Origin of the sequence: Nocardioides sp. (assembly GCF_036274455.1) — a bacterium.
Taxonomy (GTDB): domain Bacteria; phylum Actinomycetota; class Actinomycetes; order Propionibacteriales; family Nocardioidaceae; genus Nocardioides.
The window spans coordinates 1-42,213 of the sequence record NZ_DASUFR010000153.1 but is presented as its reverse complement, the minus strand read 5'-3'; the positions used below and the strand labels follow the sequence as shown (position 1 = coordinate 42,213).

Sequence of the window (42,213 nt, the reverse complement as noted above, 5' to 3'; positions counted from 1 at the left end):
GCCCCGCTGACCAGCTCGAGGCCGCGGAAGATCAGGTCGAAGGAGCGTGACCAGCGCGGGTCGTCCGGATCGGGGTGGCTGTAGAACGCCCGGTGTGCGGTCGGGTAGCCGTGCACGACGACGAAGTCGCTGCCGTGCTCGGCCTTCGCCCACTCGCCCAGCGCGCGTTCGTGCGCCGGGGCCAGGTCGGGCTCGTCGGCGGGTGCGCCGGCGATCTCGAGGGCCTCGCGGAAGTGCAGGATCGGCAGCTCGCCGGGGACGGCCGGTACGTCGATCCCGAGCAGCTCGACCGCGGAGCCGGCCCGCGCGTGGATCGCCGCAACCATGCCCGCCACGACGTCACGCAGGCAGGCGATCACCTCGAGGTGGTCCTCGATGAAGCCGAGCTCGACATCGAGCGAGACGTACTCCGCCAGGTGCCGGACCGTGTCGTGCGGCTCGGCGCGGAAGACCGGGCCCACCTCGTAGACCCGCTCGAAGACCCCGACCAGCACCTGCTTGTAGAACTGCGGGCTCTGGGCGAGGTATGCCGGCCGGCCGAAGTAGTCGACCTCGAACACGTTCGCACCGGACTCGGTGGCCGACTCGACCAGCTTGGGTGAGTGCACCTCGGTGAAGCCTCGGTCGTCGAGGGTGGACCGGAACCCGTGCAGGCTGGCCGCGGCCAGCTCCCACGCCGCCCGCTGGCGCGGGTGCCGCCAGGTCGTCGCTGCGTGGTCGAGCAGCGTCGGCAGCGCGGCGTCGAGCCGCGGCCGCCAGAGCTCGACCGGCGGTGTGTCGGCGGGGTCGCCCAGTGCGGTCACGGTGGGCGAGGTGACCTCGACACCGCCGGGGGCCTGCGGGTTGGCCGTGGCCGTGCCGACCACCTCGACCGCGGTCTCCTCGGGCGGCAGGTCCGGTCGGCCCGCCGGGCCGTCCTTGACCACGACCTGGGCCAGGCCGGTGCGGTCGCGGACCACGAGGAAGGTGACGGCGGCGAGCTCGCGGCGGCGGTGCACCCAGCCCTGGAGCCGGACGACCGAGCCGGGCTCGGCGTGCGGAAGCTCGCGCGCGGTGGTGCGTGGTGGACGTGTACTCATCTGACCTCCAGGTGTCGGGCAGCCCTGGAGGTGTGGGCGGGGGCAAGGTCGCGGTGCCACCACACCTTCGCCGACCCTGGAACTGCCGGTCGGCCTCTTGGTCCGGGCCAACGCTGTCACGAGGGTTGTCAGGCCTCACGCGTCCCGGGCGCCCAAGGTTAGACGGCCGCCGCGAGGTAGCGGTAACGGTGGTGCTCGACGAACCCGAGCCGCTCGTAGAGTGCGAGCGCCGCAGCGTTGTCGCCGAGCACCTGGAGGTACGCCGTCGTGGCGCCGCACTCTGCCGCCCAGCCGATCAGCTCGCCCATGACCGCGAGCGCGAGGCCGCGTCGCCGGTGCGCCGGGTCGACCTCGATGGAGCGGAAGCCGGCCCAGTCTCCGTCGACGGCGGCGACGCCGGAGGCGGCCGGGCCGACGCGGGCCGTCGCGAGGTGCCCGTCGACGTGGAGCTGGGCCCCGGGGAGGCCGGGCGGGAGCCTGCGGCGTACCGCCGCGACGCCGGCCAGCTGGAAGACCGTGTCGTGGTCGTGGCTCTCGGGAACCCAGCCGTGGTCGCGGAACAGCGCGTCCTCGTCCGAGTCCGGGAGCACCGCGGCGATGGGCCGCTGGCCGAGCGACTCGTAGTGCGCCACCACCCGCTCGTAGGCGCCGGCCACGCCTGACGGGCACATCGCGAGCACCGAGTTGGCCCGGCGCGCGGTCGCGGTCCGCGAGCGACGCAGCAGCCAGTCGCCCAGCGGCTCGGTCTCGAGGTCGGGCCACAGCGCGAGCGCCCGCCGCTGGGCCTCCTGGGGGCTGACCCGGAGCCGGGCCGACGGGCGCGGTGGCACCGGCTTTCCCGCGACGATGGTGCGGATCGGGATGGTGACGGGCACCTGGCTCCCGTCGCCGTCGGGCCGGACGACGCAGACGCCGTCGCCCCACGCCGTGCAGGTGCCGAGGACGTCGCTGAGCGCGGGGCCGCCGCTCGGGCCGGTCTCGCCCGGCAGCAGACGGCGGACGACGACCCGCTGGCCCACGACATGTGGACCCAGCGTGTGGGCACCCGCGTCGGACGACACGCCGGGATACTAGGCTGGTGGTAGCTGTTCTCCCGCACCTGTCCAGCACCAGGAGGAACCCGAGTGACCTACGTGATCGCGCAGCCGTGCGTCGACCTCAAGGACCGGGCCTGTGTCGACGAGTGTCCGGTGGACTGCATCTATGAGGGCAAGCGGATGCTCTACATCCATCCCGACGAGTGCGTCGACTGCGGGGCCTGCGAGCCGGTCTGCCCGGTGGAGGCGATCTTCTACGAGGACGACACCCCGGAGCAGTGGAAGGACTACTACGACGCCAACGTCCACTTCTTCGACGACCTCGGCTCGCCCGGTGGCGCGGCGAAGATGGGCGTGATCGACCACGACCACCCGCTGGTCGCCGCGCTGCCGCCGCAAGAGCACGACGAGTAGCCCCGGGTAGCACCGCTGACCGTCTCCTCCCGCCTCCCGGACTTCCCCTGGGACAAGCTCACCGGGCACGCGGAGCGCGCCCGCGCCCATCCGGACGGCATCGTCGACCTCTCGGTCGGCACCCCCGTCGACCCCACGCCCGAGGTCGTCCAGGAGGCGCTGCGGGCGGCGGCCGACTCGCCCGGCTACCCGACCACGATCGGGCTGCCGGCCACCCGGCAGGCGGCGCTCGACTGGCTGTCCTCCTCCCACGGCGTGACCGGCCTCGGCCTCGACCAGGTGCTCCCGGTGATCGGCTCCAAGGAGCTCATCGCCTCCCTCGCCGTCCACCTCGGGGTAGGCCCCGGCGACCTCGTCGTCCTCCCCGCGCTGGCCTACCCGACCTACGAGGTCGGCGCCGCCCTCGCGGGCGCCCGCGTCGTGGCCACCGACTCCCTCACCGCGCTCGGCCCGGAGCGGCCCGCGCTGCTGTGGCTCAACTCCCCGTCCAACCCGACCGGCAAGGTGCTTCCGCCACCGCACCTGCGCAAGGTCGTCGACTGGTGCCGCGAGCGGGGCACCGTGCTGGTGTCCGACGAGTGCTACCTCGAGTTCGGCTGGGAGGCCGACCCGGCGTCACAGCCGGTGTCGGTGCTGCACCCGTCGATCTGCGGCGACTCGACCGACGGCCTGCTCGCGGTGCACTCCTTGTCGAAGCGCTCCAACCTGGCCGGCTACCGCTGCGCGTTCGTGGCCGGCGACCCGCGGCTGGTCGGTGAGCTGCTCGCGGTGCGCAAGAACCTCGGGCTCCAGATGCCCGGCCCGCAGCAGGTCGCGATGGCGGCGGCGCTCTCCGACACCGCCCACGCGAAGGAGCAGCACGCCCGCTACGCGCTGCGCCGCGCTGCCCTGCGCTCGGCCCTCGAGTCGGCGGGGTTCCGGATCGACCACTCGCAGGGGTCGCTCTACCTGTGGGCCAGCCGTGACGAGGGGTGCTGGGAGACGGTCGGCGGGCTCGCCGAGCGCGGGATCCTGGTGGCCCCCGGGGACTTCTACGGCGCCGCGGGGGCGCGGCACGTGCGGGTGGCGTTCACGGCCACCGACGAGCGCGTCGAGGCGGCCGTGGCGCGCCTGGCCGGCCAGGAGACGTCCTAGTGCCCCGCGTCGAAAGTTCGGCACCTAATTCCGCACCCCGAGCGCGCACCTCGCGGCGTTGCCGTCGCTCGCTGGACGAACAGGTAGAGCGTCGCTCCGGCGCCTTGCGATGCACGCACTCGGAGCACGGACTTAGGCACCGTACTTCCAACGCGGGACACTAGGCCGAGATGAGCTCGTCGTGGCCGTCGGGCGTCAGGTAGTGCCCGTCGTCGAAGAGGATGATGCCGTTGCAGAGCCGGCACCAGCCCTGGCCGCTGCGGTCCGCGACCACGTGGGCGCTGCAGCAGTCGGTGTCGTGGCTGTCCGGGCATGCCGGTGTGTGAGTGCACATGTCGGTTTCCTCCCCCGTGTGCCAGTCCCCCCGGGACGCGAGCTTGTGTCATCCATTGGAGTGCCCGCGACTGCGTGACGCACACCTTGTTACCCAACTGTGTGGAAAGGTCGTCCGAAAGGACTAACGGGTGCCCTGAACGGGCCTGGCCGGCCGGGCTGATCCGGGCTCAGAAGACGTCCACGTGCACGTGGTCGCGGTGCTCGAGGATCGCCGGGTCGCCGGAGCGCTCGGGCGGCTCGTAGTCGCGCCACCCGTCACCTGACCTCCTCCCGGCGGTCCAGATCCGGTCGTCGAAGATCACCGTCCGGATCGCCAGCCGGTCGGCCTGGCTGACGAGGTACGCGGCGATCGCCCAGCCCCGCGACCGGTTCGCCGGCGAGACCGGCCGGACGAAGGCGTCGATCGCCCGGCCGTCGTAGTGCGCCGACCCCGAGACGTGCCCGGTGGAGACGCCGCCCGGGGCGAAGCCGCCGAGCGGCAGGTCCGGGAAGCGCGCCAGCAGATCGCGGCGTACGGCGTCCGCGCGGGCGGTCAGCCCCGAGGCCCGCAGCCCGGTCGATCCGTCGTCGCTGTCGCCGAGCCGGCAGCTGAAGCCTTCGGGGGAGTTGCCGGTCAGCGCCGAGGCCAGCGCCCGCGCGTCGGCTTCGTGGTCGGCGTAGGCGTCCGGGAACCCGGAGCGCTGCACCTCCTGCGCGGCCACGGTGATCTCGAGCTGTTCGTAGCCGTCGACCTCGACCAGCGCGTCGTAGAACGCGTTGGTCGCGTGGACCGGGTCCCGCACCTGCGCCCGGGTGCCCCAGCCCTGCGAGGGCCGCTGCTGGAACAGCCCCGCCGAGTCCCGGTCCCCGCCGCGGAGGTTGTGCAGGTCCGACTCCTGGTAGGCCGCCGCCAGGGCGATCGACGCCGCCCGTGCGGGCAGGCCGCGCTCGACGGCGATTGCGGCGACCAGCCCGGCGTACCGCGCCTGCGACGGGTCGAGCACCACCGCGTGCCCGCCGACCTCCGCGGTGCACTGGTCCGGCGCGAGGAACGGCAAGGTGCCCTTGCGGATCGCGTACCACCCGCCCACCAGCACCAGGGCGAGCACGACCACACCGGCCACAACCGCCCCCCGACGTCTCACAGGTGACAGTCTGTGTGAGCCACACAACCGCCGGCGGACCGTTTGGCGGCGCGCCGCACGGCGTACCGGCCATATGTGGTGGTCTTCCTCGAACGGCCTCTCGAACGGCCAGCGGAGACGGCGCCGTCAGCCACGGCGCCGTCGCGTCTGCTGCTGGCGGTCGAGGTCTTCGTGCTGCTCGGCCTCTCCCTCGGCAAGGCGGCGGCCGACGCCATCGCCGGGTTCTACACCGACCAGACCGGGGGGGCTCCCGGGACAGCACGCGGTGCGGTCCTCTACGCGAGCGAGGCGCCGGGCCGGCCGCTGCTCGACCTGGTCCGCCAGCTCATGGACCTAGGCTTCGCTGCGCTCCCGGTGGCGCTGGCGGCGTACCTGCTCGTCCGGAGTGGTGACGGGGTGCGCGGGCCCTGGTTCGGTGGCCGGCTGCGCCTCTCCGACGTGGCGCTGGGCGCGCTCACCGCGGTCGCGGTGGCAGCGGTGGGGCTCCCGTTCTACCTCGCCAACCACGCGACGACCGGCGCCACCGTCGTCCCGGAGACGCTGCCCGACGTGTGGTGGCGGATCCCGGTGCTCGTCCTCGCGGCGTTCCAGAACGGCCTGCTGGAGGAGTGCGTCCTGCTGGGGTTCGTCTTCGTGCGGCTGCGCCAGCTGGGGTTCGCGGCTCCGGCGACGATCGGGGTCCTCGCCGTGGTGCGCGGCAGCTACCACCTCTACCAGGGGATCGGCGGGGCGCTCGGGAACCTGGTGATGGGAGTGCTCTTCGGCTGGCTCTACCACCGCTGGGGACGGGTGACGCCGCTGGTCATCGCGCACACGCTGATCGACATCGGCGCCTACCTCGGCTTCCTGCTCCTGGCCGGCCGGGTCTCCTGGGTGCCGGCCTGAGCCGGGGCTGAGCGGGGCTCAGTTGGCGTGCAGCGCGGCGTTCAGCGCAACGCCGTCTCTGCGCCACGGCACAGCCTCGACAGCGCCGGTCACCGAGTTGCGGCGGAACAGGATGTTGTCGGCGCCGGACAGCTGCAGCGCCTTGACCACCTTGGGCTTGCCGTCGATGTCCATGACGGTGACCTTGGTGCCGGCCGTGACGTAGCAGCCGGCCTCGACCACGCAGTCGTCGCCGAGGGAGATGCCGATCCCGGCGTTGGCCCCGATCAGGCACCGCTTGCCCACCGAGACCACCTCGGTGCCGCCACCGGAGAGCGTCCCCATGATCGAGGCGCCACCGCCCACGTCGGAGTCGGCGTCCACCACGACGTGGGCGGAGATCCGACCCTCGACCATCGAGGTGCCGAGCGTGCCGGCGTTGTAGTTGACGAACCCCTCGTGCATGACCGTCGTGCCCTCGGCGAGGTGGGCGCCGAGCCGGACCCGGTCGGCGTCGGCGATCCGGACCCCGGTGGGCAACACGTAGTCGACCATCCGCGGGATCTTGTCCACGCCGTAGACCGTGACCCGTTGCCCGCTCGCCATCAGGCGGGCCCTGGTCGCCTCGAAACCGGCCACCGCGCAGGGCCCGGCGGAGGTCCACACGACGTTGGTGAGCACCCCGAAGATGCCGTCCATCGAGATCGTCCGCGGCTTCACCAGGCGATGGCTGAGCAGGTGCAGCCGCAGCCAGGCGTCCTCGGCGCCGGCGGGCGCCTCCTGCAGGTCCTCGACCTCCACCGGGCGCACCTCGCGGCTGACCCGGCGTACGTCGTCCGCGGTCGCCAGTGCGGCCAGCTCGGCAGGCGCCTCGCTGCCGTCGGGGTGGCCGAGGGCCGGCGCCGGGAACCACGCGTCGAGAACGGTGCCGCCCTCGTCGAGCGTGACCAGGGCGTGGCCCCAGGCTCCGCCGGTCACTGGCGTCGGTGCGTCGCTCACGGGTCTCGACCCTATCGACCGGGGGTGTCGGTCCGGCGACCTAGGGTCACGTCGTGGTCCACGAGCTCACCAAGGCCGACGCCCGGCGGATCTGCCTGCAGGCGCAGCTGCTCGACCTGCCCCGGCCCGACGACGTGCTCGACGTGGTGCGGCACCTCACGGTCCTGCAGACCGAGCCCACCGCCCCGCTCGGTGCTCCCACCGCAGACCTGGTGCTGTGGAGCCGGATCGGGTCGTCCTACGACTGTGCGGAGCTGGTCGACCTGGTCGACCGGCAGCTGCTGCTCGAGCACCAGGGCTTCGCGCGGCCGAGTGAGGACCTCGCGCTGTTCCGGGCCGAGATGACACTGTGGCCGGGCCGCGAGCCGCTGCGTGAGTGGCAGCGTGACAATGCCCGGTGGGTCGAGGCCAACAACGGCTGCCGGCTCGAGATCCTCGACCAGCTCCGTCGCGAGGGGCCACTTCCAACGAGCGCGTTCGACGACACCTGCGAGGTGCCGTGGCCGTCGTCCGGCTGGAACAACAACCGCAACGTCCAGCAGCTGCTCAAGCTGATGGTCGCGCGCGGCGAGGTGGCCGCCGCCGGCCGTGAGGGCCGGCAGAAGCTCTGGGACCTCGCCGAGCGGGTCTACCCCGACGACCCGGTGCCCGATCCCGACGAGGCTCTCCGGCTCCGTCAGGAGCGCCGGCTCCGGTCGCTCGGGCTGGCCCGCGGGAGACCCGCGGACCCGGTCTGGGAGGGGTTCAACGTGGGCGAGGTCGGCGAGCCCGCCGTGGTCGAGGGCGTCCGCGGCGCGTGGCGGGTCGAGCCCTCGCTGCTGGACCGGCCGTTCACCGGCCGGGCCGCGCTGCTCTCGCCGTTCGACCGGCTGGTCCAGGACCGCAAGCGGCTCGACCAGCTCTTCGACTTCGACTACCAGCTGGAGATGTACAAGCCGGTCGAGCAGCGCATCTGGGGCTACTACGCGCTGCCGATCCTCCACGGCGACCGGCTGGTCGGGAAGCTCGACGCCACCGCCGAGCCCGAGGAGGGCGTGCTGCGCGTCGACCGGGTCCACGAGGACTTCGAGTGGCCGGCCGAGACCCGCGAGGCGGTGGCCGCCGAGATCGAGGACCTTGCGCGGTGGCTGGGCCTCGAGGTGATGTACGTCGACTGACTACTCGCCGGTCCGGCCGTCGATCGCCTCGCGGAGCAGGTCGAGGTGGCCACAGTGCCGGGAGTACTCGTAGACGACCTGCAGCAGCACGTCGCGGACCGAGCCGATCCGGTCCTCCGGGTCCCAGACGAAGTTCAGGTCGGAGGCGTCGAGGTGGTCCAGCACCTCGTCGGCCCGGGCCTGCACGCTGCGCCAGGTGGCGAAGGCGTCGTCGACGACGGCCTGGTCGGCGACCGCACCACGGAACTGCGCGTCCCAGTCGCCGTCCTCGACGTAGAGCTGCGGCTCGTCGCTGCGCGAGAGGGTCTTGACGAACCAGAAGTGCTCCATCTGCGCCAGGTGTCGCACCAGGCCGAGGACCGACAGCGACGAGGGCGGGACGGAGCGGGCGGCCAGCTGCTCGGGCGAGAGCCCGTCAGACTTCCGCTCGACGCTCGCGCGCAGGTCGGCCAGCCAGCGGCGGATGCTGTCCAGCTCGTTGGTCGGGGGTGCGGACGGTTCGGGTGCGCTCATGGTGCTACCCAACCAGCGGTTCCGGACGAGCTGCGTCCGGTTGTCCGGGCTGCGCTCACTGGCCGGTCCGCCCGTCGATGCACTCGCGCAGCAGGTCGGCGTGGCCGCAGTGCCGCGCGTACTCCTCGATCATGTGCACCACCAGGTCACGGAGGCTCACCACGTCGTCCGGGTGGCCGGCGATCGGCAGCTCGCGCCCGAGGTCGGACTCCGCCACGCCGGCGAGCCACTCCTCGGCCTTGCGGATCTCGCGCTGCCAGCTCGCGAACGCGTCGTCCACGCACGCCTGGGTCGGCTCGACGCCGTTGAAGTCGAGGTCGTCGTCCTCGGCACTCCAGTAGAGCCGGTCCTCACCCGTGGCCTGCGCGGTCCGCTGGAACCAGTTGTGCTCCACCCGCGCCATGTGCCGGACCAGCCCGAGCAGGCTCAGCGTGCTCGGCGGCACGCTCCGGGTGGCCAGCTGCTCCGGCGACAGGCCGTCACACTTCATCCGCAGGGTGAGCCGGTAGTTGGCGAGGTACTCCACGTAGGTCGCCTTCTCGCCCTGCGGGTTCCCCTGCGTGCGCGGGTCCTGGTCCTCGGGCAGCCACATGTCGCTCATGACGACCGAGCCAACCCTCCCCCTGTGGAGGAGCGCAACGCGGTATCGCTCGGCGCTGCCACGCTGGCCCGGTCCCGCTCTCGGGTCCATCATGGAAGGAGCGTCGATGTGTCGCTGCGACCGGTGGGAGGTGCCGTGCCCGCGCTGGAGCGCCTACGGATGTCGTGGGAGGACTACCTCAACCTGCCCGAGCAGCCCAAGGCCGAGTGGGTCGACGGCGAGGTCGTCATCGTGAACGTCCCGCCTGTGCCCGACCACGGCACGGCCGTGATCAAGCTGGGCGCGGTGCTGCTCGCCTTCTTCCCCGACGACCAGGTGATGACCGAGGTGCCGCTGATGCTGCCTCGCAATCGGCTGCGCCGTCCGGACCTGATGGTCGTCGCCGAGCGCCAGCACAGCCGTTGGGTCAGCGACCCACCTCTGCTGTGCGCTGAGGTGCTCTCACCGAGCACGCGCTCGGAGGATCTGGTCCGCAAGTCGCGTGAGTACGCCGAGGCTGGCGTGGGCCAGTACTGGGTGGTGGACCCGGACGACCGCACGATCGAGGTGATGCGCAACACCGACGGTGACTGGGGCGTGTCGGCGCTGCTCGACGATGATCACCCCGAGGCGGAGATCGAGCTGGCGGGTCTCGTCGTTCCACTGGATCTGCGCCGGATCCTGCGCGGGTGAGCCGGACAGCGGGCGAGCTGGCGATGATCTTCGGCCCGCCGGCGGTCGGCAAGACGACGGTCGGACGGGCGATCTGCGACCGGAGCGACTTCCGGCTCTTCATGAACCACCACACGATCGAGCCGCTGGCCGAAGTCTTCGGCGACGGCACGACGCCGTTCGTGCGGCTGAGCGGCGAGTTCCGTCGCCGCGTCGTCGAGGAGGGGGCCGCCGCGGGTGTGTCGCTGATGCTCACCCAGGTCTGGAACCTCATCGGCGAGAGGGACGCTCGGTGGGTGGAGTCGCTGATCGCGCCGTACGCCGATGCGGGGCTGCCCGTCTCCTTCGTCGAGCTGGCCGCGGGCCTCGACACCCGGGTGGTGCGCAACCGCGGTGGGGACCGGCTGGCGCTGAAACCTTCCAAGCGGGACCTCGCCTGGTCCGAGGCGCACCTGCTCGAGCGCGAGGACGCCTTCGTCATGAACACCGAGCCGGGCGTGACCCTGCCCGCGCACGCGCTCCTCGACCGGCACCGTCACCTGCGGATCGACACCGAGCAGACCGACGCGGAGGCCGCCGCCGAGCAGGTCGTCGCCTGGCTCGCCGCCAACTGATTCGCGCGTGGCCCGCCGGTCGCCGTAGGCTGGAGCCACAGGCGTTCGAGCCGTCATCAGCGGCGAGCCTCCGGAAGAACCCCCAGCTTCATCGGGTCAGTAGAACCGGACGGGTGGGCCCGTCACAGCCGTGAACGAGTGGTCCGTCCCCGGACGGGCAAACGAGGTGGTACCGCGGCGCACGTCGTCCTCGTGGCACACGAGAACGACGAGCAGAGAGACCGCGATGAGCTACCCGAAGTCTGGCTCCGAGAGCGTCCCGTCGAGCCCTCGCTTCCCCGAGATCGAGGAGCGGGTGCTGGCCTACTGGGAGCAGGACCGCACCTTCCAGGCCAGCGTGGACGCACGCGAGGCGGGGGAGGACGGCAGCAACGAGTTCGTCTTCTACGACGGCCCGCCGTTCGCCAACGGGCTGCCGCACTACGGCCACCTGCTCACCGGCTACGTCAAGGACGTCGTCCCGCGCTACCAGACCATGCGCGGCCGCAGGGTCGAGCGCCGCTTCGGCTGGGACACCCACGGCCTGCCGGCCGAGCTCGAGGCGATGCGCCTGGCCGGCATCAAGACCACCGACGAGATCCTCGAGCTCGGCATCGAGAAGTTCAACGAGGCCTGCCGCGCCTCGGTGATGAAGTACACCTCCGAGTGGCGCGAGTACGTCACCCGGCAGGCGCGCTGGGTCGACTTCGACAACGACTACCGCACCTACGAGCCCGACTACATGGAGTCGGTGATCTGGGCGTTCAAGCAGCTCTACGACAAGGGCTGGGTCTATGAGGGCTTCCGGGTCCTGCCCTACTGCTGGAACGACGAGACGCCGCTGTCCAACCACGAGCTCCGGATGGACGACGACGTCTACCAGAACGTCCAGGACCCCGCGGTCAGCGTCGGGTTCCCGGTCACCTCCGACGGGCCATTGCGCGACGTCCTGCTGCTCACCTGGACCACGACCCCGTGGACGCTGCCGAGCAACCTCGCGGTGATGGTCGGCACCGGGATCGACTACGTCGTCGTCGAGCACCGGACCGACGACCGGGGCCTGCGGCTGCTCCTCGCCGAGGCGCGGCTGCCGGCGTACGCGCGCGAGCTGGGCGACTCCCCAGAGGTCGTCTGGCGCGGGACCGGTGCGGACCTGGTCGGGCTGACCTACGCGCCGCCGTTCACCTACTTCGCGGGTCACGCCAACGCGTTCCGGGTGGTGGCGGGCGACGAGTTCGTGACGACCACCGACGGCACCGGGCTGGTGCACAGCGCGGGCGCGTTCGGTGAGGCCGACAAGGAGGTCACCGACCGCGAGGGCATCGCGTCGGTGATGCCGGTCGGCAAGGACGGACGGTTCACCGAGCCGGTCCACGAGTACGCCGGGATGCTCGTCTTCGACGCCAACCTGCACATCATCGACGACCTCAAGGCCGGCACCGGCAGCGTCACCCCCGGGACGCTGCTGCTGCGCCGGGAGACCTACGAGCACAGCTACCCGCACTGCTGGCGCTGCCGCGAGAAGCTGATCTACAAGGGCGTGTCGTCGTGGTTCGTCGAGGTGACGGCGTTCAAGCAGCGGATGCTCGAGCTCAACCAGCAGATCAACTGGGTGCCCGAGCACACCAAGGACGGCCAGTTCGGCAAGTGGCTGGAGAACGCCCGGGACTGGTCGATCACCCGCAACCGGTTCTGGGGCTCCCCGGTGCCGGTGTGGGTGTCGGACGACCCGACGTACCCGCGGATCGACGTCTACGGCTCCTTCGCCGAGCTCGAGCGCGACTTCGGCCGGCTGCCGCGCAACCGGGAGGGTGAGCCCGACCTGCACCGGCCCTACGTCGACGAGCTGACCCGGCCGAACCCGGACGACCCGCGTCCCGAGGGCGAGGGGTCGACGATGCGGCGGGTGCCGGACGTGCTGGACGTGTGGTTCGACTCCGGCTCGATGTCGTTCGCCCAGGTGCACGTGCCCTTCGAGAACTCCGACTGGTTCCAGCATCACTTCCCGGCCGACTTCATCGTCGAGTACGTCGGCCAGACCCGCGGCTGGTTCTACACGCTGCACATCCTGGCCAGCGGCGTCTTCGACCGGCCGGCGTTCGAGAACTGCATCAGCCACGGCATCGTGCTCGGCTCCGACGGCAACAAGATGTCGAAGTCGCTGCGCAACTATCCCGACGTGCGCGAGGTCTTCGACCGCGACGGTGCCGACGCGATGCGCTGGTTCCTCATGTCGAGCCCGATCCTGCGCGGCGGCAACCTGATCGTCACCGAGCAGGGCATCCGCGACGCGGTGCGGATCGTGATGATCCCGCTGTGGAACAGCTGGTACTTCTTCCAGCTCTACGCCAACGCCGCCCGTCAGGGGCAGGGCTACGACGCGCGCCGTCGTACCGACTCGACCGACCCCCTCGACCGCTACCTCCTCGCCAAGTGCCGGCAGTACGTCGAGAAGGTCTCCGCCGAGATGGACGGCTATGCGATCGCCGATGCCTGCGAGACGACGCGGCAGTTCATCGACGTGCTGACCAACTGGTACATCCGGCGCTCGCGCGACCGGTTCTGGGGCGACAACACCGACGCCTTCGACACGCTCTTCACCGTGCTCGAGACGGTGTGCCGGGTCACCGCCCCCCTGCTGCCGCTGACCACCGAGGAGATCTGGCGCGGGCTCACCGGCGGGCGGTCGGTGCACCTGGCCGACTGGCCCGCGGCCGACGAGCTCCCCTCCGACGACGCGCTGGTGGCGTCGATGGACAAGGTCCGCGAGGTCTGCTCGACCACCTCGTCGCTGCGCAAGGCGGGCAGCCTGCGCAACCGGCTGCCGCTGGCGTCGCTCACCGTGGTGGTCGACGACCCGGCCGCTCTCGAGGGCTTCGAGTCGATCGTGGCCGACGAGGTGAACGTGAAGTCGGTCCGGCTCCTGGCCGCGGGCGCGGCCGAGGCGGCGTCGTACGGCGTCTCGCAGAAGCTCACCGTCAACGCCCGCGCGGCCGGTCCGCGGCTCGGTCGTGACGTGCAGCAGGCGATCCAGGGCTCGAAGTCCGGCGACTGGTCGGTGGCCGAGGACGGCACCGTGACCGCGGGCGGGCTGGAGCTGCTCGAGGGGGAGTACGCCCTCGAGACGGTCGCGGGTGCCGCTGACGAGTCGGCCGCGGTCGGCGTCCTGCCGACCGGCGGCTTCGTCGTCCTCGACACCGCGGTCACCCCCGAGCTGGCCGCCGAGGGGCTGGCCCGCGACCTGGTCCGGGCCGTCCAGCAGGCGCGCCGCAATGCCGGCCTCGACGTCTCCGACCGGATCTCGCTCACCGTCGGGGGCACGGACGCCGTCCAGGCCGCCGCCCGCACCCACGAGCGGCTGGTCACCGAGGAGACCCTCGCGACGTCGTACTCGGTCGACGGCGGCCGCCCCGACGGCGCCACCGAGGTCACCGTCGGCGACGGCGAGAAGGCCTGGGTGTCGGTGGCGAGAGGCTGACTCCACCCCGCTCATCGAGCCTGTCGAGATGCCTGCAGCCGGCGCATCTGGTGGTCTCGACAAGCTCGAGCCGTCGAGGCCTGCTGCGCTCGCACCTCGCTCCGAGCAGCGGTGGTCAGGTCCCGGCCAGAGCCAAACGTTCGGCAAGCCTGTCGAGGTGGGCGAGCACCTCGTCCTCGGCCTTGTCGGGGACGCCCCAGATGAGCTCGGAGACGCCGGCTTCGGCCCAGGCGAGCAGGTCGGCGGGATCGGGGCGGGAGGCGATGAGGACGCGGATGTCCGGGACGCCGGCGCGGCCCTCGGCGGTCCAGGTGGACCTCAGTGCCTCGATGTGCCCGGTGATGTCGGTCTGGGTCGGGGTGGTCATCCAGCCGTCGGCGTGCCGGGCGATCCAGCGGAACGTCCTCGGGCCGCCGCCGGCGCCGATGACCAGGGGGATGTGCGGCTGGACCGGCTTGGGGTTGGCCCACGACGGGCCGAAGGAGACGAACTCGCCGTCGTAGGCCGCCTCGTCCTGCGTCCAGAGCGCGCGCATCGCCTCGACGTACTCGCGGAGCACGGTCCGGCGGCGGTCCGCGGGGACGTGGTGGTCCTCGAGCTCGTCGGTGTTCCAGCCGAAGCCGGCGCCGATGTCGACCCGGCCGCCGGACAGGTGGTCGAGCGTGGCGATGGTCTTCGCGAGCGTGATCGGGTCGGACTCGACCGGCAGGGCGACCGCCGTCGAGAGCCGGATCCGCGAGGTGACCTGGGCGGCGGTGGCCAGCGAGATCCACGGGTCGAGGGTGCGGCTGTAGCGGTCGTCGGGGAGTGTCGCGTCACCGGTGCCCGGGTGTGCTGCGTCTCGCCGCACCGGGATGTGGGTGTGCTCGGGCACGTAGAAGGTGTCGAAGCCGCGCTCCTCGGCAGCCCGGGCGAGGTCGGCCGGCCTGATCCCGCGGTCGGAGGAGAACAGCACGACGCCGTTGCGCATTCGGGAAGCGTAGGGCAGAACTAGAACGAGTTCTAGTTCTGCCCTACCTAGAGTGGACGCGTGTACAGTCAACGCGCAACGCAGCTGGTCCGGGCGCCTCGGGACAGGGTGTACGCCGCGCTGCTCGACCCCGTGGCGATCCAGACCTGGCGGGTGCCCGACGACATGACCGCGTCGATCCATGAGTGGGAGCCGCGGGAGGGGGGCCGGTTCCGGGTCTCGCTGACCTACCGCGCCGAGGACCGGACCGGCAAGACCGAGGGGGCGACCGACACCTACTCCGGTCACTTCGAGACGCTGGTGCCGGACGAGCTCGTGGTCGAGCGGCTCGCGTTCGACACCGACGACCCCGAGCTGCAGGGGTCGATGACGATGACCTGGACCCTGCGCGACGCGGATGGCGCTACGCAGCTCGACGTCCTGCACGAGGGGCTCCCGGACGTCGTGCCGCCGCAGGACAACCGGACCGGCACGCGGATGTCGCTCACCAAGCTGGCGGCCTACGTCGAGGCGGCTGGTTGAGCTCGGCCTGATTGGATTGCCCGGTGCCCACGCTCGACCTGACCACGGACGCCGTCGACCTGACGGTCCAGCTCGTCGACATCGAGTCGGTGAGCCGCAACGAGCAGGCGATCGCGGACGCCGTCGAAGCCGCGCTGTCGGAATGCGCCCACCTCACGGTGACCCGGCACGGCAACACCGTCGTCGCCCGCACCGAGCTCGGCCGCGGCGAGCGGGTCGTGATCGCCGGCCACCTCGACACGGTGCCGGTCAACGACAACCTCCCGGCGCGGCGCGAGCTGACCCCGGAGGGCGAGGTGCTCCACGGCCTCGGCACCTGTGACATGAAGGGCGGCGATGCGGTCATCCTCAGGCTGGCCGCGACCGTGCCCGAGCCCAACCGCGACGTCACCTTCATCCTCTACGAGGCCGAGGAGATCGAGTCGGAGCTCAACGGGCTCAACCTCCTCGGCCAGCACGCCCCAGATCTCATGCGCGGTGACTTCGCGATCCTCATGGAGCCCTCCAACGCCGAGGTCGAGGCCGGCTGCCAGGGCACGATCCGGGTCGAGGTGCGTGCCGTCGGCGAGCGCGCCCACTCCGCCCGCAGCTGGAAGGGCGTCAACGCCATCCACCGCGCAGCTCCGATCCTCGAGCGGCTCAACGACTACCGGCCGCGCAGGCCGCTCATCGACGGGCTGGAGTACCACGAGGGGCTCAACGCCGTCGCCATCCGCGGCGGCGTGGCCGGCAACGTGCTTCCCGACGAGTGCGTGGTCGACGTCAACTACCGTTTCGCCCCCGACCGCAGCGAGGCAGAGGCGCAGCAGTTCGTGCGCGACCTCTTCGAGGGGTACGACGTGACCGTGGTCGACAGCGCGCCGGGGGCCCTGCCGGGGCTCGACCGGCCGGCTGCGAAGGCCTTCATCGAGGCTGTCGGACGCGAGGTCAACCCGAAGTTCGGCTGGACCGACGTGGCCCGCTTCACCGGCCTCGGCATCCCGGCGGTCAACTTCGGCCCGGGCGACCCGATGCTCGCCCACAAGCAGGAGGAGCACGTGCCCGTGGAGCACATCGAGCGCTGCGAGCAGCAGCTGAGGGACTGGCTCACGTCATGGTGAGGTCGAAGTCCAAGGGCCCCGTGATCCAGCGTCGCGACCAGGTCGACGGCATCACCACCGACCAGCGGCTGCTCGACTCACGGGGTGCGACCGACTGGGTGCACACCGACACCTGGCGCGTGCTCCGCATCCAGGCCGAGTTCGTCGAGGGGTTCGGTGCCCTGGCCGAGCTGGGGCCGGCGGTCGCGGTCTTCGGCTCCGCGCGCACGCCGGCCGACCACCCGGCGTACGCCCTCGGCCAGCGACTCGGCGCGGAGCTGGCCCGGGCCGGATTCGCGGTCATCACCGGCGGCGGGCCGGGCGCGATGGAGGCGGCGAACCGGGGCGCCAGCGAGGCCGACGGGGTCAGCGTCGGGCTCGGCATCGAGCTGCCGTGGGAGTCCGGGCTCAACGAGTGGGCCGACATCGGCGTCAACTTCCGCTACTTCTTCGCCCGCAAGACGATGTTCGTCAAGTACTCCCAGGGCTTCGCGGTGCTGCCCGGTGGTTTCGGCACGCTCGATGAGCTTTTCGAGGCGCTGACCCTGGTGCAGACCCAGAAGGTGACCCGGTTTCCGATCGTGCTGATCGGCAGCGACTACTGGGCCGGGCTCCTGGGGTGGCTGCGCGACGTGGCGCTCGCCGATGGCAAGATCAACCAGGCCGACCTCGACATGCTGCAGCTCACCGACGACGTCGACGAGGCGGTCCGGCTGATGGTGGAAGCGCGAGCGGCGCGGTGATGGCTGGGGTGATGAGCCGATGATGTGGTTCTTCGCGATCCTGGTCGTCCTCGTGATGGGCGGTGTGGCCGCACTGGCCGCGGGACGCGGCGCCCCGATGTCGCAGGCGTACGACGACCGCCCCGACGCCCTGGTCCCCAAGGGCGGGCCGCTGTCGGCCGACGACGTCCGCCGGGTGCGCTTCTCTCTGGCCTTCCGCGGCTACCGGATGTCGGAGGTGGACGCACTGCTGGACCGCCTCGCCACGCAGCTGGAGGAGCAGGCGTCCCCACCCGACCCCGAGGGTCAGGGCAACGTTGCCGACACGCCGACGGGCCGTGAGGCCCGTGGCCACGACCCGGCGGACTGAGGCACACTTCGGCCCGTGTCGCTGTCTGTCATCACCTACGTGCTCACCGCCCTCGCGGCGGTGGTCGTGGTGCTCACGCGCCTGCGGATGCGGGGTGGGCAGGGTGCCGGGCGGTTCCACGTCGGCAACCGGCTGCTCGACGTCCACACGGTCTGCGGCGTGCTGGCCATCGTGTTCTGGACCATCTTCCTGCTGCTCTCGACGAACGCGGCGGCCCGCTCGACGGTCGGGATCATCGGGCTGGGGTTCTTCTGGATCACTGCCATCGCGGGGCTGCTGATCCTCGTCCGCTGGCTACCCAGCCACGGGAGGCACGCCTCCGAGGGCCAGTCCGACCGCTGGTCCGACGGGCCGGGTCTCTCGGTGCTCGCCCACGTTGGCATGCTGGTCGGCGTGATCGTGTTCACCTACGTCTACCTCAGCCCCAACGCCGTCTGATGCGCCGCCGGTTCGTCCGGAACCTCGTCCTGCTCGCCGCCCTCGTGGGCGCGCCGCTCGCCGTACCACCCTCGTCGGCCGCGCCCGAGCACACCGCCGAGCGCGGCAACGTGCTGGAGCAGACGGTGATCGGCAAGTCCGTCCGCGGCCGGCCGATCGTCGCCTGGCATCTCGACGACCGGCCGATCGGTGGTCGCAAGGGGCCGACCGTCGTCCTGGTCGCGGCCATGCACGGCAACGAGGGCGCCCCGCGGCAGATCCTCACCGCGCTGCGCAAGGCCCGGGCCATCCACGGGGCGGACCTGTGGCTGGTGCCGACCTACAACCCCGACGGCCTGGCCGCCCATCACCGCCGCAACGCGCACGGGGTCGACCTCAACCGCAACTACCCCTACCACTGGGTCGACCTCGACGGGAACTACGAGTCGGGTGCCCACGCCGGCTCCGAGCCGGAGACGAAGGCGATGATGCGGTTCCTGGGCCGGGTCGAGCCCGACTACGTGCTCAGCTTCCACCAGCCGCTGCACGGCGTGGACACCGACAACAAGCGGCCCGGGTTCTCCCGCAAGGTGGCGCACACCCTGCGACTCCCCGCCACCACGCTCGACTGCGGCGGCGTCTGCCATGGCACCATGACCGGCTGGTTCAACCACAACTTCGACGGGTTCGCCCTCACCGTCGAGTACGGCGCCCACCCGCCCAAGCGGCTCATGCGGGCGGTCGCACCCCGTCAGGTGCTCCGGATCTTCAGGGCGTTCGGCTCCTTCGGAGGACGCTGACCCGCGCGTTCTGGGCCCGGCGGGTCAGCGGCCCTCGAAGACCGGCTTCTCCTTGGCGAGGAAGGCGTCGACGGCGGCGCGGTGGTCGGCGGTGGCGCCGGTGCGGGACATCATCCGGCCCTCGAGCTCCAGGGCCTCCTCGAAGGTGTGCGACGCGGCGAAGGCCACCGACCTCCGCATCGAGGCGAGCGCCACCGTCGGGCCGGCGGCCAGCCGGCCCGCGACGTCGGCCACGGTCGCGTCGAGCTCGTCGGCCGGCACCACCTGGGTGGCCAACCCCAGGGACAGCGCCTCGTCGGCCTTGACGGTGCGCGGGAAGTAGAGCAGCTCCAGCGCCCTGGCCACGCCGACCAGCCGCTGCAGGGTGTAGCTCGAGCCGGTGTCGCAGGAGAGGGCGACGTTGGCGAAGGCCAGGTTGAACCCGGCGGTCTCCGCCACGATCCGCAGGTCGCAGGCCATGGCGAGCGAGGCACCGGCGCCGGCCGCCACGCCGTTGACCGCCGCCACCACCGGCTTCTCCATCGTGGCCAGCGCGGTGACGATCGGGTTGTAGTGGCGCTCGACCGTGGTGAACAGCTCCTCGCTGCTCCCGCTCTGCAGCAGCTGGACGTGCTCCTTGAGGTCCTGGCCGGTGCAGAAGGCGCGCCCGGTGCCGGTCAGGACGACGCACCGTGCCGCCGTGTCCTCGGCGGCGTGCTGCACGGTCTCGCGGAGCAGCTCCTTGGTCGCGACGTCGAGGCTGTTCATCGCCTCGGGCCGGTTGAGCCGGATCGTGGCCACTCCTTCGATGACGTCGTACAGGACAGGTGCGCTCTCCGGCGCCGACGCGGTCATGGAGGCAGTGTGCCCCCTGGCCTGTCGGATGAGGGATAATGGTCCTGCGCCGTACGGCGTCCTCGGTCCCGAGCGGCCCGAGCTTGTTGTTGACGCGAAAGGCAGGGTGCCGCATGGCGGCGATGAAGCCGCGGACCGGCGACGGTCCGATGGAGGTCACCAAGGAGGGCCGCGGCATCGTGATGCGCGTGCCGCTGGAGGGCGGTGGCCGCCTCGTCGTGGAGCTGAACGCCGAGGAGGCAGGTGACCTCGGCGACAAGCTGAAGGACGTTGTCGGCTAGCGGGCGGGTCGACCACCGCCCGATGGCCGCAGCTCCTTCTCGGGGGAACCCGACCCGGTGAGCACCTCGCCGACGCTCCCGACCCAGGTCTCTCCGCCCCAGTTCGCCGTCACGGCGGCCCGTCCGCACGCCCTGACGGGTGTGGACGTGATCGCGCTGCCCGTCCTCGCCGGCGACGATACGGTCCTGCTCGGGCCGGGCAGCGACGAGGTGGGCGAGCTGCTCGACGTCGACCTCCTGGCCGTGCTCGACGCCGACCACGCCACCGGCAAGACCGGCGAGATCACCGTCGTGCCGGTCCCGCTGGGCGCTGCGGAGAATGCCGAGCTCCGCCAGGTGCTGCTCGTCGGGTTGGGGGCCGCGGCGGCCGACGACTTCCGCCGGGCCGGTGCCGCCCTGGCGCGCGCGGTCCTGGACCGCAGCGCCGTGGCGACGACGATCCCGGCGGTGGAGCCCTCGGTCGGGCTGGAGCCGTTCGTGGTGGGCGCGACGCTGGGCTCCTTCGCGTTCACGTGGCGCAACCAGCCACCCGAGCACGTGCCCGCGGCCCGGATCGTGCTGGCCGGCCTCGCCGACGACGACCGGCCCGAGCTGGAGCGGGCCGTCGCCATGGGCGGCGCCAGCTGGTTGTCGCGGACGCTCGCCTCGGTGCCGTCCAACCTCAAGACCCCGGCCTGGCTGGCCGACCAGGCGGTCGCGCTGGCCGAGGACAACGGCCTCGGCGTCGAGGTCTGGGACGAGCAGCGGCTGGCCCGCGACGGGTTCGGCGGCATCCTCGCCGTCGGTCAGGCCTCCGCCACGCCGCCGCGGCTGGTCAGGATCGACTACACCCCGCGCAGGGCCGGGCGGCGTACTCCCACGGTCGCCCTGGTCGGCAAGGGCATCACCTTCGACACCGGCGGCCTCACGCTCAAGCCGCACGAGGCGCTGGTCAACATGAAGCGCGACATGACCGGCGGGGCCGTGGTCATGGCGGTGATGGCCGCGCTCACCGCGGTCGACTGCCCGGTGAAGGTCGTGGGGCTGGTCCCGGCGGCCGAGAACGCCGTGGGCGGCAACGCGCTGCGACCCGGTGACGTGATCACCCACTACGGCGGCCGCACCACCGAGGTGACCAACACCGACGCCGAGGGGCGGCTGGTGCTGGCGGACGCGATGGCGTGGGTGCTCGAGCACGTCAAGCCCGACGTGCTCGTCGACGTGGCCACGCTGACCGGTGCCATGAAGGTCGCGCTGGGCCAGCAGGTCGGCGGCGTGTTCGCGACCGACGACGTCCTGGCCGCCACCCTGCTGGAGTCGGGCAGCCGGGAGGGCGAGCCGCTGTGGCGGTTCCCGCTGACCTCGGCCTACGAGGAGAAGCTCTCCTCCAAGGTGGCCGACGCCGACAACGGCCCGGGCGGGCCGGGGGCGATCGTCGCGGCGCTGTTCCTGCAGCACTTCGCCGGGAAGGTCCCGTGGGCGCACCTCGACCTCGCCTCGGTCGGCGACGCGCCGGCCGACAGCTTCGAGTACTCCAAGGGCCCGACCGGCTTCGGTGCCCGGCTGCTCCTCGACTGGCTCGGTTCCGCCGACCCGCTGGCCGGGATCGGCCGCTGACGGTCTCCGGCTGGATCCAGCCCAGGTCACTCCGACTCGGGCGACCACTCCTTCTTCGCCATCAGCAGCCCGTCGCCGACCGGGAGCAGGACCGGCACCAGGTCGTCGTCGTCACCGACCTCGCGGATCAGCTCGCGGATCGCCACGGTTTCTTCGTCGCGGACCGACGGGTCGGCAACCCGGTCGTGCCAGAGCGCGTTGTCGAAGGCCACCACGCCACCGGGTCGAAGCAGCCGGAGCGCCTCCTTGAGGTAGGCGGTGTACTCCGCCTTGTCGCCGTCGACGAAGACGATGTCGTAGTGGCCGTCGGTCAGCCGGGGGAGTACGTCGAGCGCGGCGCCGGCGATGGTGCGGGCGCGCTGGGTCGGGATGCCGCCCTCGGTGAACGTCTCGCGCGCCAGCCGCTGGTGCTCGGCCTCGATGTCGACGGTGGTCAGGATCCCGTCGGAGCGCATGCCCCGCAGCAGCCACAGCCCCGAGACGCCGGTCCCGGTGCCGATCTCGACGACGGCCCGCGCGTCGAGGACCGAGGCCAGGAAGCGCAGCGCGGCCCCGCCCCCGGGGCCGATCGCCACCACGCCGACCTCTTCGGCGCGCTCGCGAGCGCGGGCGAGGATGTCGTCCTCGGCGACGAACGCCTCGGAGTAGGACCAGCTCGCGGTACTGATCGGGTCGGTCATGTCAGCAACGTATCCGGATCCGGCGGAGATCAGCGGGAACACCGCCGGGCAACCGTTCGTTCAGCCCGACGTACCGCTATCAGGGTCCGTTCAGGAAGCACGCGTAGCGTGTGGGCCCCCAGCAGAGGAGACCCGAACCCCATGGACGACGCCCCCCGGGAGGTTGCCCGCCCCGAGTCCGGCGCCGTACCGACCTGGGACGAGATCGTCGACCAGCACTCCGACCGGGTCTACCGCCTGGCCTACCGCCTGACCGGCAACCGGCCCGACGCGGAGGACCTCACCCAGGAGGTCTTCGTCCGGGTCTTCCGCTCGCTGTCGACCTACACCCCCGGGACCTTCGAGGGGTGGCTGCACCGGATCACCACCAACCTGTTCCTCGACCAGGCGCGTCGCAAGCAGCGCATCCGCTTCGACGCGATGACCGACGAGCGGGCCGACCGGCTGACCAGTGCGTCGCCGCCCCCGGACGCCGCCTACACCGACCAGCGGTTCGACGACGACGTCGAGCGCGCCCTCGCGACCCTTCCCCCCGACTTCCGCGCCGCCGTGGTGCTGTGCGACGTCGAGGGCCTGTCCTACGAGGAGATCGCCGAGATCCTCGATGCCAAGCTCGGCACCGTCAGGTCGCGGATCCACCGCGGCCGCGCCCTGCTGCGGCGTGCCCTCGCCCACCGCGCACCGGCCACCGGGCGGGCCCGCTACTCGGGCCCGGTGACCGCGCCGCTGCGCGCGCTCGGGGAGCGGGCATGATCGGCAACCTCGGCCATCTCGGCGACCGGGTGAGCGCGCTGCTCGACGGCCAGCTGGCGCCGGCCGAGGAGGAGCGGGCCTGGGCGCACGTGCACGACTGCCACCAGTGCCGCGACCTGGTCGAGCGCGAGGGATGGGTGAAGACCCGCCTGGCCGGCCTCTCCTTCGAGGCCGCCGCCGCGCCCTCCTCCCTCAAGGGCTCGCTGATGTCCTCGCTCGCCCACGGCGTCCCGCCGGGCGAGGCCTACCTCGCCTCCGCCCCGGACCCCCGACCGCGCCGGGTCACGCTCGTTGCGCTCGGCGGAGGAGCCGCGGGAGCTGCCGTGATGGGTGTCCTGGCCCTGGGTGCCGCGCCCGCCGACGCGCCGACCGTGGACCGGCGTGCGCCCACCACCTCGATCAGCACTCCGGCGCCGACCGGGCTGAGCATGCACAACCGTCGCGCCGTGCCGATGCCCTGATCGCGGCCTCTCGGTGTGCGATTGGGTGCCACCGGGAACAATGACGGTGTGAACGACGACGACGGGGCCGGTTCGGGCACGGAGGAGACCCAGCCGCTCGGCGCGCCGCTGGGGGCGACTCTCGGGCCGCGGCCCACGTGGACGCCGCCGTCGTACCCCCCGTCGGCGACCCTGCCGCTCCCGCCCGGCCCGCCGCCCCCGCCCGGCCCGCCCGCCCCGCCCGAGGCGGCCGGCGGCCGGCCGAGCGGCTGGATGTGGCCGACCATCGCGGCCCTCGCACTGGTCCTCGGGCTGGTGGGCGGCTTCGCCGGCAGCGCGATCTACCACCGCACGGACGGGTCGAGCGGCCAGGACGCGTCGAGCGGCTCGGGGCTGACCGCCACCGGCGTGCAGACCGTCGCGCCGATCAAGGGCGGCAGGACCTCCGTGGCGGCCGTCGCCCAGGCGCTGCTGCCGAGCACCGTCCAGATCTCCGCGGAGTACGACGGCCAGGAGGGTGGCGCCACGGGCTCCGGGTTCGTGATCGACGAGGCCGGCCACATCGTGACCAACAACCACGTGGTCGAGCAGGCCGACGAGGACGACGGTCCGATCGAGGTCGTGGACCAGGACGGCAACCGCTACGACGCCACTGTCGTCGGCCGCTCGCCCGTCTACGACCTCGCCGTGCTCTACAGCGCCGAGGCCAAGCAGATGGAGCCCGCCTCGCTCGGGGCGTCGAAGGCGCTGCACGTCGGCGACCCCGTGGTCGCCATCGGGTCGCCGCTCGGGCTCTCCTCGACCGTCACCGCGGGCATCGTCTCGGCGCTCGAGCGCCCGGTCACGACCGGCGACGGCGGCGCGTCCTCCTTCATCAACGCCGTCCAGACCGACGCGGCGATCAACCCGGGCAACTCCGGCGGCCCGCTGGTCAACATGCTCGGGCAGGTCATCGGGGTCAACTCCGCCATCGCCACCACCGGCGGGACCACGGGTGGCGACCAGGCCGGCAACATCGGCGTCGGCTTCGCTATCCCGATCGAGCAGGTCAAGGTCACCGCCGACCAGATCCTGCGGACCGGCGAGGCGAGGTACCCGGTCATCGGCGCCAGGGTGCAGACCGCCAAGCGGGACGGGTCCGGCGCCGAGATCGACGAGGTCATCGACGACACCCCGGCCGACCACGCCGGCCTCGAGGAGGGGGACGTGGTCGTCGCCCTGAACGGTCAGAAGGTCACCGACGGCATCGCGCTCATCGTCTCGATCCGCTCCCACCAGCCCGGAGAGACGCTGACCTTCACCGTGCTGAGGGACGGGGACGAGAAGGACCTGGACATCACCTTGGACTCGGAGGTGGGCTAGCTGCCGCTCGCACCGGGTCAACTGGCACTTGTTTTTTGCAAGTAACGCCACGATGATCGGGCCGTGAGCCAGCGGAAGCTCGTCGTCTACGAGTTCATGTCGCTCGACGGCGTGGCGGAGAACGTCGAGCGCCTGTTCACCGCGTGGGACGACGCCGAGGTGGACGCCGCCGGCGCGGACGTCATCGCCACGCAGGACGCCGTGATCCTCGGTCGCCGCACCTTCGACGGCTGGGCGAGGTTCTGGCCGGACAGCACGATCGAGCCGTTCGCGACGTTCATCAACAAGGTCCAGAAGTTCGTGGCGACCTCGTCACCGCTCGAGACCGGCTGGGCCAACACGACGGTGATCGACGGTGGGCTCGTCGAGTTCGTGCGCGACCTGAAGAGCGAGCCCGGCGGGGACATCGGCGTGCATGGCAGCATCTCGGTCGCCCAGGCGCTGCTCGCCGCCGGCCTCGTCGACGAGCTCAGGCTCGTGGTCGCGCAGGCGGTCGCCGGCGACGTCGGACGCAGGCTTCTGGACGGGGTGCCACCGACGCGCCTCACCCCGATCCGGAGCTCGGTCTCGCCCACCGGGTTCCTGATGCTCCACTGCCGCGTCGAGCCGACGGAAGGACCTGCCTGATGCCCGCGATGTTCGTCAACCTGCCGGTGGCAGACCTGGAGCGGTCGAAGGCGTTCTACACCGCCGTCGGCTTCACCATCAACCCGCGCATGACCGACCACAACGCGGCCTGCGTGGTCGTCGAGGAGGGCTGCAGCGCGATCATGCTGCTCGTGCGCGACTTCTTCGCGACCTTCACCGACAGGCCGATCGGGGACCCGGCGGTGACCGTGTGGGGCGCGCTGGCGATCTTCCTCGACAGCCGCGAGGAGGTCGATGCCGCAGTGGCGCGCGGCGTCGCCGCGGGCGGCACCGAGGCGGAGCCCCCCGCCGACTACGGGTTCATGTACCAGCGCCAGCTCACCGACCCCGACGGGCACGTCGTCGAGCTCGGCCACATGGATCCGGTCGCTGCCGAGCAGGGACCGGAGGCCTACCGGGAGCAACAGGCCTGAGACCGGTGGCGGCACGCGACTACGGACAGTACGGCGGCCTGACCCGGGCGCTGGAGCTCGTGGGGGAGCGCTGGGCCCTGCTCATCGTTCGCGACCTCCTCGTCGGGCCGCGCCGCTACGGGGAGCTGGCCGCGGGGCTGCCGCGCATCCCGAGCAACATCCTCGCGGCGCGGCTCAAGGAGCTGCAGGCGGCCGGTGTGATCCGCCGAGTGCCGCGCCTGCGCGCGATCGTCTATGAGCTGACGGCGTACGGACGCGAGCTCGAGCCGGTGGTGCTCGCGCTCGGTGCGTGGGGCTTCAAGGCCCTGGACGACCCCCGGGAAGGTCAGGTCCTCACCCCCGACTCGATGACGATCGAGCTCCGCACCGCCTTCCAGCCGCAGGTCGCGGTGGGGCTGCCGGCCACGGCGTACGCGGCACGGTTGGGCCATGCCGAGCTGCTGATCAGGGTGGACGGCGCCTCGCTCGACGTGACGCGCGAGGACGGACCCGCGGACCTCGCCTTCGCCGCAGGCTCCGGGATCCGTCGCCTCATCTCCGGCGAGCTCGCGCCGGACCGCGCCATCGAGACCGGTCTGGTCACGGTGCTCAGCGGCCGAGGCGAGCTCCTCGACCGGTTCGCCAGCACCTTCCACCTGGCCGCCTGAGCCGGGTGCGGCAGTGGCCGGGCGGCTCAGCGGATCGCGTCCTCGTCCTCGGTCTCGGCGCCGTCGCCGGACTCGAAGGGGTGGTCGTCGATGAACTTCCTGGTGGCCGTCTTGAGCTCGGCGAGGTAGGCCTCGAGGTCGTCCTCGCTGACCCGCCACTGCCCCCGACCGCCGATCTTGATGGCCGGGAGGTCGCCGCGCCGGACCATCGCGTAGACCTGGGCCACCGAGGTGCTGAGCAGCTCGGCCACGTCCGCGAGCGTCAAGAAGCGCGGAAGGTCGGCCATGGCCCCATCGTGGCACCTCACGGTCCTCACCGGTCCCAGGGATCACGAACTGTGGAGAGGCGCTGGCCGCGTCAAGCCGCGCTGTGCATGATGTGCCTGTGGCTCTCAATCTCGGGGAGGCCACGGCCGCTGCGTCCTCACCCGGACGCACGCCGTCGCCGACGGACGTGCCGCCCGCCCTGCGCGGTCACCGGCCGGCGTGGCGCGACCCGCGGCTGTGGATCGGCATCGTCCTGGTCGCGGCCAGCGTCGTCGTGGGCGCGCGGGTGCTCGCGGCGGCCGACGACACCGTGCGGGTCTGGGCGGCGGCCGGCGACCTCGGCGCAGGCCGGCGGGTCGACGCGGGCGACCTGGTCGCCCAGCGGGTGCGGTTCGCGGACCGCGACGCACTGGACGGCTACTTCGCCGTCGACGACGAGCTCCCGGCCGGCCTCGAGCTGACCCGGAGCGTCGGCGCCGGCGAGCTGCTTCCGCGCGCAGCGGTCGGCACGCCGGACGAGACCGGGCTGGTCGAGGTGCCCATCGCGGTCGAGCCCGAGCTCGTTCCGCCCGACGTCGAGCCAGGTGACCTGGTCGACCTCTACGTAGTGGCGCCGATCAGTGCCGCCACCAGCGACGAGGCGGAGCAGTCCCCGCCGGCCGGCCCGGCGCTGACCGGTGCCACGGTCGTCGCGGCACCGGAGCTCGAGTCGTCCTTCGGCACCAGCGGCAAGCGCCAGCTGGTCCTCGGCGTGGCCGCGGACGCGGCGCCGGCGTTCTTCGCGTTGCTGGCCCGCTACGACGCACCGAGCCTGACCGTGGTCCGGCGCGGATGAAGGTCGTCCTCCTCCTCGCGGCGGGTGCGCAGTGGGAGACGAGCGCGCTGCGAGTGCTCACCGGCCGGCGCGACCTCGTGGTGCTCAAGCGCTGCGTCGACGTCGACGACCTGCTCGCCACCGCGACCTCGGGCCAGGCCGACACCGCGGTGGTGGCCATCGAGGCGCCCGGTCTCGACCTCGCCGCCGTCGACCACCTCGGGGACCACGGCGTGCGGACCATCGCGGTCGTGACCGACGAGGGCGGCACGGTGCGGGCCGGCCGGATCGGCGTACGCACCTGCCTCGACGACGTCGGGGAGCTCCCGGCCGCGATCACCACCGACCAGGCCCCCGAGCCGCTGCCACCGGTGCCGTCCGAGGCGCCCGCGCAGCCGGTGGGCGGCCGGATCCTCGCGGTCTGGGGACCCGCTGGCGCCCCGGGCCGTACGACGGTCGCGACCGCGCTCGCGGCGGCGCTGAGCAGGCGGGCGCCCACGACGCTGGTCGACGTCGACCCCTACGGCGGCACGGTGGCGCAGGCCCTCGGCGTGCTCGACGAGGTCTCCGGACTGCTGTCGGCGGCCCGGCTGGCCTCGACGGGCCTGCTCGAGGAGCAGTTCGCCGGCGTCCAGCGGTCGCTCGACAGGCAGCTGACGGTGGTGACCGGGCTGCCGAGGCCCGACCGGTGGAGCGAGGTGCGGGCCGGCACGGTCGAGCTGCTCGCCGAGCTCGCCGGGCGTCGGGGCCATGTGGTCCTCGACACCGGGTTCAGCCTCGAGGACGACGACCTCAGCGGCCGTCCGGGGCGCCACCGGCTGACGACCGCCGCCCTCGAGGTCGCCGACGAGGTGGTCGTGGTGGGCACCGCCGACCCGGTCGGTCTCTCACGGTTGGCAAGGGCGCTGGTCGACCTCCGGGAGCACCGGCCGACGACGGCCACCCGGGTCGTTGTCAACAGGATGCGGTCCACCATCGGCTGGACCGAGCGGGCGATCACCCAGATGCTGGCGGACTTCGCACGACCGGTCGGTCTGCACTTCCTGCCCGAGGACCGCGCGACGGTCGACCGCGCGCTCGTCACCGGGCGCACGCTCCTGGAGACCGACGCCGACAGCCCGCTCGCCAACGCCGTCGACGGCCTGGCCCGCAGCCTCGTCGAGGTCAGGCCGCGAACAACAGGTACAGCCCGCCCGCGGTGAAGCAGATCATCGCCGCCAGCAGCGGAAGCTGGCCGGTGAGCTGGTGCCTCTTCGGCAGCAGGCGGATGGCGCGGTCGTGCGCGGCGATCACGCCGACCACGTGCCCAGTGACCACGAACAGGACCTTGATCGTGGCCAGCGCGGTCGGGTGGAAGGAGAAGAAGTAGGAGACCTGCCAGTTGGCCGTCCCGAACCAGTTGGAGTGGCCGGTCGAGAACGGGTCGCTCAGGTAGACGATCGTCTGCTGGCCCACCTCGAGCAGGTAGGTCAGGTAGTGCGCGAGCACGTATCCGATCACGATCGGCACGATCGAGTGCGCGAACTGGTTGGGCAGCTCGCGCCGGGGCTGGTCCGGGCCGACTCCGGTCAGCATGGTCCCGACCGTGAAGACCAGCGCCACTCCCAGCACGAAGACGAGCAGCCCGGCGTTGTTCACCAGGGTGGTGAGGCCGTGGTCCTGCACGTCGTTGCCCTGGATGAACTTCACCCACCGGGTGGAGTCCTTGAACGAGTCGAACGCCGTGCTCCCGAACAGCACGCACGCGACCGCGACCAGGCCGGGCACGACCGGGGTCGCGTCGAGGTTGGCCAGCGGGCTGCGGATCACGAGCTCGTCGTCGCCGCCCTCGAGCCTGCGCCGCCGCCCCCACGCCGACATCCGCGCGACCAGGGTGGAGTAGACCTCGAACGGGTCGGCGTGCTCGTAGAACGTGCTGCCGAACAGCGCCCCACCGAGCAGCATCACCGCGACGTAGACCGCCAGCCACAGCCGCACCGGGCCGAGCTCGGTCGCGAACGGGTACACCAGCTCCATCCACACGAACATGTAGAGGCCGACGGCGGCCGGCCAGGCGCCGAGCCGCTTCGGGTAGGTGAACACGCCCCGGTCGGGGTCTCCGCCGGTGAGCCGGGCGAAGGCCCAGTTGATGGTCCGCACCGGGCTGATCGCCTTGTACGCCGGCCCGAAGAGCAGCGAGATCGGGACGAAGGCCACCCACAGCAGGACGTAGAAGATGCCGAACAACGGGTTGAGCAGGCTGTCCTCGCCGCCGATGGCGACCATCACCGTGTAGGCGAAGGCGAGCATCCCGACCACCCGCCAGAGCACGAACCACGGCCGTGACTCGACGACCCGGGTCAGCCAGGGCGGCGCCGGTCGGCCGGAGGTGTCCGCGTCGTACCGCGGGGTCCGCCACGCCACGGCGAGGACCGTGAAGCTGACCGTGAGCGCCGCGACGGCGCCCGCGATGGTCAGGCCGAGCGGGATGGGGAGGTCCTTCGAGCCGCCGATCCCGTGGGCGAGCACGTTGTCCAGCGAGCCGCCCAGCGAACCGCCCGACGACAGGTCGAGGACCCTCAAGGGACTACTTCACCTCGAGCTGGACGATCGTCTTCTCCAGCGCGTGGGACTCGACCTCCACGATGCCCGGCTTGTCGATCGTGAACGGCGGCAGCGTCGTGGTGCCGGCGCCGTACTCGAGCTCCTTCTCAGGGTCGGAGTGGACGTGGATCTCGCCCTCCGCGTCCGCCTTGACCACCAGCTCGATGGGCTGGTCGACCTTCACGTCGACCCGGTCGCCGTTGGGGGTCACGCTGTCGCCGGAGACGGTGACGTTGATGGTCTTGGTCGGCAGCTCCTTGCTGTCCCCGGAGCCGTCCCCGGAGCTGTCGTCGTCGCCGCAGGCGGTGAGGCCGGCGGTGCACGCGACCAGGGTCAGGGCAGCGAGCGCGCGCCGGATCAACTTGTTCCTCCTGGTGTCGGCTGGGGCGACAGGCCCCTCGATGCTGTGGACAGCATGCCGGGGCGACCTGAGACCTCTGTAAGAATCCCACGACGGCCAAACGACGAGGAGCGGAGGTGAGCCTTGAGCGAACGGCTGCGCCAGCGCGACCTCGCGTTCCTCGAGCTCGAGACCCCGACGACACCTCGGCACAACTGCACGGTCGAGGTCTTCGACCCCGCGAGCTCCGACGGTTCTGGAGCCGGCTTCGACTACGACCGGTTCGTGGCCCTGATCCTGGACCGGATCTCGTTCGTGCCGCGCTACCGGCAGCGCGTGCAAGCCGTCCCGGGCCACCTGGCCAACCCGGTCTGGGTCGACGACGACCACTTCGACATCGGCTACCACGTGCGTCGTTCGGCGTTGCCCCGCCCGGGCAGCACCGAGCAGCTGCGCGAGCTGGTCGCCCGCATCGTGTCGCGCCCGCTGGACCGCAGCCGGCCGCTGTGGGAGATCTACTTCGTCGAGGGGCTCACCGACGGCCGGGTCGCGCTGCTCTACAAGACCCACCAGGCGCTGGTCGACGGCGTCGAGACCGTCGACCTCGGCCAGGTGCTCCTCGACAAGGACCCCGAGGTCAGGGTCCTCGGCGGCGACGACTGGCGCCCGCACCGGCACCCGTCCGGGGCCGCGCTCCTCGTCGAGGCCATCCACGACAACCTCACCGAGCCCGACGTCGCGCTCGACACCGTGCGCCACGCGGTCACCTCGGCCGCGCGGGCCGCGGACCGGCTCGCCTCGGGCGCCGGCAAGGTGGTGTCCGGCCTGACCGGCCGCCGGCCCGACCGGGGCAACGCACTCTCCGGTGAGCTCTCCCAGCAGCGCCGGGTCATCGGCGTCGAGACCTCGCTCGCCGACTACCGCACCGTTCGCGACGTCCACGGCGGCACCGTCAACGACGTGATCCTCGCCACGCTCACCGGTGCGCTGCGGGCCTGGCTGATGACGCGCTCGGAGTCGATGGGCGGACTGCGCCAGATCCAGGCCGTCGTACCCGTCTCGGTCATCGACCGCGAGCTCGAGGCAACCTCGCTGGGCAGCCAGATCGCGGCCCACTTCGTGACCCTGCCGATCGCCGAGAGCAGCCCGGTGGTCCGGCTGCACCAGGTCTCCTACTCCTTCCAGGCGCACACGGAGACCGGCCGAGCGGTGGCGGCCAACCGGCTCGCCGGCATCGCGGGCTTCGCGCCCACGACGTTCCATGCCGTGGGCTCGCGCGTCGCCGCCGAGTCCAACCGCGAGTTCCAGATCTGCATCACCAACGTGCCCGGACCGCAGTCGCCCCTCTACGCCGCCGGCGCGCGGATGGTGCGCACCTTCCCGATCCCTCCGCTTCTCCCGGACCAGGCCCTGGCCATCGGCGTGACGTCCTACGACGGCCGGGTCTTCTACGGCATCACCTCCGACCGCGACCTGGTGCCCGACGCCGACGTCCTGGGCCAGTGCGTCACCGAGGCGCTCGCCGAGCTGCTCGACACCGCGACCGGCGGCCGCCCCAAGATCCCGCGCGGGCGACGCCGCAAGACCGCGCCGAAGCCGTGAGGATCTACCTCCCCACCACCATGGCCGGCCTGGCGCGGCTCCGCGACGAAGGGTCGCTGCCCGCGAGCGCCGAGCGCTACCTCGCCGGCGGCGACACCGAGGAGGAGGAGTACGCCGCCCTGATGGCGGCCGCGGCCGACTCCGCGGAGCTGCTCGATGGTCCCGGGCGACGGGTGGTCGTCGTCGCCGACGTGGCCGATCCCGACGGCGCCGTACCCCTGCGCGACGTGGTCGCGGTCCACGCCGACCCCCACGAGCGCCCGGCCGGCGCCGACCCCGACGACGACCTCGGCTGGTACGCCACCCAGGAGCTCGGCGCGCTGCTCGGCTACTAATGTCTGAGCCATGGACGCGACGACTGTTCCCCCCGCTCCGGTCAACGAGCCGAACCTGACCTACGCCCCCGGCAGCGCGGAGCGCAAGGAGCTGGAGGGGGAGCTGGAGCGGCTGCAGCGCCGCGAGAAGAACCTGCGCGGCTACGTCGGCGGCCGGTGGAAGGCGCTGGGCGGGCCGGAGTACGCCGTGGTGCAGCCGCACAACCACCAGCACGTGCTGGGCCGGTTCAAGGCGGCCACCAAGGCCGACGCGCGGGCCGCGATCAAGGCCGCCACCGACGCGGCGCCGCAGTGGCGGGCGCTGGACATGGACGACCGCGCCGCCGTCCTGCTCAGGGCCGCCGAGCTGCTGGCCGGGCCGTGGCGGCAGCGGATCAACGCCGCGACGATGCTGGGACAGTCCAAGACGGCGTTCCAGGCCGAGATCGACTCCGCGTGCGAGCTGATCGACTTCTGGCGCTACAACGTCCACTACGCCAAGCAGATCCTCGCCGACCAGCCGATCGCGAACAGCCCGGGAGTCTGGAACCGCACCGACCACCGGCCGCTCGAGGGGTTCGTCTACGCGATCACGCCGTTCAACTTCACCGCGATCGCGGGCAACCTGCCCACCGCCCCGGCGCTGATGGGCAACTCGGTGATCTGGAAGCCCTCGCCGACCCAGCAGCTGGCCGCGTCGCTGACCATGGAGCTCCTCGAGGAGGCCGGGCTCCCGCCGGGAGTGATCAACATGCTGCCCGGCGACGGCATCGAGGTCTCCGAGGTCGCACTGGCCCACCCGGATCTGGCCGGCATCCACTTCACCGGCTCGACACCGACCTTCCAGCACCTGTGGCGCACGGTGGGCGAGAACATCGCGACCTACCGCTCCTACCCGCGCATCGTGGGGGAGACCGGGGGCAAGGACTTCGTGCTGGCGCACTCCTCGGCCGACCCGGAGGTGGTGAAGACCGCGCTGATCCGCGGCGCGTTCGAGTTCCAGGGCCAGAAGTGCTCGGCGGCCTCCCGCGCCTACGTCGCCCGCTCGGTGTGGGCGAAGATGAAGGACTCCTTCCTGCAGGAGGTCGAGGCGATCGCGATGGGCGACGTCACCGACTTCTCCAACTTCATGGGTGCGGTCATCGACGACCGCGCCTTCGCCAAGCACAAGGCCGCGATCGCGCGTGCCAAGCGGCAGGCCAAGCTCGACGTGGTCGTCGGCGGTCAGACCGACGACAAGGTCGGCTGGTTCGTCCGTCCGACCGTCGTGGTCTCCACCGACCCGACCGACGCGATGTTCTCGACCGAGTACTTCGGCCCGATCCTGGTGGTGCACGTCTACGATGACGGGGACTTCGAGAAGGCCGCCCGGCAGCTGGAGGGCGCGGCGCCGTACGCCCTGACCGGCTCGATCATCGCCCGCGACCGCCGGGCGGTCGCCTGGGCGCAGGAGGAGCTCCGCTTCGCGGCCGGCAACTTCTACATCAACGACAAGCCGACCGGCGCCGTCGTCGGCCAGCAGCCGTTCGGTGGCGGCCGGGCCTCGGGCACCAACGACAAGGCCGGCGCCGCGGTCAACCTGCTGCGCTGGACCTCGCCGCGCTCGATCAAGGAGACGCTGCTCCCGCCGACCGACTACCGCTACCCCTCCATGGGCTGACAGGGGAGACTCGTTCGCGTGAGCCCGGAGCTGATCGCCCTCCACCTGGGGGCCATGCACCCCTACGAGAAGGTGCTCACGCTGCTGCTCGCCTTCGGTCCGTTCATCGTGCTCGGTGCGGTGATCGCGGTACGCCGCCGGCACGAGGCCGGCGACCAGGCCGGCGACCAGGCCGGCGACGGGGCCGACGGGTCACCCGCGGTCGCTAGCCGACCCGGACCCGACCGCCCGACCGCACCGTGAACGCCTCGCGCAGCTCGTCCTCGCCGATGGCGAGGACGCGCAGCGAGTAGCGCATCCCCTCCTTGTCGACGACCTTCATCATCCGGTCGTTGACGTGGTTGACGATCCCGGCGTGCTCGGGCGAGGTCGGCGGCACCAGCCTGATCCGCAGCCGGCGACCGTTCCAGGTCCGCTCGACGGTGGCCGACCGCACGGCCGCCCAGGGCACCTCCAGGGTGCCGAACTGGCCGCGCGCGAAGACACCGGAGGCGTGCAGCTCGAGCGGGACGTCGACCCGGCGCATCCGGGTCCACGTGAAGACGTAGAGCCCCGACCAGAGCAGCCACAGCACGGTCAGCACCACCAGGGCCATGCCCAGCGCCACGTCGTGGCCGTCGAGGAGCAGGGTGGCCGCCCAGACCAGGGCGGTGAAGATCGCGGCGTACCCGACCAGCACCCCGGTCGCGAACAGGTCGAAGCGGGTGCGCGCGAGCCGGATCTCCATCTGACGACCGGCTCAGCCGGCGAGGCGGCGCCGGCCGACGGCGTTCTCGGCCTTGAGCGCCTTGCGGAGCAGGTCGGCGATGAGGGACTCGATCTTCCCGCCGACGAGCGGGATGCTGACGCGGATCTCCATGTCGACGGTCTCGGTCGTCGTGCCCCCGGCCTCCCGCAGCGTCATGGTCCCGGACATCGAGCCGGGCCTGCCGGGGATCACCACGTCGACCAGGCCGTTCTCCATGTCGGTCCACTTCTCGGTCTGGACCAGCTGGATCTCGTCGCCGACGAACTTCCTGGCGAACCCCGGGATGCCGTCCGCGGCCTGCACCGAGTCGATGACGACCTTCATGCCACCGCCGTCGGGACCGATCGTCACCGTCCGCCGCAGCGCACCCTGGGCGTCGCAGACCTGCTCGCGGAACGCCGGGTCCATCAGCATCTCGCCGACCTCGGTCAGCGCCGCCTCGTAGGTCAGGTCGTAGGTGAGTCGGGTGGCCACGCCCGACATCATGGTCCATGTCCGGCCCGAAGGAGGGCGTCCTAGGGTCGAGGGTGTGAGCCGGGTCGCGTGGGCGCGGGAGCTCGCCGGCTCGACCGCGGTCCTCGTCGTCGCGCTGTGGCTGGTGTGGAGCACCGCCTTCGTGGCCATCAAGGTCGGGCTGCGCCACGCCGACCCGTACACGTTCACGCTGCTGCGCGTCGTGGCCGCGCTGCTCGTGCTGGTGCTGGCCGTCGCGGTCCGCGGCCGCTGGCAGCGGCTGGGGTCGCGCCGGCTGCACGCGTACGCCGTGGCGCTTGGGGCGACCAACGTGGCCGGCTTCCTGGTCTTCCAGAACGCCGGCCTGGCCGATGCGCCGATCGGAGTCGGCTCGGTGCTCATCTACACCCAGCCGTTCCTGGTCGCGCTGGGCGCCTGGTTGCTGCGCGGCGAGACGCTCCGGCTCGGCCAGGTCGCGGGGATGGTGCTGGGCTGGCTGGGCGTGGTGATCGTGGTGGTCGGCGAGCTCGACGTCGGCTCGACGCCGGCCCGGGCGGTGGTGTTCCTGCTGCTGAGCGCGCTGTCGTGGGCGGCCGGGACGCTGGTGTTCACCGCGGTCCCCCGGGAGCTGTCCGTCCTCGACGTGCTCCTGCTCATGAACCTCTACGGCGTGGTGCCGATCGCCCTGCTGGTCGCAGCCGGCGTCGGCCCTGGGCCAACGGCGGACTGGGACACGACGCTGGTCGCGTGCGCGCTGTGGGCGGGCGCCGGCGCGAGCATCGGCGGGCTCGGGCTGCAGTTCCTGCTGCTGCGCCGGGGCAAGGCCGGTGTGGTCAGCTCCTGGACGTTCGCGGTGCCGGTGCTCGCCGCGGCCCAGGGCGTCGTGCTCCTCGGGGAGGACGCCCACGGCGCCCTGCTGCTCGGTGGGGCCGCCGTCGCCGCCGGGATCTGGCTGGTCAACCGGCGCCCGGCCAGGTGACATGGCTACGGTGACGTCATGGCGCAGGACCAGACCACGGACCAGGCCGATGAACAGGCCGATGAACAGGCCGGCGAGCATTTCGTCTCGTTCGGTGAGCAGGGCGCGCAGCTGACCTACGGCAGCTACCTGCGGCTCGCGCAGCTGCTCGACTCCCAGCACCTGGAGTCCGACCCGCCGGCCCACGACGAGCTGCTGTTCATCACCATCCACCAGGTCTACGAGCTGTGGTTCAAGCAGCTCCTCCACGAGGCCGCGGCCGCGCGCGACGCGATGTCCGCGGGCCGGCTGTGGTGGGCCCAGCACCTGCTCCAGCGGGTGCACGTGATCGAGCGCGTCCTGGTGCACCAGATCGACATCCTCGAGACGATGACGCCCCAGGACTTCCTCGAGTTCCGCCAGCGGCTGGCGCCGGCCAGCGGGTTCCAGTCGGTCCAGTACCGCGAGCTCGAGTTCATGTCCGGCGCCAAGGACCCGGCGTACGTCGACCGCTTCCGCGGGCTCACCGAGGCCGAGCAGGCGCGGCTGCGCCGGCGTCTGGAGGAGCCGACCCTGTGGGACGCGTTCCTCGACGTGCTGCGCCAGCGGGGGCTCGCGGCGGGCACCGACGAGGAGGTCGGCGAGTCGCTGCGGACGATCGCCCACAACCGGGAGCAGCACGCCGACGTGTGGGCGGTGAGCGAGGCGCTGCTGCAGCACGACGAGCTGGCCGCCAACTGGCGGGCCCGTCACGTGACCATGGTGGAGCGGATGATCGGCTCGAAGTCCGGCACCGGCGGGTCCAGCGGGTCGACCTACCTGCGCAGCCGGCTGCCGCTGCGCTACTACCCCCTGCTCTGGGAACTGCGGTCCGAGCTTTAGGGCGTGTCTGGCGAGGACTAACCTCGTGCCGTGTCAATGACGACGCACCGGGTGTCCGAGCAGTCCAAGGCCGAGCTGATCGACAAGGCGATCGCGCTCGCCCAGGCGGGGAAGGGCACCGGTGGCCCGCCGCACGACCAGCTGCCGGCGCTGATCCACGCCTACTACCGGCACGTCGCGCCCGAGGACCTCGTCGACCGCAGTGACGCCGACGTCTTCGGCGCGTTCGCGGCCCACTACCGGCTGGCCGGCAACCGGCCCCAGGGCACCGCCAACGTGAAGGTCACCACGCCGACCCTGGCCGAGCACGGCTGGTCGGCGAGCGGGCACAGCGTGGTCGAGGTCGTCATCGACGACATGCCGTTCCTCGTCGACTCGCTGACCATGGAGCTCTCGCGCCAGCTGCGCGACGTGCACGTGGTCGTCCACCCCAACTTCGACGTGGTCCGCGACATCACCGGCGTCCTCCAGGAGGTCAAGCCGGTCCCCGACGGCTCGCTCGAGCCCGAGGACGAGGCGGTCCGTGAGTCGTGGATGCACGTCGAGATCGACCGGCTCCCCGACGGCGACGACCCCGACGCGATCGTCGAGAACGTCCAGCGGGTCCTCCGCGACGTCCGGGAGGCGGTCGAGGACTGGGGCAAGATGCACGCCAAGGTCGAGGAGGTCGTGGCGGGGCTCAGGAGCGAGCCGCCACCGCTCGACGCCGAGGAGATCCGGCAGGCCGCGGAGTTCCTCGAGTGGCTCGCCAACGAGCACTTCACCTTCCTCGGCTACAAGGAGTACAAGCTCGAGGCGAGGGACGGCGACGACTACCTGCGGGCAGTTCCCGGCACCGGCCTCGGCATCCTCCGGGCCGACCAGGAGATGTCGGAGTCGTTCGGGCGGCTGCCCGAGGCGGTCAAGGCCAAGGCGCGCGAGAAGACGATGCTGGTGTTGGCCAAGGCCAACTCGCGGGCGACCGTGCACCGCCCGGCCTACCTCGACTACGTCGGTGTCAAGACCTTCGACGAGAACGGCGAGGTCGACGGTGAGCGCCGCTTCCTCGGGCTGCTCGCCTCGGCGGCCTACACCGAGAGCCTGATGCGCATCCCCCTGATCCGCGAGAAGACCAAGGAGGTGCTCAAGCGCAGCGGCTTCGATCCGCGCAGCCACGCCGGCAAGGCGCTCATGGACACCCTCGAGACCTACCCGCGCGACGAGCTGCTGCACACGCCGGTCGACGAGCTCGCGCCGATGGCCGAGGCCGCGATGAGCGCCCGGGAGCGCCGCCAGGTGCGGATGTTCATCCGTCGCGACACCTACGGCCGCTACGTCTCGGTGCTGGTCTACCTGCCGCGCGACCGCTACAACACCGGCGTCCGCGAGCGGTTCGAGCGGATCCTGCAGGACCAGCTCCACGGCGAGTCCATCGAGTTCACGGTCCGCATCAACGAGTCGACCACCGCACGGGTCCACTTCGTCGTGCACCTGCAGAAGGGCGACACGATCCCCGAGGTCGACACCGCGGACCTGGAGCGCCGGCTCACCGAGGCCTCGCGCTCATGGCGCGACGACTTCACCCAGGCCGTCATCGCGGAGTACGGCGAGGAGGTCGGCACCAGCCTCGGCCGGCGCTACGTCGAGTCCTTCCCCGAGGCCTACAAGGAGGACTACTCGGCCCGCACCGGCGCGGTCGACCTCGGCCGGCTAGAGGCGATCCGCACCGAGGGTCCGGACGACTCGGGCCTCGACCTGAGCCTCTACGAGCGGCTCGACGCGGGCGCCGGTGAGGCGCGGCTGAAGGTCTACCGCATCGGCAAGCCGCTCTCGCTGTCCGAGGTGCTGCCCATGCTCTCCTCGATGGGCGTGGAGGTCGTCGACGAGCGGCCTTACGAGCTCGAGGGGCTCGACCGCCAGTCGATGATCTACGAGTTCGGGCTGCGCTACGGCAACCGCCTCGCCAGCGGCTCGCGTGAGCTGTTCCAGGACGCGCTGCGCGCTGTGTGGGAGGGCTACAACGAGATCGACGGCTTCAACGGCCTCGTGCTCGGCGCCGGGCTCACCTGGCGGCAGGCGACCGTGCTCCGCGCGTACGCGAAGTACATGCGCCAGGGGAACAGCCCGTTCGCCCAGGACTACATCGAGGACGCGCTGCGCGGGAACGTCGACATCACCCGGCTGCTGGTCAAGCTGTTCGAGGCGCGCTTCGACCCGGTCAACGGCGATCCGACCGCGGAGGAGCAGATCGAGAAGCGGATCCTGACCGCACTCGACGACGTGGCCAGCCTCGACCACGACCGGATCCTGCGCTCCTACCTCACCCACATCAAGGCGACGCTGCGGACCAACTACTTCCAGACCGAGAAGTCGGGCGGCCCGCACACCTACATGTCCTTCAAGCTGGAGCCCTCGGCGATCCCCGACCTGCCCCAGCCGCGGCCGAAGTTCGAGATCTTCGTCTACTCACCGCGGGTCGAGGGCGTGCATCTCCGGTTCGGCCCGGTCGCCCGTGGCGGGCTGCGCTGGTCCGACCGGCGCGACGACTTCCGCACCGAGGTGCTCGGCCTGGTCAAGGCGCAGATGGTGAAGAACACCGTGATCGTGCCGGTCGGCGCCAAGGGCGGGTTCTTCTGCAAACAGCTGCCTCCGGTAGATCCAACCCAGCCCGGTGACCGCGACGCGTGGCTGGCCGAGGGGGTGGCCTGCTACAAGACCTTCATCTCCGGTCTGCTCGACATCACCGACAACCTGGTCGACGGCAAGACCGTGCCTCCTGCGGGCGTCCTCCGCCACGACGGCGACGACTCCTACCTCGTGGTGGCCGCCGACAAGGGGACGGCGACGTTCTCCGACATCGCCAACGGCGTCTCGCAGGAGTACGGCTTCTGGCTCGGCGACGCGTTCGCCTCCGGCGGCTCGGTCGGCTACGACCACAAGGCGATGGGCATCACCGCGCGCGGCGCGTGGGTCTCGGTGCAGCGGCACTTCCGGGAGCGCGGCATCGACTGCCAGACCCAGGAGTTCACCGCGGTCGGCATCGGGGACATGAGCGGCGACGTGTTCGGCAACGGCATGCTCTGCTCGCAGACGACCCGGCTGGTGGCCGCCTTCGACCACCGCGACATCTTCCTCGACCCCAATCCCGACCCTGCCACGTCGTACGCCGAGCGCCGGAGGCTCTTCGAGCTGCCGCGGTCGAGCTGGCAGGACTACGACAGGAGCCTGATCTCGGAGGGTGGCGGTGTCTACCCGCGCTCGCTGAAGTCGGTCAAGCTCAACGACGCGGTGCGGCAGTCGCTGGGCATCGACGCCTCGGTCGAGGCGATGACGCCGGCGGAGCTGATGAAGGCGATCCTGCAGGCGCCCGTCGACCTGCTCTGGAACGGCGGCATCGGCACCTACGTCAAGGGCGAGGCCGAGACCCACGGCGACGTGGGGGACAAGGCCAACGACGCGATCCGCATCGACGGGTCGCAGCTGCGCGCTCGGTGCGTGGGCGAGGGCGGCAACCTCGGCCTGACGCAGGCGGGCCGGGTGGAGTACGTGCTCAACGGCGGTGACCTGGTCGACGGCACCTCGGACGAAGGCGGCCGGGTCAACACCGACTTCATCGACAACTCCGCGGGCGTGGACACCTCCGACCACGAGGTCAACATCAAGATCCTGCTCGACCGGGTGGTCAAGGACGGCGACCTGACCGAGAAGCAGCGCAACTCGCTGCTCGCGGAGATGACCGACGAGGTCGCCGAGCTGGTGCTGCGCGACAACTACGAGCAGAACCTCGCGCTCGCCAACGCGGTCGCGCACTCGACGTCGCTGCTGCACGTGCACGAGGACTTCATGCGCCGCCTCGAGCAGGCCGGCACGCTCGACCGCGAGATCGAGGGGCTGCCGTCCCGGCGGGAGGTACGCCGCCGGCTCGAGCGCGGCACCGGCCTGACCCCACCCGAGCTCGCCGTCCTGATGGCGTGGACCAAGATCGTGCTGGCCGAGGAGCTGCTCGCCGGCGACCTGCCCGACGACCCCTACCTCGACCTCGACCTCAAGGCGTACTTCCCGACGCCGATGCGGGAGCGGTTCGAGGCCCAGATCGAGGCGCACCCGCTGCGCCGGGAGATCATCGTGACCCAGGTGGTCAACGACCTGGTCAACGGCGCCGGCATGACCTACTGGCCGCGGCTGGCCGACGAGACCGGCGCCAGCATCGCCGACCTCACCCGCGCAAACTTCGTGGCCCGCGAGATCTTCGGGTCGCTGCCGTTCCGCAACGAGATCAAGTCCCACGACAACCAGCTCGACGCGCGGGTGCAGACCTCGATGCGGATCCAGATGCGCACCCTGGTCGAGCGGGCGTCGCGGTGGCTGGTCAACAACCGGCGGCCGCCGCTGGACAGCCAGGGCACCGTCGACCAGTTCGCGGCCCCGGTCCAGGCGACCATGGCCCAGCTGCCGGAGCTGATGAGCGGCCGTGAGCTCGAGTCGTTCCAGGAGCGGCAGCACGCCTACGAGCGGCGCGGGGTCCCCGAGGACCTGGCCCGGCGGGTCGCCGTCCTCGACCCGGCGTACATGCTCCTCGGCCTGGTCGAGGTCGCCCAGCGCGAGGAGCTGCCGCCCGAGGACGTGGCGCGGGTGCACTTCGCCCTCGGCGAGCGGCTCGGCCTGCCGCTGCTCCTGCGCCGGATCGTGGCGCTCCCGCGCGAGGACAAGTGGCAGACCATGGCCCGGGCCGCGCTCCGCGACGACCTGCACGCCGTGCACACCGCGCTCACCGCGCAGCTCCTCCGCCGCACGTCGTCCGACGACCCCGCCCCGGCCCGGATCGCGGCCTGGGAGGAGGGCGAGTCCGAGCTCGTGCGCCGCGCGGCGGAGACGCTGGACCAGCTGTGCGCGGGCGAGGACGCCGACCTGGCGCGGATGTCGGTCGGCCTGCGGGCCGTGCGCGGGCTGCTGGACGGCTAGTGTCCCGCGTTGGAAGTACGGTGCCTAAGTCCGTGCTCCGAGTGCGTGCATCGCAAGGCGCCGGAGCGACGCTCTACCTCTTCGTCCAGCGAGCGACGGCAACGCCGCGAGGTGCGCGCTCGGGGTGCGGAATTAGG

Annotated in this window: 45 protein-coding genes; 30 read left to right on the top strand and 15 right to left on the bottom strand. The window is 71.8% G+C overall.

Annotated features, from left to right (window positions below; genetic code table 11):
- Positions 1-1,079: aspartate--tRNA(Asn) ligase (gene aspS / locus VFV89_RS15255; protein ID WP_329706807.1), on the bottom strand; the 1,079-nt coding region annotated here is incomplete at its 3' end.
- A gap of 158 nt (positions 1,080-1,237) precedes the next feature.
- A complete protein-coding gene (locus VFV89_RS15250; RefSeq protein WP_329706806.1) occupies positions 1,238-2,140 on the bottom strand; it encodes a GNAT family N-acetyltransferase in 903 nt (300 codons plus the stop codon).
- Positions 2,141-2,203: 63 nt separating this feature from the next.
- On the opposite strand from VFV89_RS15250, the gene fdxA reads away from it, so the two are divergent.
- A complete protein-coding gene (gene fdxA, locus VFV89_RS15245) occupies positions 2,204-2,530 on the top strand; it encodes a ferredoxin (RefSeq protein WP_329706805.1) in 327 nt (108 codons plus the stop codon).
- A gap of 15 nt (positions 2,531-2,545) precedes the next feature.
- Complete coding sequence (dapC, locus tag VFV89_RS15240; RefSeq protein ID WP_329706809.1) at positions 2,546-3,664, top strand: succinyldiaminopimelate transaminase; 1,119 nt, start codon at positions 2,546-2,548, stop codon at positions 3,662-3,664.
- Between the two features lie 160 nt (positions 3,665-3,824).
- Here dapC and VFV89_RS15235 read toward each other — a convergent pair whose 3' ends face one another.
- Positions 3,825-3,998: a DUF5999 family protein gene (locus tag VFV89_RS15235; protein ID WP_329706804.1), complete on the bottom strand. Its 174-nt coding sequence runs from the start codon at positions 3,996-3,998 to the stop codon at positions 3,825-3,827.
- Positions 3,999-4,167: 169 nt separating this feature from the next.
- Positions 4,168-5,124 carry a hypothetical protein gene (locus VFV89_RS15230; RefSeq protein WP_329706803.1) on the bottom strand — a complete coding sequence of 319 codons (957 nt, stop codon included), beginning with the start codon at positions 5,122-5,124 and terminating at the stop codon, positions 4,168-4,170.
- 75 nt (positions 5,125-5,199) lie between these two features.
- Between VFV89_RS15230 and VFV89_RS15225 the strand changes: the two genes are divergently transcribed.
- Positions 5,200-6,009 (top strand): CPBP family intramembrane glutamic endopeptidase, encoded by an 810-nt coding sequence (locus VFV89_RS15225; RefSeq protein WP_329706802.1) that lies wholly within the window; start codon positions 5,200-5,202, stop codon positions 6,007-6,009.
- Positions 6,010-6,027: 18 nt separating this feature from the next.
- Here the strand turns inward: VFV89_RS15225 and dapD are convergent, their stop codons facing one another.
- Complete coding sequence (gene dapD, locus VFV89_RS15220; protein ID WP_329706801.1) at positions 6,028-6,987, bottom strand: 2,3,4,5-tetrahydropyridine-2,6-dicarboxylate N-succinyltransferase; 960 nt, start codon at positions 6,985-6,987, stop codon at positions 6,028-6,030.
- Positions 6,988-7,040: 53 nt separating this feature from the next.
- Between dapD and VFV89_RS15215 the strand changes: the two genes are divergently transcribed.
- Positions 7,041-8,144 (top strand): DNA glycosylase AlkZ-like family protein, encoded by a 1,104-nt coding sequence (locus VFV89_RS15215; protein ID WP_329706800.1) that lies wholly within the window; start codon positions 7,041-7,043, stop codon positions 8,142-8,144.
- Here the strand turns inward: VFV89_RS15215 and VFV89_RS15210 are convergent, their stop codons facing one another.
- On the bottom strand, positions 8,145-8,657 hold the full coding sequence (locus VFV89_RS15210; RefSeq protein WP_329706799.1) for a DinB family protein: 513 nt from the start codon (positions 8,655-8,657) through the stop codon (positions 8,145-8,147).
- 55 nt (positions 8,658-8,712) lie between these two features.
- Positions 8,713-9,258: a DinB family protein gene (locus VFV89_RS15205; protein WP_329706798.1), complete on the bottom strand. Its 546-nt coding sequence runs from the start codon at positions 9,256-9,258 to the stop codon at positions 8,713-8,715.
- A 108-nt stretch (positions 9,259-9,366) separates the two neighbouring features.
- Here VFV89_RS15205 and VFV89_RS15200 point away from each other — a divergent pair, with 108 nt between their 5' ends.
- The 3 genes from VFV89_RS15200 to ileS all read left to right on the top strand — a co-directional run bounded on the left by VFV89_RS15200 (position 9,367) and on the right by ileS (position 13,980).
- The gene (locus VFV89_RS15200; RefSeq protein WP_329706797.1) at positions 9,367-9,930 is read left to right on the top strand and encodes a Uma2 family endonuclease; all 564 of its coding nucleotides are present in this window, start codon (positions 9,367-9,369) and stop codon (positions 9,928-9,930) included.
- A complete protein-coding gene (locus VFV89_RS15195; protein ID WP_329706796.1) occupies positions 9,927-10,523 on the top strand; it encodes a hypothetical protein in 597 nt (198 codons plus the stop codon). The genes VFV89_RS15200 and VFV89_RS15195 overlap by 4 nt, the downstream gene beginning before the upstream one ends.
- A gap of 226 nt (positions 10,524-10,749) precedes the next feature.
- Positions 10,750-13,980, top strand: a complete 3,231-nt coding sequence (gene ileS, locus VFV89_RS15190; RefSeq protein WP_329706795.1) for an isoleucine--tRNA ligase — start codon at positions 10,750-10,752, stop codon at positions 13,978-13,980.
- A 115-nt stretch (positions 13,981-14,095) separates the two neighbouring features.
- On the opposite strand, the gene VFV89_RS15185 is transcribed toward ileS, so the two are convergent.
- Positions 14,096-14,950, bottom strand: a complete 855-nt coding sequence (locus VFV89_RS15185) for an LLM class F420-dependent oxidoreductase (protein ID WP_329706794.1) — start codon at positions 14,948-14,950, stop codon at positions 14,096-14,098.
- A 60-nt stretch (positions 14,951-15,010) separates the two neighbouring features.
- Between VFV89_RS15185 and VFV89_RS15180 the strand changes: the two genes are divergently transcribed.
- Genes VFV89_RS15180 through VFV89_RS15155 form a run of 6 tightly spaced genes read left to right on the top strand, consistent with a single transcriptional unit; the run spans position 15,011 to position 18,860 of the window.
- Positions 15,011-15,472, top strand: coding sequence for an SRPBCC domain-containing protein (locus tag VFV89_RS15180; RefSeq protein WP_329706793.1), 462 nt, complete (start codon positions 15,011-15,013; stop codon positions 15,470-15,472).
- Positions 15,473-15,495: 23 nt separating this feature from the next.
- Complete coding sequence (dapE, locus tag VFV89_RS15175; protein WP_329706792.1) at positions 15,496-16,572, top strand: succinyl-diaminopimelate desuccinylase; 1,077 nt, start codon at positions 15,496-15,498, stop codon at positions 16,570-16,572.
- Positions 16,566-17,294: a TIGR00730 family Rossman fold protein gene (locus tag VFV89_RS15170; RefSeq protein WP_329706791.1), complete on the top strand. Its 729-nt coding sequence runs from the start codon at positions 16,566-16,568 to the stop codon at positions 17,292-17,294. The genes dapE and VFV89_RS15170 overlap by 7 nt, the downstream gene beginning before the upstream one ends.
- Before the next feature lie 19 nt (positions 17,295-17,313).
- Positions 17,314-17,643: a DivIVA domain-containing protein gene (locus VFV89_RS15165; protein WP_329706790.1), complete on the top strand. Its 330-nt coding sequence runs from the start codon at positions 17,314-17,316 to the stop codon at positions 17,641-17,643.
- Between the two features lie 15 nt (positions 17,644-17,658).
- Entirely contained in the window at positions 17,659-18,081 is a 423-nt protein-coding gene (locus VFV89_RS15160) for a hypothetical protein (protein WP_329706789.1), read from the top strand.
- Positions 18,081-18,860, top strand: coding sequence for a DUF2817 domain-containing protein (locus VFV89_RS15155; RefSeq protein ID WP_329706788.1), 780 nt, complete (start codon positions 18,081-18,083; stop codon positions 18,858-18,860). Before VFV89_RS15160 ends, VFV89_RS15155 begins: the two co-directional genes overlap by 1 nt.
- Positions 18,861-18,884: 24 nt before the next feature.
- Here VFV89_RS15155 and VFV89_RS15150 read toward each other — a convergent pair whose 3' ends face one another.
- Positions 18,885-19,694: an enoyl-CoA hydratase/isomerase family protein gene (locus VFV89_RS15150; RefSeq protein ID WP_329706787.1), complete on the bottom strand. Its 810-nt coding sequence runs from the start codon at positions 19,692-19,694 to the stop codon at positions 18,885-18,887.
- 113 nt (positions 19,695-19,807) lie between these two features.
- Between VFV89_RS15150 and VFV89_RS15145 the strand changes: the two genes are divergently transcribed.
- Together VFV89_RS15145 and VFV89_RS15140 are read left to right on the top strand one after the other, a co-directional pair.
- Entirely contained in the window at positions 19,808-19,975 is a 168-nt protein-coding gene (locus VFV89_RS15145) for a DUF3117 domain-containing protein (RefSeq protein WP_329706786.1), read from the top strand.
- 57 nt (positions 19,976-20,032) lie between these two features.
- Complete coding sequence (locus tag VFV89_RS15140) at positions 20,033-21,571, top strand: leucyl aminopeptidase family protein (RefSeq protein ID WP_329706785.1); 1,539 nt, start codon at positions 20,033-20,035, stop codon at positions 21,569-21,571.
- A gap of 26 nt (positions 21,572-21,597) precedes the next feature.
- On the opposite strand, the gene VFV89_RS15135 is transcribed toward VFV89_RS15140, so the two are convergent.
- A complete protein-coding gene (locus VFV89_RS15135; protein WP_329706784.1) occupies positions 21,598-22,251 on the bottom strand; it encodes an O-methyltransferase in 654 nt (217 codons plus the stop codon).
- A 141-nt stretch (positions 22,252-22,392) separates the two neighbouring features.
- On the opposite strand from VFV89_RS15135, the gene sigE reads away from it, so the two are divergent.
- The 6 genes from sigE (at position 22,393) to VFV89_RS15105 (ending at position 26,514) form a co-directional block, all read left to right on the top strand.
- Positions 22,393-23,004, top strand: coding sequence for an RNA polymerase sigma factor SigE (gene sigE / locus VFV89_RS15130; protein ID WP_329706783.1), 612 nt, complete (start codon positions 22,393-22,395; stop codon positions 23,002-23,004).
- The gene (locus tag VFV89_RS15125) at positions 23,001-23,465 is read left to right on the top strand and encodes a hypothetical protein (protein WP_329706782.1); all 465 of its coding nucleotides are present in this window, start codon (positions 23,001-23,003) and stop codon (positions 23,463-23,465) included. Before sigE ends, VFV89_RS15125 begins: the two co-directional genes overlap by 4 nt.
- Before the next feature lie 48 nt (positions 23,466-23,513).
- Entirely contained in the window at positions 23,514-24,806 is a 1,293-nt protein-coding gene (locus VFV89_RS15120) for a S1C family serine protease (protein ID WP_329706781.1), read from the top strand.
- Positions 24,807-24,869: 63 nt separating this feature from the next.
- Positions 24,870-25,433, top strand: coding sequence for a dihydrofolate reductase family protein (locus VFV89_RS15115; RefSeq protein ID WP_329706780.1), 564 nt, complete (start codon positions 24,870-24,872; stop codon positions 25,431-25,433).
- Entirely contained in the window at positions 25,433-25,867 is a 435-nt protein-coding gene (locus tag VFV89_RS15110) for a VOC family protein (protein WP_329706779.1), read from the top strand. The genes VFV89_RS15115 and VFV89_RS15110 overlap by 1 nt, the downstream gene beginning before the upstream one ends.
- Before the next feature lie 5 nt (positions 25,868-25,872).
- Complete coding sequence (locus VFV89_RS15105; protein WP_329706778.1) at positions 25,873-26,514, top strand: helix-turn-helix domain-containing protein; 642 nt, start codon at positions 25,873-25,875, stop codon at positions 26,512-26,514.
- A gap of 26 nt (positions 26,515-26,540) precedes the next feature.
- Here VFV89_RS15105 and VFV89_RS15100 read toward each other — a convergent pair whose 3' ends face one another.
- Positions 26,541-26,801, bottom strand: a complete 261-nt coding sequence (locus VFV89_RS15100) for a helix-turn-helix domain-containing protein (RefSeq protein ID WP_329706777.1) — start codon at positions 26,799-26,801, stop codon at positions 26,541-26,543.
- A gap of 98 nt (positions 26,802-26,899) precedes the next feature.
- Here VFV89_RS15100 and VFV89_RS15095 point away from each other — a divergent pair, with 98 nt between their 5' ends.
- The gene (locus VFV89_RS15095; protein WP_329706776.1) at positions 26,900-27,616 is read left to right on the top strand and encodes a hypothetical protein; all 717 of its coding nucleotides are present in this window, start codon (positions 26,900-26,902) and stop codon (positions 27,614-27,616) included.
- Positions 27,613-28,797 carry a hypothetical protein gene (locus VFV89_RS15090; RefSeq protein ID WP_329706775.1) on the top strand — a complete coding sequence of 395 codons (1,185 nt, stop codon included), beginning with the start codon at positions 27,613-27,615 and terminating at the stop codon, positions 28,795-28,797. Before VFV89_RS15095 ends, VFV89_RS15090 begins: the two co-directional genes overlap by 4 nt.
- Here the strand turns inward: VFV89_RS15090 and VFV89_RS15085 are convergent.
- Positions 28,760-30,157 (bottom strand): hypothetical protein, encoded by a 1,398-nt coding sequence (locus VFV89_RS15085; protein ID WP_329706774.1) that lies wholly within the window; start codon positions 30,155-30,157, stop codon positions 28,760-28,762. The genes VFV89_RS15090 and VFV89_RS15085 overlap by 38 nt on opposite strands.
- A 4-nt stretch (positions 30,158-30,161) precedes the next feature.
- Positions 30,162-30,539, bottom strand: coding sequence for a hypothetical protein (locus VFV89_RS15080; RefSeq protein ID WP_329706773.1), 378 nt, complete (start codon positions 30,537-30,539; stop codon positions 30,162-30,164).
- A 123-nt stretch (positions 30,540-30,662) separates the two neighbouring features.
- Here VFV89_RS15080 and VFV89_RS15075 point away from each other — a divergent pair, with 123 nt between their 5' ends.
- The 4 genes from VFV89_RS15075 to VFV89_RS15060 are packed head-to-tail and all read left to right on the top strand — an operon-like array spanning position 30,663 to position 34,337.
- The gene (locus VFV89_RS15075; protein WP_329706772.1) at positions 30,663-32,120 is read left to right on the top strand and encodes a wax ester/triacylglycerol synthase family O-acyltransferase; all 1,458 of its coding nucleotides are present in this window, start codon (positions 30,663-30,665) and stop codon (positions 32,118-32,120) included.
- Positions 32,117-32,455: a DUF6912 family protein gene (locus VFV89_RS15070; RefSeq protein WP_329706771.1), complete on the top strand. Its 339-nt coding sequence runs from the start codon at positions 32,117-32,119 to the stop codon at positions 32,453-32,455. The genes VFV89_RS15075 and VFV89_RS15070 overlap by 4 nt, the downstream gene beginning before the upstream one ends.
- A 10-nt stretch (positions 32,456-32,465) precedes the next feature.
- Entirely contained in the window at positions 32,466-34,094 is a 1,629-nt protein-coding gene (gene pruA, locus VFV89_RS15065; protein WP_329706770.1) for an L-glutamate gamma-semialdehyde dehydrogenase, read from the top strand.
- A gap of 18 nt (positions 34,095-34,112) precedes the next feature.
- Positions 34,113-34,337 carry a hypothetical protein gene (locus VFV89_RS15060; RefSeq protein ID WP_329706769.1) on the top strand — a complete coding sequence of 75 codons (225 nt, stop codon included), beginning with the start codon at positions 34,113-34,115 and terminating at the stop codon, positions 34,335-34,337.
- On the opposite strand, the gene VFV89_RS15055 is transcribed toward VFV89_RS15060, so the two are convergent.
- A complete protein-coding gene (locus tag VFV89_RS15055; RefSeq protein WP_329706768.1) occupies positions 34,300-34,821 on the bottom strand; it encodes a hypothetical protein in 522 nt (173 codons plus the stop codon). The two genes, VFV89_RS15060 and VFV89_RS15055, sit on opposite strands and share 38 nt — an antisense overlap.
- 12 nt (positions 34,822-34,833) lie before the next feature.
- Positions 34,834-35,316 (bottom strand): DUF2505 domain-containing protein, encoded by a 483-nt coding sequence (locus tag VFV89_RS15050; RefSeq protein WP_329706767.1) that lies wholly within the window; start codon positions 35,314-35,316, stop codon positions 34,834-34,836.
- A gap of 55 nt (positions 35,317-35,371) precedes the next feature.
- Between VFV89_RS15050 and VFV89_RS15045 the strand changes: the two genes are divergently transcribed.
- The 3 genes from VFV89_RS15045 to VFV89_RS15035 are packed head-to-tail and all read left to right on the top strand — an operon-like array spanning position 35,372 to position 42,076.
- Positions 35,372-36,274: a DMT family transporter gene (locus VFV89_RS15045; RefSeq protein WP_329706766.1), complete on the top strand. Its 903-nt coding sequence runs from the start codon at positions 35,372-35,374 to the stop codon at positions 36,272-36,274.
- Positions 36,275-36,292: 18 nt separating this feature from the next.
- Positions 36,293-37,135 carry a tryptophan 2,3-dioxygenase family protein gene (locus VFV89_RS15040; RefSeq protein WP_329706765.1) on the top strand — a complete coding sequence of 281 codons (843 nt, stop codon included), beginning with the start codon at positions 36,293-36,295 and terminating at the stop codon, positions 37,133-37,135.
- Positions 37,136-37,171: 36 nt separating this feature from the next.
- Positions 37,172-42,076 carry an NAD-glutamate dehydrogenase gene (locus VFV89_RS15035; RefSeq protein WP_329706808.1) on the top strand — a complete coding sequence of 1,635 codons (4,905 nt, stop codon included), beginning with the start codon at positions 37,172-37,174 and terminating at the stop codon, positions 42,074-42,076.
- The last annotated feature ends 137 nt before the right edge of the window (positions 42,077-42,213 follow it).

Bases quoted from the DNA above. Each gene is read 5' to 3' on its own strand.
- VFV89_RS15235 (WP_329706804.1), bottom strand. From the start codon at position 3,998: ATGTGCACTCACACACCGGCATGCCCGGACAGCCACGACACCGACTGC.
- VFV89_RS15210 (WP_329706799.1), bottom strand. From the start codon at position 8,657: ATGAGCGCACCCGAACCGTCCGCACCCCCGACCAACGAGCTGGACAGC.
- VFV89_RS15205 (WP_329706798.1), bottom strand. From the start codon at position 9,258: ATGAGCGACATGTGGCTGCCCGAGGACCAGGACCCGCGCACGCAGGGG.
- ileS (WP_329706795.1), top strand. From the start codon at position 10,750: ATGAGCTACCCGAAGTCTGGCTCCGAGAGCGTCCCGTCGAGCCCTCGC.
- VFV89_RS15185 (WP_329706794.1), bottom strand. From the start codon at position 14,950: ATGCGCAACGGCGTCGTGCTGTTCTCCTCCGACCGCGGGATCAGGCCG.
- VFV89_RS15170 (WP_329706791.1), top strand. From the start codon at position 16,566: ATGGTGAGGTCGAAGTCCAAGGGCCCCGTGATCCAGCGTCGCGACCAG.
- VFV89_RS15165 (WP_329706790.1), top strand. From the start codon at position 17,314: ATGATGTGGTTCTTCGCGATCCTGGTCGTCCTCGTGATGGGCGGTGTG.
- VFV89_RS15155 (WP_329706788.1), top strand. From the start codon at position 18,081: ATGCGCCGCCGGTTCGTCCGGAACCTCGTCCTGCTCGCCGCCCTCGTG.
- VFV89_RS15150 (WP_329706787.1), bottom strand. From the start codon at position 19,694: ATGACCGCGTCGGCGCCGGAGAGCGCACCTGTCCTGTACGACGTCATC.
- VFV89_RS15145 (WP_329706786.1), top strand. From the start codon at position 19,808: ATGGCGGCGATGAAGCCGCGGACCGGCGACGGTCCGATGGAGGTCACC.
- VFV89_RS15135 (WP_329706784.1), bottom strand. From the start codon at position 22,251: ATGACCGACCCGATCAGTACCGCGAGCTGGTCCTACTCCGAGGCGTTC.
- sigE (WP_329706783.1), top strand. From the start codon at position 22,393: ATGGACGACGCCCCCCGGGAGGTTGCCCGCCCCGAGTCCGGCGCCGTA.
- VFV89_RS15125 (WP_329706782.1), top strand. From the start codon at position 23,001: ATGATCGGCAACCTCGGCCATCTCGGCGACCGGGTGAGCGCGCTGCTC.
- VFV89_RS15110 (WP_329706779.1), top strand. From the start codon at position 25,433: ATGCCCGCGATGTTCGTCAACCTGCCGGTGGCAGACCTGGAGCGGTCG.
- VFV89_RS15100 (WP_329706777.1), bottom strand. From the start codon at position 26,801: ATGGCCGACCTTCCGCGCTTCTTGACGCTCGCGGACGTGGCCGAGCTG.
- VFV89_RS15090 (WP_329706775.1), top strand. From the start codon at position 27,613: ATGAAGGTCGTCCTCCTCCTCGCGGCGGGTGCGCAGTGGGAGACGAGC.
- pruA (WP_329706770.1), top strand. From the start codon at position 32,466: ATGGACGCGACGACTGTTCCCCCCGCTCCGGTCAACGAGCCGAACCTG.
- VFV89_RS15055 (WP_329706768.1), bottom strand. From the start codon at position 34,821: ATGGAGATCCGGCTCGCGCGCACCCGCTTCGACCTGTTCGCGACCGGG.
- VFV89_RS15040 (WP_329706765.1), top strand. From the start codon at position 36,293: ATGGCGCAGGACCAGACCACGGACCAGGCCGATGAACAGGCCGATGAA.
- VFV89_RS15035 (WP_329706808.1), top strand. From the start codon at position 37,172: ATGACGACGCACCGGGTGTCCGAGCAGTCCAAGGCCGAGCTGATCGAC.